The sequence below is a fragment of the Dyella lutea genome (assembly GCF_024158035.1).
Lineage (GTDB): Bacteria > Pseudomonadota > Gammaproteobacteria > Xanthomonadales > Rhodanobacteraceae > Dyella_A > Dyella_A lutea.
The window spans coordinates 731,269-787,963 of sequence record NZ_JAMZEK010000003.1 but is presented as its reverse complement, the minus strand read 5'-3'; the positions used below and the strand labels follow the sequence as shown (position 1 = coordinate 787,963).

Genomic DNA, 56,695 nt, shown 5'->3' with positions numbered 1-56,695 from the left:
AGTCGTCCAGCGCCTTGTCGTTCTCGTAGTCCTCCGCGTCGATGCCGAAGATGCTGGCCTTGATGCGCAGGTTGATGTCCTTGCTGACCAGTACCACCGGGCGGCCGGGCTGCTGGTCGAGCAGTTCCAGCACTGCGGCGAGGATCAGATTGTCCGCCTTGCCGTGGTTGCTGGTGGCGCGCTGCTGGAAGTACAGCCGGCCGGTCTCCGTGCCGCGCTTCAGATTCACGCCGGAGGGATTGTCCAGCGGCAGGCCGTCCTTGATGCCGTGGCCGTTGCCGCGTTCGATCAGCTCGTTCAGGAAGCGGCTGACCTGGCGGCCGTTGCGGGAGACTTCCGACGCGCCCTTCTTCTTTTCGTCCAGTTCCTCCAGCACCGTCATCGGGATGAAGATGTCGTGCTCCTCGAAGCGGAACAGCGACGTCGGATCGTGCAGCAGCACGTTGGTATCGAGCACGTAGATGCGCTTGCTTCCGGTCATGCGGAAGAAACCTCGCTGGGGGTCTTGGAGGGGAGGGTCATGGAATCAGGCCGGTCCGGCCTAGGTGGTCGGGATCGCGTCCAGCACCGCCTGCGCGTGGCCGGCCACCTTCACGCCGCGCCACTCGGCGGCGAGCCGGCCATCGGGATCGACCAGGAAGGTGCTGCGCACGATGCCCCGGTGCTTCTTGCCGTACAGCGTCTTCTCGTGGATCACGTCGAACGCGTGGCACCAGGTTTCATCGATGTCGGCCACCAGCGGAAAAGGCAATTCCTGCTTGGCGGCGAAGTTGGCGTGGGAGCGGACCGAATCGCGTGAGACGCCGATCACCTGTGCGTTGCGCCCGCGGAATTGCGGATACAGGTCGCGGAACTGCTGCGCTTCGGTGGTGCAGCCGGGCGTGTTGTCCTTGGGGTAGAAGTAGATCACCAGCCACTGGCCCTTCAGGCTCGACAGCTTGAGCTCGGTGTCGTCACCCGTGTGTCCTTTCAGGGCGGGGATTTTCTTGCCGACTTCAGGCATGGGGTCTCCGGCGGCAGCGCAAGGCTGTCGCGCATGTGTTGGGAAAGGGGATGGCCGCGGAGCGCGGCGGAAAAGCGGGGCGGCAAAAACAGGCGGCGGTCAGGGCGTCGCCGCTCGTGCGGCGCTGGTTCCTCGAAGGATGCCCTGACTGCATGGCTGGCCTCGCAAACGTCCCGGGCCAGAGACTAGCGCGTCTGGCGGGGAATGAAAGCCCTTGCCAGACACGCGCGGCGGAGCGATCCTCAGAACTTCACCGGATCCATGATGGCGTCCAGGTTCAGGCTGTCGCACAGCTCCAGGAAATCGTCGCGCAAGGTGGCGATGTGCAGGTCCGACGGGATGCCGATGGTGATCTGCGCCTGGAACATTTCCGCGCCCGTCTGCATCGCCTGGTAGCGCATCGAGCTGAGCTGCTCGACGCTGATCCGGTTGCGATGGAAGAACTCCACGATGCGCACCAGGATGCCGGGACGATCGGCGCTGACCACTTCCACCAGGTAGGGCAGCAGTCGGGAGTCCGGCTCGCGCGGCTGCGTGCGGTAATGGACCAGGTGCAGCTCTTCGTCGCGAGCCAGCTTGGCCAGTGCGTTCTCCAGCTTGGCCAGCGCATCCCAGGCACCACTGGCCACCAGCACCAGGGCACTGTCACCGCCGATGGTGGACACCCGTGCGTCGGACAGGTTGCAGCCAGCGTCGGCGATGCGCCGCGCCAGCGTCAGCAGGGGGCTCTTGCCGGTGGAGGAGAGGGTCTGGATCAGCAGCTGATGGTGGTCGCTGCCGGCGCGGGGGGGAGTACGGTTCAAAGGCTTGCCTGCCTGGCGGGGATCGTCCACGGAACGGGGAATCCCGCGCAACGGCCTTCGAGCTTACTTGCCCGTCGCGCGAGCCCGCAAGTAACATGCTGGACTCGATTTTTGCTGGAAACCTTGCCTTGGACATCCGCGGCAGCATCTGCGCTTTGGCGACGCCGTTCACCCCGGACGGGGCGCTCGATTTGGACGCCTTCGGCCGGCTGCTGGATTACCAGGTCGACGGCGGGACGCAGGCGGTGGTCGTGGCCGGATCCACCGGCGAAGCGCACATGCTCGAGCATGACGAGTTCGACACCCTGCTGTCGTTCGCGGTGCGTCACGTCGGCGGCCGCGTACCGGTCATCGCCGGCACCGGCGAGGCCGGTACGGCCAAGACCGTCGCACTGACCCGGCGGGCCGCCTCGCTCGGCGCGGATGCCGCACTGGTAGTGACACCTTACTACGTGCGTCCCACGCAGGAAGGCCTGCACCGCCACTTCGCCGACGTGGCCGATCATGGCGGGCTTCCGGTGATTCTCTACAATGTGCCCGGCCGCACCGGCTGCGACCTGCTGCCGGAGACTACCGCGCTGCTGCGCGATCATCCGGGCATCATCGGCATCAAGGAAGCGCGTGCCGACGCACAGCGCATTGCGGCGACAGCGGAACTTGCGCGTTCGGATTTCGTCTATCTGTCCGGCGACGACGGTACGGCGGCCCAGGCCATGCTCGGCGGTGCCGCGGGAACGATCTCGGTGGTGGCCAACCTGGTGCCGGCGGTGTTCCGCGAGTTGTGCGACGCGGCGACGGCCGGCCGGGCGGACGCGGCGAATGCCGTCGATGCCAGGCTGGCTCCGCTGGTGGACGCGCTGAACGGCGCGCCCAACCCGATCGCGGTGAAGTCGGCGCTACCCTGGCTCGGCCTCGGCAGTGCGACGCCCCGGCTTCCCCTGGTCGAACTGGCCGAGGGCGCGGTACGCGATCAAATTCGCCAGGCGTTGATCCGCCTGGCTCCCTTGGCCGTCGCCGCCTGACCCAGGCGACACGAACCTCCCACGGAAAACCATTACATGAAGAAAACCTCGCTTGCTGTGGCCTTGCCGGCCTTGCTTCTTTCCGGGCTCATGCTCTCGGGCTGCGGCATGTTCCGCTCGCACAAGGCCTGGGATACCGCCAAGCAGGAGTCTCCGCTGGAGATCCCGCCGGGGATGGATACGCCCTCGGCCAGCGAGGCGTTGGTGATCCCGCCTCCGGGTGCCAACCAGCCGACTGCCAACGGTGCGACCGCGGCTACCCAGAGTGGTGCTGCGACCATCACCGATGGCTTCGTAGTGAGCGGCGATGTCGAGACCGCCTACCAGCGTGTCGGGCAGGTGCTCGATGCGGGGGACATTGGCCAGGTGACCGCGCGTGACCCTTCGAGCCACAGCTTCACCGTGACGGTGATGGCCGGCGCCAAGGTGGCGAAAAAGCGCGGCTTCTTCGGCCGCATGTTCCATGGCAACGACGAGGGCGAGAGCTCGCGCGCGACGGCACAGCAGGTGCTGGTGACGGTGAGCGCGAGCGGCCAGAAAGGCAGCGAGGTGCGCGCGCAGGGTTCGGCTCCGGCCGTGGCGAAAGTGGTCGATGGCCTGAGGGCCAAGCTCGGCGGTTGATTCGCCGAGGAGCCGTAACGAAAAAGCCGCCCTGCGGGGCGGCTTTTTTGATGGGCGGGATGACCGACTTTCGTCCCTGGAGTGGTCAGCGCTCAAGCAGGTCGATCTTGTTCGGCTTGCCTTCCCAGGCCTTGGCGTCGGCCAGGGCGTCCTTGCGCTCGGTGATGACCGGCCAGCTCTTGGCCAGGTCGGCATTGAGCTGCACGAAGCCCTCCTGTCCGGCCGGAACATCGTCTTCCGGATAGATGGCGTTGATCGGGCACTCCGGCTCGCAGAGGGTGCAGTCGATGCACTCGTCCGGGTCGATCACCAGGAAATTCGGGCCTTCGTGGAAGGCGTCGACGGGGCAGACCTCAACGCAATCGGTGTACTTGCACTTGATGCAGTTGTCGGTGACGACAAAGGTCATGCGGGGAAGAATTCCGTCGAGGAGACAGGCAAGACGGCCTGACTGAAGTGGCGCTCCCTACGAGGTTCGAACTCGTGTTCCCGCCTTGAGAGGGCGGTGTCCTAGGCCACTAGACGAAGGGAGCGTTCTGACTCAGAGCGCGCTAGTATAGCGAAATTGTTGCAGCCGGCAATGCCTTTTTACGGCATTCGCCGGCTATATCTCCCGCGCCTCAGCCCGGGGCGGTTCGGGTACCGTGCGCCGCCGCGCGCGGTATGCCTCGCGTGCGGCGTGGGTTAGGCTTCCGGGCTTCACGATCGGCAGGGACTGTGACCGCTTGAACCACGAAACAGGGACCGACGGCATGCCTGCGCTGCGGATCATTCCGCGCGACCAGCATGTGATTTCCCGCAAGAACATCAGCAAGGCCGCGCTGCGGGTGCTTTATCGCCTCAACGAAGCTGGCTACGACGCATACCTCGTTGGCGGCGCCGTCCGCGATCTTCTGCTCGGCGGCCATCCCAAGGACTTCGACGTGGCGACCAGTGCCACGCCCGACGAGGTCAAGAAGCTCTTCCGCAACTGCCGGCTGATCGGTCGGCGTTTCCGCCTGGCACACGTCGTGTTCGGCCCGGAGATCATCGAGGTCGCCACGTTCCGCGGCACCGGCGAGGAAGACGGTGAAGGCGATCGCCACATCGTCGACGGCCGCATCGTGCGGGACAACGTCTGGGGAACGATCGAGGAGGACGCGGTGCGCCGCGACTTCCGTGTCAACGCGATGTACTACGACATCAGCGATTTCTCCGTGCGCGATTACGTCGGCGGCATGCAGGACGTGCAGGACAAGGTGCTTCGGTTGATCGGCGATCCGGTCACGCGCTACCGCGAGGACCCCGTACGCATGCTGCGCGCCGCCCGCCTGGCGGCCAAGCTGGGCTTCCGCATCGACGAGGCCGCCGCGGCGCCGTTCGAGAGCCTGGGGCCGCTGCTGACCGAGGCCGCGCCGGCCCGGCTGTTCGACGAGTCGCTCAAATTGTTCCTGGCCGGGCACGGGCTCAAGAGTTTCCGCATGCTCGAACAGTGCGGGCTGCTCCGGTTCCTGTTCCCGTCGACTGCACGGGCATTGAAGGGCGGAGACCGGGCGCTGCGCGCCCTGGTCGAGCGTGGCCTGGCGAACACCGACGCACGCGTGGCCGAGGGCAAGTCGGTGACGCCAGCCTTTCTGTTTGCCGTGCTGCTGTGGGGCGAAGTGCGCGATCGTGCACAGGAACTGGTTGCTGGCGGCATGGACCTCTCCGAGGCTTGGGCGCGGGCAGCGGCCCACGTGGTCGGCGAGCAGTGCCAGCGGGTGGCGATCCCGCGGCGATTCACGCTCACCATGGAGGAGATCTGGGCGCTCCAGCCGCGCTTCGAACAGGTGCAGCGCAAACGGGTGCTCAGGCTTCTCGCGCAGCCACGGTTCCGTGCGGCGTTCGATTTCCTGCTGCTGCGGGCCGAGGAGTCGTCGGCAATGCGCGAGCTCGGCCTGTGGTGGGATCACGCCCAGCAGCTCCCGGTCGACGTGCTCGCTGCCGCGTTGCCCGCCGGTAGCGGGACGCAGGGAGCGGACCTGGTCACAACGACCAGCGCGCGTCCTCCGCGCAAGCGCCGCCGTAGGCGAAAGCCCGGCGGACACTCCGGCTCCGCATGAGCGAGGCCGCCGCCAGGGACGCCTATGTGGCATTGGGCAGCAACCTGGGGGATTCACGCGCCACGCTTGTCGGCGCGGCCGAGGCGTTGGCTGCTTTGCCGGGCAGTCGGCTGGCGGGCATCTCCCGCATCTACCGGACGCCGCCATGGGGGCGGCGCGATCAGCCGGACTTCCTCAATGCCGTCGTGCGCCTGCGCACGACGCTGGAGCCGCATGATCTGCTCGATGCACTGATGGCGATCGAGCGCCGGTTCGGCCGCACGCGCGACGGCGAGCGCTGGGGGCCGCGCACGCTCGATCTCGATCTGCTGCACGTGGACGGCGTGGTGCTGGACGAGCCGCAGCTGACCCTCCCGCATCCGCGGATGGGCGAGCGCGCCTTCGTGTTGCTGCCCCTGGCCGACCTGGCGCCTGAACTGGAGTTGCCGGGGCAGGGGCGGGTGGCCGAACTGCTGCGGCGGGTGGATGCCGGTGGATGCGAGCCGGTCGACTGAAGCGCGTGCTGCACTGCGGCGTCGAGGGTTTATGATGGTCGGCCCGCGGCGGGTTCCGGTATCGATCCGGACGGCCGTTCGAACAGGAAACACTCCGTGTACGTGCAAAACGCCAGTGCCTCGGACCGTAAGCCGGTGACCGTCCCGTCCCTGCGCGCGATGAAGACCGAGGGTCGCCGCATCGTCATGCTCACCGCCTATGACGCCAGCTTCGCGCACCAGCTGGAGATGGCCGGCGTCGACGTCGCCCTGGTCGGAGACTCCCTCGGCATGGTGGTTCAGGGCCATGCCAGCACCCTGCCGGTGACGCTCGACCAGATGGTCTACCACACCGCGGCGGTATCCCGCGGGCTGCGTGCCACGCTGCTGGTGGCCGACCTGCCGTTCATGAGCGACCGCGATACGGCACATGCGCTGGAGGCGGGCGCCCGGCTCGTGGGCGAAGGCAACGCCGCGATGGTGAAGATCGAGGGCGGGGCCCCGCACGTGCTGGAGGCGATCAACGCGCTGTCGGTCCGCGCGATTCCGGTCTGTGCGCACCTGGGCCTTACTCCGCAATCGGTGCATAAGTTCGGCGGCTTCCGTATCCAGGGGCGCGAGGAGGCTGCCGCCGCGCGGGTACTGGATGAGGCGCGCGCGGTCGAGGCTGCCGGTGCCGAACTGCTGGTGCTCGAGGGGATGCCGGTGGCGCTCGCCGAACGCATTACCGCTGCGGTGTCGATTCCAACCATCGGTATCGGTGCAGGCCCCCACTGCGATGGCCAGGTACTGGTGCTGCACGATCTGCTGGGCGTCACGCCCGGCAAGCGACCGAAGTTCAGCAAGGACTTCCTGCAGGGACGCGATTCGGTGTCTGCCGCGATCTCGGCGTTCGTCGACGAGGTGCGCAGCGGCGCCTTTCCCGCTCCCGAGCACTGCTTCAACTAAAGGCCACTTCGATGCAAACCGTGCATGATGCCGGCGCGCTGCGTGCTGTCGTACGCGGCTGGCGTGCCGCCGGCCAGACCGTGGGCTTCGTGCCCACCATGGGCAATCTCCACGCCGGGCACTTCTCGCTGGTGCGGCTGGCTCGGGCGCGCGCCGACCGCGTCGTCGCCAGCGTGTTCGTGAACCCCACGCAATTCGGCCCGAGCGAGGATTTCTCCCGCTATCCGCGAACGCTGGTGCAGGACCAGGCCGGACTGGCCGAACATGACTGCGACCTGCTGTTCGCGCCGGACGTGGCGACCATGTATCCCTACGGTGCGGAGCACACGGTGCGGCTCAGCGTGCCGCAGATCACCGAGACGCTGGAAGGCGCGCATCGCCCCGGTCATTTCGATGGCGTGGCCACCATCGTGTGCAAGCTGTTCAACCTGGTGCAGCCGGATCTGGCCGTGTTCGGCCAGAAGGATTTCCAGCAGCTGAAAGTGATCGAGCGCATGGTGCGCGACCTGGCGCTGCCGGTAAAGGTGATCGCCGCACCCACCCAGCGCGCCGCGGACGGCCTGGCGCTGAGTTCGCGCAACCAGTACCTGAGCGAGGCCGAGCGTGCGCTGGCGCCGCGGATCCACCAGGTGCTGGTGCAGATGCGCGACATGCTTGGCAAGGGACATGCGCCGAAGGTGCTGGAGCAGGCAGCGGCCGGGCAGCTCGAGCGTGCCGGTTTCGTTCCCGACTACGTCGCCATCCGCCGCGTGGACGATCTGGCCGAGCCGGAGGCGGGCGAGCGCGCCGGCCTCGTCGGCCTGGTCGCAGCGCGGCTGGGGAGCACCCGCCTGATCGACAACTTGCTGTTCGACGGAACCGCCCCCACGTGAACGATTCCGACTGGTCGTGTTGCAGTGCACGGCCGGCGACTCGATAATTGAGAGCTACGCAGGCCGTACCTGCTGGAAAGTGATGCCATGCAACTGAACATGCTCAAGGCCAAGATCCACCGCGCGACGGTGACCCATGCCGAGCTCCATTACGAAGGTTCGATCGCGATCGACAGCCTGCTGCTCGAAGCGTCGGGCATCCGCGAGTACGAGCAGATCCACGCCTGGAACATCAACAACGGCAAGCGGTTCGTCACCTACGCACTGAAGGCGGAGGCCGGCTCGGGCATCATTTCGGTGAACGGCAGCGCCGCGCATCGCGCGCAGCCGGGCGACCTGATCATCATCGCCGCGTTCAGCCAGTTGTCCGAGGCCGAGGCCGAGGCGCACCAGCCGATGCTGGTCTACGTGGATGCGAAGAACGCGATCTCGCATACCAACCGCTCGATCCCGACCCAGATGGCCGCCGCCTGAGGCGACGACCCGCGGTTCACGCACGCGGCGTCAGCAGCGTGCCCTGATGGAACACCGCCTTCCAGCCATCGACCGTGCGGCGCCATAGCGTCGTGCGACGGCTGCCGCGCTCCTCCTGCCACAGCACATAGGTCAGCAGGTAGAGGCTCGGCGATAGCGGATGGCATTCGAATGCCTCCGTGCGCCAATGCTCCTTCGGCGGATGCGCGACGCGCTGGCTCAGCACGTCCAGCACCTCGGCCCGACTGTAGCGTTGTCCCGATGCGCCGATCTCCCAGAACATCTCCTCGGTGATCTGCTCGCCATCGGCCGGTCCGGCGCCCGACTCGGGCCGATGGAAGATCGGCTCGCGTTCGCGCAGCTCGGCCAGCACGTCTTCCAGCCGCGGCATGGTCTTCATCGTGTCGCTCATCGGTTACCTCGTTTCGTCCTGCCGGACCAGCGCCCAGGCCACGTGTTCGCGCACCAGGTCCGATGGATGGTCTGCGCGCGCCAGCAGTGCGGCCCGCGCCGCGTCGGACCGCGGTGCGTTGCCCAAGGCTACCGCGATATTGCGCAGCCAGCCCTCGTAGCCGGTGCGGCGGATCGCCATACCTTCGGTCCGCTGCAGGAATTCCTCCTCGCTCCAGGCGAACAGTTCGACCAGCTTGCTGCCATCGAGCCGATGCCTTGGCGCGAAATCCGGTTCGGTCGTCGCCTGCGCGAACTTGTTCCAGGGGCATACCAGCTGGCAGTCGTCGCAGCCGAAAATGCGATTGCCGATCGGGGCGCGGAGCTCCTCCGGGATGCTGCCTTTCAGCTCAATGGTCAAGTAGGAGATACAGCGTCGTGCGTCGAGTCGGTAGGGCGCGACGATCGCCTGGGTCGGGCAGATGTCCAGGCAGCGCCGACAGCTGCCGCAGTGCTCGCTGGCCGGCGTGTCGACCGGTAACGGAAGATCGGTGTAGAGCTCGCCGAGAAAGAAATACGAACCGGCACGGCGATGGATCAGCACGGTGTGCTTGCCGATCCAGCCCAGGCCGGCATTGCGTGCCAGTGCCTTTTCCAGCACCGGTGCAGAGTCGACGTAGGCGCGGTAGCCGAAATCGCCGATCTCCGCGCGGATGCGGTCGGCCAGTCGCTGCAGCCGCTGGCGCAGCAGCTTGTGGTAATCGCGTCCGAGCGTGTAGCGCGAGATGTAGCCGAGTTCGCCGTCCTCGATCACCGACCAGGCGCGGTCAATGTCCGGAGGTGCGTAGTCCATGCGCACCGAGATCACCCGCTGCGTTCCCGGCTCCAACTCGTCCGGTCGACTCCGCTTGGCGCCGTGGCGGGCCATGTAGTCCATCTCTCCGTGGTGGCCGTCGGCCAGCCAGCGCTGCAGATGGGTCTCGTCCTTGGCCAGGTCCACGCCGCTGATGCCAGCGTCGGCAAAGCCGAGGTCGCGCGCCCATCGTTTGATCGAGTGGGCCAGCAGGGCGTAGTCGATGGCGGGAGCCGGGCTTTGCATGTGGCTAGTCTAAATCGCCGCGGTCCCGCGGCCTGCCTATAATCCGCCGATGAATGCACCGGACCCCCGTCACGCGCTCTACACCGTCGACCAGGTGCGCGCCCTCGATCGGCATGCGATCGAGGTGCTCGGCATCCCCGGCTTCGAACTGATGCGCCGGGCCGCAGCCGCGGCGCTGGCCTGCCTTCGTCGGCGCTGGCCGCAGGCGCGTCGGGTGGCGATCTGGTGTGGGCCGGGCAACAACGGCGGCGATGGCTATCTGCTGGGTGTGCTGGCCCGCGAGGCGGGCATGCTGGTCGAGCTGGTTGCCGCGTCCGGCAAGGCCGCCGGCGATGCGCTTAGGGCCCGCACCGCCTTCGAATTCGCCGGTGGACGCGTACATCTGCTCGAAGACATGGCCGCATGGCCCGAGGTCGACGTCCATGTGGATGCGCTCTATGGCAGTGGGCTGAACCGGGCACCCGACTTGCCGGTGGCCGAGCTTATCGAGCGCATCAACAGCAGCGGTCGGCCGGTGCTGGCGCTGGATGTTCCTTCGGGCCTCGATGCCGATCTCGGCGTCTGCCCCGGCTCGGCGGTCCGGGCGACGACGACGGTCTGCTTCATCGCCGCCAAGCGCGGCCTTTACACCGGCGTCGGTCCTGACGTGGTCGGCAAGCTGGAGCTGGATACGCTGCAACTGCCGGATGCCCTGTGGGAAAGCCAGCCGCCCGCGGCTCTGTTGCTGCGTCCCGATGCGCTGCCGCCGCGTCATCGCAGTGCGCACAAGGGCGATAGCGGCCACCTGCTTGTCGTCGGCGGCGAGCAGGGCATGGCCGGAGCGATCCGGCTGTGCGGTGAGGCTGCCTTGCGCGCCGGCGCAGGGCTGGTCAGCGTGGCCACGCAGATCGGACACGTGCCGGCACTCAACGCCGGACGCCCGGAGCTTATGGCGCACGGAGTGAGCGGACCGCAGGCGCTGGAGCCGCTGCTCGAGCGCGCCGACGTGCTGGCGGTCGGTCCGGGGCTTGGTCAGGCTGCCTGGGGGCATGCGCTGTGGCTCACCTCGCTCGACTCCGGCCGGCCGCTGGTGCTCGACGCCGACGGACTGAACCTGCTCGCCCGCGAACCACGTCGCTTCGACCGTGCAGCCGTGCTGACTCCGCATCCCGGCGAGGCCGCGCGTCTGTTGGGAACGGATGTCGCCACCGTGCAGTCGGATCGTTTCGCCGCGACACGCGAACTGGCCGGTCGTTTCGGTGCGGTGGTGGTCCTCAAGGGGGCCGGCAGTCTCGTCGCGCATCCGGACGGGCGGTTGGCGGTCTGTCCCTGGGGGAACCCGGGGATGGGCGCGGGAGGGATGGGCGACGTGCTGACCGGGGTGATTGGCGCGCTGCTCGCACAGGGTGCGACGGCGTGGGAAGCCGCGTGTCTGGGGGTGGGTCTGCACGCGCGCGCCGGGGATGCTGCCGCGCTGGAGGGCGAACGAGGGATGGTCGCCGGTGACCTGATGGCGCCCCTGCGACGGCTCTCCAACGGACTGGCTGCTCATGCTTGAGCGCACCTTCGTGCTGCCCGACGAGGCGGCCACGCAACGGCTGGCTGCGCGCGTAGGGGCGGCTATGGAGCGTGGAGCGGTGTTTCATCTCAGCGGTGAACTGGGCGCTGGCAAGAGCAGTTTTGCGCGCGCATTGCTGCAGGCGCTGGGGGTGACCGGGCGGATCAAGAGCCCGACCTACAGCCTGGTCGAAAATTATCCGCTCGAACGCGGCCAGGCCTGGCACCTGGATCTCTATCGCATTGCCGACCCGGACGAATTGCAGTGGCTCGGGGTGGACGCGCTGGGTGAGCCGGATGCGGTGGTGCTGATCGAGTGGCCACAGCATGGGCGGGGCGCGATTCCGTCTCCCGATGTCGAGCTTGCGCTGGCCTATGCCGGAACCGGGCGCCACGCCCGGTTGAGCGCACATACTGCCCGCGGCGAGCGACTGCTGGAACGCCTGGATCCCGGCGTCGAGGCGCCGGCGCAGACGCACGGCTGACGCTAAGCTTGTGTTTTTCCAAGGGATTCGCCTGTTCCTCTGGTTTCGGATATCCGCCAGAAAAAGCGTGGGTTGCCGCGGTATTCTGGACACATCCTGACAAATGCGGTGCAGGTTGCGGATATCCAAAGGAAAAGTGCTTGCAATCGCACGTAGGCTGCGATTGAATCCAAGCCCATGAGGGCATCCTTGTTCAGGTTCGGCTTGTGCGCGCTGGTGGCTGCGGCTGCCGGTCTGTCATCGCCCGTCCGCGCAGCGGAAATCCGCGGTGCACGGGTCTGGGCCGGACCCGAGTACACCCGGGTGGTGTTCGATCTCAGCGGCCCGGTCCGTTACGGCATCACGCCCCGCGGCGATCAGGTCCGGGTCGATCTCGGCAATGACCGCCTCGCGTCGGCCTTCGAAAAGCCCGCGGCCCAGGGGCTGTTCAAGGGCGTCACGGCGCATCGTCGTGGCGGCAAGCTGGAGCTTTTGGCGGATGTCTCGGCCGGCACCACGCCCAAGAGTTTCATGCTGAAGCCGGGTGGCGGTTACGGCTATCGCCTGGTTCTGGACCTTTATCCGAAGAGCGTTGCCAAGGCCCCCGATGCAAAGGCTTCCGCACCCGCGACGCGGGTAGCTGTGGCCACGGTCACCAAGGCGGACAAACGCGAAGTGCTGACGCTGCGCCAGGTGGCCGAGCAGATGGGCGGCGAACGCAAGGTCGTCGTGGCGGTGGACGCCGGCCATGGCGGCGTCGATCCTGGCGCGCACGGTCCGCATGGCACCCTGGAAAAAAACGTGACGCTCGCGGTGGCGCGCAAGCTGGCGGCGCTGATCGACAAGCAGCCCGGCATGCAGGCGGTGCTGACGAGGGACGGCGACTACTTCATCCCGCTCAAGCGCCGTTACGAGATCGCGCGCGAGAAGAACGCCGACCTGTTCGTCTCGATCCACGCCGACGCCTTCAGGAACGGCGACGCCAAGGGCTCTTCCGTGTGGGTGCTGTCCTCCCGCGGCAAGAGCACCGTGGCGGCGCGCTGGCTGGCCGATCGCGAGAACAGCTCCGACCTGATCGGTGGCGTGTCGCTGGCCTCCGAGGACGACAGCCTCGCCTCGGTGCTGCTGGACATGCAGCAGGGCTGGGCGGTGCAGGCCAGCGAGTCCATCGCCGGCAACGTGCTCAAGGCGCTGGGCAAGCTCGGGCCTACCCACCGCGGCTACGTGGAGCGCGCCAACTTCGTGGTGCTCCGCTCGCCGGACGTACCCTCGATCCTGGTCGAGACGGCGTTCATCAGCAATCCGTCCGAGGAGCGCAAGTTGCGCGATCCCGAGCACCAGACCGAATTGGCCGAAGCGGTGATGGGTGGCGTGCGCAACTATTTCGAGACCACGCCGCCACCCGGCACCTGGTTCGCTGCGCAGGCGGCACGCCGCAATGGCACCCTGCTGGCTTCGGCGCAAGCAACCGATGCGCCGGTGGGCAAGCGCGCGGACGACTCGGTACAGGACATGCACAAGGTCGCCCGCGGCGAGAGCCTGGGAAGCATCGCCAGGCAGTACGGCGTCAGCGTCGGCGCGTTGAAGAGCGCCAACCGCATCAGCGGCAGTGGCGACACGCTGCGTGCCGGCTCGGTGCTGACGATTCCGGCGAGCTGAGCTTCCGGCGCCTTCTCGCTTCCGGACCCCTCGCGTAAGCTACGCGGATGCCTGTGATCCGCGTACTTCCCCCCGAACTGATCAACCAGATCGCCGCCGGCGAGGTGATCGAGCGTCCGTCATCGGTCGTCAAGGAGCTGGTCGAGAACAGCCTCGATGCGGGCGCGTCACGCGTCGAGGTGGACATCGAGCAGGGCGGGGCGCGGCTGATCCGCGTGCGCGACGATGGCGTGGGCATCGCGCCGGACGAGTTGCCGCTCGCGGTCGCCTCGCACGCTACCAGCAAGATCGGCAGCTTCGACGATCTCGAACATGTCGCCAGCATGGGGTTCCGTGGCGAGGCGCTGGCCTCGGTGTCTTCGGTGGCGCGCTTTGCGCTGACCTCGCGCCAGCGTGACGCCGATGCCGCGTTCCGCGTCGAGGTCGATGGCGGCCGGCTGCAGGCGGCGCGTCCCGCGCAGCATCCGCCCGGCACCAGCGTCGAGGTGCGCGACCTGTTCTACAACGTGCCGGCGCGCCGGAAATTCATGCGCGCCGAACGCACCGAGTTCGCGCACATCGACGATCTGATGAAGTCGCTGGCGCTGGCCCGCAGCGGTGTGGAGTTCCGCCTCAGCCACAACGGCAAGCCGGTCCGCGTTTGGAAGGCCGCGCGCGACGAGCAGGCGATGCTGGTGCGGGTCGCCGACGTGCTGGGCGAGAACTTTCCCGCGCAGAGTCTGCATCTGGATCATGCGGCTGCCGGCATGCGACTGTCGGGCTGGGTCGGTCTTCCCACCGCGTCGCGCGGGCAGGCCGATTCGCAGTTCTTCTACGTCAACGGTCGGCTGGTACGCGATCGCGTTGTGGCCCACGCGGTGCGGCAGGCGTATGCGGACGTGCTGTTCCATGGTCGCCATCCGGCTTTCGTGCTGTACCTGGAGCTGGATCCCGCCGGTGTCGACGTGAACGTGCATCCAGCCAAGCACGAGGTGCGCTTCCGCGAGCAGCGGCTGGTCCATGATTTCCTGTTCCGCAGCCTGCATGAGGCGCTGGCGCAGACGCGGGCGGGGCAGGCGGCCGAGGCGGCGGACCAGCCCGCGGCTGCGCCGATGCCATTCCGCGCGCCGGCTTCGTCCGGCTTGGGCAGCTGGCCGAGCCAGGCCAGCCAGAGCCGGTTGAGCCTCGGCGTGCGCGACGAGCCCCTGGCCGGTTACGCCGCCCTGCTGGGCGAGGGGAGCCCGATGCCGCTGGATCGACCGGTGCCCATGCCGTTGCCGGCGATGGCCGACTCTGATCCGGAGCGTGCGCCGCCCCTGGGTTACGCGCTGGCGCAGCTGAAAGGGAGCTACGTGCTGGCCGAGAACGAGCACGGCCTGGTGCTGGTGGACATGCACGCCGCGCACGAGCGGATCACCTACGAGAAGCTCAAGGCGGCCCGGGAAGGCAATCACCTGCGCTCGCAGGTCATGCTGGTGCCGCTCAATCTCGCGATCAGCGCGAAGGAGGCCGCCGCCGCCGAAGAGCACGGAGAGGCCTTGGCGGCCTGGGGGCTGGAGCTTTCGCGCAGCGGTCCGTCCTCGGTCGTGGTGCGCCGGATCCCGGCGCTGCTCGAAGGCGCCGACGTGGAACAGCTGACCCGCGACGTGCTCGCCGAACTGGCCCTGCATGGCAGTTCGCGGCGTCTGCAGGAGCTGGAAAACGAGCTGCTCTCCACCATGGCCTGCCACGGCTCGGTTCGCGCGGGCCGTCGGCTGACGATTCCCGAGATGAACGCCTTGCTGCGCGAGATGGAAGCGACCGAGCGCTCCGGCCAGTGCAACCATGGGCGTCCCACCTGGACCCAGCTCGGACTAGGCGAGCTGGACAAGCTGTTCCTGCGGGGACGCTGACGCCGGATTGCCCCCATCCGTGCGGGCTAGCCATACTCGTGGCTTCCCCACCCAGGTCGACCGCCCGATGATGCGACGTCTTCCGCTTGCCCTCGCCCTCGCCCTTGTCCTCGGAGTTTCCGCCGTGCACGCCACCGAACCTTCCGCCTCCCACCAGCCCTCTGCCACGCAGGTGGTGATGCAGGTCGAGCAGTGGCGCGCCGATCGCATCAAGCGACTCACCGCGCCGGACGGCTGGCTCAGCCTGATCGGGCTAGAATGGCTGCACGAGGGCGCCAATCGGGTCGGCGCGGCTGCCGATAACGACATCGTGCTGAAGGCAGGGCCGGATCATCTTGGCGTGGCGACCCTCACGGCGGATGGCACGGTGCGCTTCACCGCGACACCCGGCAGCGGAGCCGTCATCGACGGCAAGCCGGCGTCCGGTGCGGTGCTGGTCGACGACGTGCATGCGGGCGAGGCCGGCCCCACCACGGTGCACTTCGGCAGCGCCAGCTTCTACGTGATCGACCGCGAAGGGCGCAAGGGCCTGCGCGTGAAGGACCCGCAGGCTGAAACCCGCACGCATTTCCTCGGGATCGACTATTTCCCGATCAACCCGTCATGGCGGATCGTGGCCGACTGGGTGCCGTTCCATCCCGTGCACACGCTGGAGATCGGCACCGCGATCGGCACCATCGACAAGGTCGAGGTGCCGGGCAAGGCAGTGTTCCATCGTGAGGGCAGGACCTTCGAGCTGCTTCCCTACCAGGAAGAACCCGGCGGCGAGCTGTTCTTCGTGATGGCCGATCGCACCTCGGGCAAGGAGACCTACGGCGCGGCACGCTTCCTCTATGCCGCGCTGCCGGCGGGCGGCCTGGACAAGCCGGGCGCGGTGGTGCTGGATTTCAACCGCGCCTACAACCCGCCGTGCGCGTTCACGCCGTTCGCAACCTGCCCGCTGGCACCGCCGGAAAACCGGCTGGACATCGCAGTGACCGCCGGCGAGAAGAAATACGCCGGCGGTCACCACTGAGGCCTGCGTCCCCGTGAGGAGCCCGCTTGCGGGCGATGCTCCTGGCTCTGATGCCGCAGCAATGCGAAAAGCATCGCCCGCGAGCGGTATCTACAGGGGAGCGCGAGGCACTCAGCGGCCCTTGAACTCAGGCCTGCGCTTGTCGAGGAACGCTCCGGTGCCCTCGCGCATGTCCTCGGTGGAGAACACCAGGGCAAAGCCCTGGGTCTCGAATTCAAGGCCCTGGTCCAGCCCTGCCTCGCCGCCCTGCAGTACCGCATCGAGAATGCCGGCCGCCGCCAGCGGTGCGGCCGCGGCGAGCTGGTCGGCCAGCGCGGTGACCGCCTCGTCCAGCGCTTCCGGTGCGACCACCCGGTTCACCACCCCCAGTTCGTAGGCGCGCTGCGCGGAAATCGGCGCGCCGGTCAGGCACAGTTCCAGAGTCGCGCTGCGGCCGGCCAGGCGCAACAGGCGCTGGGTGCCGCCGAAGCCAGGGATCAGGCCGAGGTTGATCTCCGGCTGGCCGAACTTCGCCTTCTCGCTGGCGATCCGCAGGTGGCAGGCCATCGCCAGTTCCATGCCGCCGCCGAGCGCGAAACCCTGGATGCGTGCGATCACCGGCTTGCCGAGGCGTTCGATCAGGCTCATCAGTCGCTGGCCGGTGCGCGAGAAGCCCTGCGCCTGCACCGGCGTGTAGCCGTTCATTTCGGCGATGTCGGCACCCGCCACGAAGGCCTTCTCCCCGCTGCCCGCCAGTACCACCACGCGCACGGAATCCTCCTGCGCGGACTGGGTGAAGGCCAGGGTGAGCTCGTTGAGGGTCTCACGGTTCAATGCGTTGAGCTTGTCCGGACGAGCCACGGTGATGGTGCGGACGGCGCCGCGATCGGCGACTTCGATGTTGCGGTAGGCCATGGCTTGAACCTGCTTGAAGGAAAAGCGCCGATGGTAGCAGCGGGAACCTTTGACGCCCCCCGGAATCTCATGCGGGGCCAGTCAATCGCCGAGGCCCTGCACGGGGCCGACGTCGGGCAGTAGCATGCGGGACTGGCGTCACGATCCGGAGGATGGCATGGGCAAGTGGGCAGGACTGTTGGCAGGATTCGGGCTGATTGGTGCGGTGCATGCGCAGCAGGCTCCCAAGTCCCCCGCGCCCGTGCCCGCGATCGACAAGTCCAAGCTGTCCTATGCGATCGGTTACCAGATCGGCAGCCAGTTCGCCGATGGCCAGCCGGCAGTCGACCTGCCGACGTTGCAGCGTGCTATTGCCGACGCCTACGCCAAGCGCCAGCCGTCCGTCCCGACGGCGGAGATGCGTTCCCAGCTGCGGGCGCTCGATGAGCAGATGCACGCCAACGCCGTGGCCGAGTTCAAACGCATCGCCGAAGCCAACGAACGCAAGAGCGAGCAGTTCATGGCGCACAACCGGGCCCAGCCAGGGGTGGTGCAGTTGCCCTCGGGCGTGCAGTACGCGGTGATCTCCAAGGGCGACGGCGGCGCCAGTCCCACGGTGGACAGCAAGGTCACGGTCAACTATCGCGGCATGCTGATCGACGGCACCGAGTTCGACAGCACCTGGGCCCACGGCCAGCCGGCCTCGTTCACGGTCAAGAGCGTGATCCCTGGTTGGCGTGACGTGATACCGCGCATGCACGTTGGTGATCGCTGGAAAGTGGTGATTCCGCCACGCCTGGCCTACGGCGAACGTGGCGCATTGCCCAGGATCGGCCCGAACGAGGCGCTGGTTTTCGACATCCAGTTGCTGAGCGTCGATTCTCCCTGATCTGCGGGGCGTCGCAGGCGCTATCATTGGCGGCCATGCCGAACGATCCCCGCGCTTCATTTTCCAACACCCCGCTGACCCCTTGTACCGGTGTATGCCGGCTGGATGGACGCGGTTACTGTCTGGGATGTCAGCGCTCGATGGGGGAGATTGCCCGCTGGGGCAGCATGCCCGATACGGAGCGGCTCTACCTGATGCGTGTGGTGCTGCCCACCCGCAAGGCGTCGTGATGGAAGGGATCTGGCACGAGCTGGCACCCGCGCTCGTGCCGCTGGCCGAGCCGCCGCAGCCGCCGGGATGGAACCACGTGCAGATGAGCGAGCTGCTCGGCTCGGTCGAGCGCCGGCCGGCCGCCGTGCTGGTCGGGGTGCGCGAAGGCGTGGATCCCCGGGTGGTGCTGACCGTGCGTACGGCGCACCTCGCCTCGCACGCCGGGCAGGTGGCGTTTCCGGGCGGCGGCAGCGATCCGGTAGATCGCGACGTGATTGCCACCGCGCTGCGCGAGAGCCGGGAGGAGATCGGACTGGATCCCGGCCATGTCTCGCCACTCGGTTTTCTCGACATGTTCGAGACGATCAGCGGCTACTGCGTGACCCCGGTGGTGGCCCGGATCGCCGAGCAGGCGGTGCTGGCACCGGCGCCGGACGAAGTGGCCGAAGTGTTCGAGGTGCCACTGTCATTCTTCCTGGAACCGGCCAACCTGCGTCGCTACACGATGGAATACCGCGGTCATCGCCGGCCGATGGTGGAATTTGTCCACGGGGGACACCGCATCTGGGGTGCCACCGCGGCGATGCTTCTGAATCTCCTGCAGAGGATGGGTCGGGCATGAGCTTTTCCACACCGCTGATCGACGTCGCCGGGTTGGCCGGCATCCCGGCCGGCGAGGTCATGATCTTCGACTGCCGCGTCGACCTGGCCGATCCGACCAAGGGGCGGCGCGACTTTCTTGCTGGCCATATTCCCGGTGCGGTCTATGCCGATCTCGACCACGACCTGTCCGACCTATCGCGGCAGTCCGGAGGGCTGGGCCGGCACCCTCTGCCCAGTGCGGCGGCGTTTTCCGCCGCGCTGGGGCGCTGGGGCTGGCGACCGGATCTCCCGGTGGTCTGCTACGACGCAGGCAACGGTGCGCTGGCTGCGGCCCGCCTCTGGTGGATGTTGCGCGCAGTCGGTGCGCAGGCCGTAGCCGTGCTCGATGGCGGCTTGGCCGCCTGGCTGACGGCGGGACAGCCACTGGAGGCCGGCGAGCCGGCAGCGCGCGCGCCGACCCACGTGGAGATCACCTTCGAACCGTCAATGATCGTCGACCACGCCGGTGCGGCGGATGCCGCATCGACGGGGAACCTGGTCGACGCCCGGGCCGAGCCGCGTTATCGCGGCGAGGTAGAGCCACTCGACCGCGTAGCCGGCCACGTGCCGGGCGCCCTGAACCGTCCGTTTGCCAGCAACCTCGAGCCGGACGGCCGATTCAAGCCGGTCGCGGTGCTGCGGGAGGAATGGCTGGCGCTGCTTGGGGGGCGCGATCCCGCCGCGGTCGTCCACATGTGCGGCTCAGGCGTCACGGCGATCCACAACATGCTCGCGATGGAGCGGGCAGGGCTCGGTGGCTCGCGGCTCTATCCGCCCTCGTGGAGCGGCTGGATCAGCGATCCTTCGCGGCCGGTCGCGATCGGGTAGCCGGTCACTTCTTGCCCAGGCGCGCGACCAGAGCCTGCAGCACCGCCTGGGTCTCCGGCCGGAAGAAACCGTCGACGAATGCATCCAGCGGCAGCGCGTCGATGTCGGCATAGGCTTCGGCCATGTCGGCCCGCGCCAGCGCGCGGGTGGCCAGCATCGCGTGGGCCGGCAGGGCGGTAAGCTCGCGCAGCCAGAACAGCGCCCGCGTCGTCACCTGGTCGATGGCGGTGGTTTCGTCGACGAAGCCGCAGGCCAGCGCATCCTTCGATTCGATCATCGCTCCGGCCACCAGCAACCGCTCGGCGCGGTAGGCGCCGACCACCCGGCGCAGGGCAAACTGGATGCAGTCCGGTACCACCAGGCCGACCTGGACCTCGTTGAGGCCGATCTTGAACGGACCCTCCGCCATCACCCGGTAGTCGCAGAACAGCGAGAGTACCGCGCCTCCGGCCGGGCTGTGGCCGGTGATCGCGGCGACGACCGGGATCGGCGAGCGTGCGAGCACGCCGCAGGTGGCGAAGAACTCGCGCCAGAATGCGCGCACCTCGGCGCGCTCGCGCCCCATCAGGGCCGGCACGTCGACGCCGGCGGAAAACATGCCCGGGTTTCCGGACAGCACGATGCCACGGGCACCACTCCCGGTCGCTTCGGTGATGGCCTGCTGAAGTGCGACCAGCAAATCGCGGTTCAGCGCGTTGACCGGCGGTCGCGCCAGCTGGATCTCGACGAGATGGTCGTGGGAAATGCGGTTGAGCATGACGGCTCCGGTGGTTCGGTTATTGCGGCTGGACGTCGGAGGTCCACGTGTATCGCACGGCATAGTCGAGCGTCGCCCTGCCGTTGGCCGGGACCTTGACGGCGAAGCTCAGCGTGTCTGGAGTGATGTCCTCGGGTTTCTGGCTGGACGAGACCAGAGCCCAGGTGCGCCACCGCGATGGATGCTCGCGCACGGTGACGATGCGGGCTTCGTCGCCTGCATTGGTGAGGGTGAGCCGGAACGCCTCGTCCATGGTGCGGCCATGGCGATCCACGTGGAAGGCGGTGCGCTCGCGCTTCACCCGCAGGTCGAATGCGTTGCCCAGGGTGAGCGTGACCTTGCCGCCCCTGGGGGTGTCTTCCACCCGGCCCTCGCCGATCACCTGCGCTGTGCCGTGGGCGTCGTCGGCGAGCACCCGCAGGTAACCGGCCGGCAGGCTGTCGAAGGCGTCGAAGGTCAGGGTGCTGGTGACCTGCTCCTGGCCACCGGGGTTGAAGTCCGGCTGGATCATCGGCATCGGTGGCTGGTAGGCGTTGCCGGTTTCGTACAGCGCAGTCCGCTCGCACGACACCGTGCGCGTCGCATACAGCGGCAGCAGGCTCACTGTGCCGTCGGGAAGATCGACCGAAGCAGGCAGGTGGAAGCTGCGATAGTCCGCAAGGGTGGACTGCTCCGGCATGTCGCGTGCCGCCTTGGCGCTGAAGGCCATCACTCGCGGTCCCGAGGCGTTCGGCTTGGCCAGGCTCGGTTCGCCGGCGATGAGGGTGAGGTCGGCGTCGTGCCAGTCGCTGCCGCTGCGGTTGGCCACGCTGGCGCGCGACTCCAGCGTCATGCGGCAAGCACCCCCCGGCGCCAGCGTGCCGATGTAGGAAGCACGCCAGCCCAGGCCGGCGGTGACGAAACCGAGCTGCGCCTGCGTTGGGCCACCATGCCGGGCGTCGACGCGCAGATCCAGTCGTGCACCGCGCTGGATCGGTCCGGTGGCGCGAACGGCAGCGTAGTCGTGCACCAGCACCGTTGCATCGCCCTGACGCAGCTCGAGGCCGCCACGGGCGGAGAGCAGCTTGCCGCTGGCCAGCACATTGCCGTTGGCGCCGAGCACGTCGATGTCGCGACCGACCAGGTCCGACAGGCCGGACGACTCGCCCTGCACCAGGCGCAGCCGCTGCGATACCACACGGGCTGCGGCGTCCCTGAAGTGGAGCGACAGGGCTTCCAGGTCGAGAAACTGCGGCAGGCCGCCGAGACTGACGTCCTGCTTGCCGGACGTCAGATCGAGCCGCCGTGGCTCGCGCACCATGGCGTAGCCGCTATTCACCGGTGCGCCATCGTTGTTGAACAGCGAGGCGTCGTCGCTGCGGTAGACGGTGATCGAGGTCGCATCCGTCGCGGTGGCCTGAGCGCAGGCGCAGGCAAGGATGCCGAGGGCTATCAGGGAGAGGCGGAATGGGCGCACCGTTCGAGCTCCTTTCGTGGAAACGCCCGCCATCTTAGCCATCGCACGTGAAGCGCAGGCAAGCCGGGCGTCATGATGGGCAACCCCTTTTTCCCACCTGCCGCGTTCAGGCGGCCGGCGAGACCGTGTGCGCCGAATCCCGGATCGCTCGAGGCAGCGGCACCGGCTTGCCGCTGTGCGGGTCCATCCAGACCAGCACCACGTGGCCATCGCAGTAGAGTCGCACCGGCTCGTCCGCATCGACGATGCGGTGGGCGAGGGTGATCGAACTGTTGCCGAGGCGCTCGCACGACAACATCACCGACAGACGTGCCGGCCAGGTGATCGGCAGACGGTAGTTGAGATGGCTGGCGGCGAGTACCGGCATGGCGTGCTCGTCGAACCACGGGCCAGGCACGTGGCTCAGCCACTGCAACCGGGCTTCTTCGAGGTAGGTCAGGTAGGTCGCATTGTTGACGTGGTTGAACGCATCCAGGTCGCGCCAGCGGGCGTCCAGTTCGGCAACAAACAGCGGGGCCGCACCTTCCTGAGACTGCGGTACAACCGCAGCAGGGGCGGCGATCGCCTCATTTTCGAGGGTCTTGCGGGGGCGCTTGGCGGCACCTTCTTCGGTGGTCACGAACGTTTCTTCCTGGGCATGGGCCGATGCTTGTCGGCCGAGGCGATGTGTTTGGTGGCGGCCTTGGTGCGCATCGGTGCATCGGCGCGCTTGGCCTTGGTGGCCTTGGTCGAACGCAGGTGCGGCGCGAGGAAGTGGCCGGTGTGCGAGCCGGCCGTGGCAGCTACCGTTTCCGGCGTGCCGGACACCAGGATGCGCCCGCCACCCGAGCCACCCTCGGGGCCGAGGTCGACGATCCAGTCGGCGGTCTTGATCACGTCGAGGTTGTGCTCGATCACCACCACAGTGTTGCCCTGGTCGACCAGCTGGTGGAGCACGTCGAGCAGCTGCTCGATGTCGTGGAAGTGCAGGCCGGTGGTGGGCTCGTCGAGGATGTACAGGGTGCGGCCGGTATCGCGCTTGGACAGTTCCTTGGACAGCTTCACGCGCTGTGCCTCGCCGCCGGACAGCGTGGTCGCGCTCTGCCCGAGCTTGATGTAGTCCAGACCGACCGCGCGCAGGGTGTCGAGCTTGCGCGCGATGGTCGGCACGTTCTCGAACAGCTTCAGCGCGTCCTCCACCGTCATGTCGAGTACGTCGGCGATGGTGTGGCCCTTGTAGAGGATGTCCAGCGTCTCGCGGTTGTAGCGCTTGCCGTGGCAGACGTCGCAGGGCACGTAGACGTCGGGCAGGAAGTGCATCTCCACCTTGATCATGCCGTCGCCTTCGCAGGCCTCGCAGCGGCCGCCGCGTACGTTGAAGCTGAAGCGGCCCGGCGTGTAGCCGCGCGAGCGCGCTTCCGGCACCTGCGCGAACATCTCGCGCAGCGGCGTGAACAGGCCGGTGTAGGTGGCCGGGTTGGAGCGCGGCGTGCGGCCGATCGGCGACTGGTCGATGTCGACCACCTTGTCGAACAGGTCCATGCCGGTGACCGACTGGTACGGCGCCGGCTGCGTCGAGGCGCCGTTGAGCTCCATCGCGGCGAGCCGGAACAGGGTGTCGTTGACCAGGGTCGACTTGCCCGAGCCGGACACGCCGGTGATGCAGGTGAACAGCCCGGCCGGCACCGACAGGTCGACGTTCTTCAGGTTGTTGCCGCTGGCGCCCTTCAGGTGCAGCCAGGCGTTCTTGTCTACCGGTTGGCGACGCTTCTCCGGCACCTCGATCGCGCGCTTGCCGGAGAGAAACTGGCCGGTCACCGAGCGCGGCGAGGCCAGCACGTCGTCCACCGAACCCTGCGCCACGATCTCGCCGCCGTGCACGCCGGCGCCGGGGCCGATGTCGAGTACGTGGTCGGCCATGCGGATGGCGTCCTCGTCGTGTTCGACAACGATCACCGTGTTGCCGAGGTCGCGCAGTCGGGTCAGCGTGCCGAGCAGGCGTTCGTTGTCGCGCTGGTGCAGGCCGATCGAGGGTTCGTCCAGCACGTACATCACGCCGACCAGGCCGGCGCCGATCTGGCTGGCCAGGCGGATGCGCTGGGCCTCGCCGCCGGACAGCGTGTCGGCGGTACGGTCCAGGGTCAGGTAGTTCAGTCCGACGTCGCTGAGGAAGCTCAGCCGTTCGCGGATCTCCTTGACGATCTTCACCGCGATCTCGCCGCGCCAGCCGGTCAGCGTCAGCGTCTCGAAGAACGCCAGGGAGTCGTCGATCGAGCGGTGGGTCAGCGCGGGCAGGGCATGGTCGGCGACGAACACGTTGCGTGCCGAACGGTTCAGCCGCTGGCCTTCGCAGGCCGGGCAAGGCTGGTCGCTGATGTACTTGGACAGCTCCTCGCGGACCGCCATCGACTCGGTTTCTTTGTAGCGGCGCTCCAGGTTCGGCAGGATGCCCTCGAACGGATGCTCGCGGGTCACCCGGCCACCGCGTTCGGTGATGTAGCGAAACGCGATCGGCTCGCGTCCGCTGCCGTGCAGGACTGCCTTCTGCGTGGCGGCAGGCAGTTTCTGCCACGGCGTGTCGACGTCGAAGCCGTAGTGCGAGGCCAGCGACTGCAGCATCTGGAAGTAGTGTGGGTTGCGACGGTCCCAGCCGCGGATCGCGCCGCCGGCCAGCGACAGCTCCGGATGGCCGACCACGCGCGCCGGGTCGAACACCTGGGTCACGCCCAGGCCGTCGCAGGCCGGGCAGGCGCCGATCGGCGAATTGAACGAGAACAGCCGTGGCTCCAGCTCGGGCAGCGAGTAATCGCAGACCGGGCAGGAGTAGCGCGAGGACAGCATCTGGTCGGGCTGGTCGGTGTGATCCATGTCGGCCAGCAGGACCAGCCCGTCGCCCAGCCGCAGTGCGGTCTCGAACGATTCGGCCAGGCGCTGCTTGATGTCCTCGCGCGGGCGGAAGCGATCGATCACCACCTCGATGGTGTGCTTCTGGCGCAGGGTGAGCGGCGGCACGGCGTCGAGGTCGTACACCGCGCCGTCGACGCGGGCGCGCACGAAACCCTGCGCGCGCAGTTGCTCGAACACCTGCACGTGCTCGCCCTTGCGGTCGCGGATCACCGGCGCCAGCAGCATCAGACGCTTTTCCGGATCCATTGCCAGCGTGGCGTCGACCATCTGGCTGACCGTCTGCGCCTCCAGCGGGATGCCGTGGTCCGGGCAGCGTGGCGTGCCGACGCGGGCGTACAGCAGGCGCAGGTAGTCGTAGACCTCGGTGATCGTACCCACGGTGGAGCGCGGGTTGTGCGAGGTCGACTTCTGCTCGATCGAAATCGCCGGTGAGAGGCCTTCGATGTGGTCGACGTCGGGCTTCTCCATCATCGACAGGAACTGCCGCGCGTACGCCGAGAGCGACTCGACGTAGCGCCGCTGACCCTCGGCGTAGATGGTGTCGAAAGCGAGCGAGGATTTGCCCGAGCCGGACAGGCCGGTGATCACGATCAGCCGATCGCGGGGCAGGTCCAGGTCGATGTTCTTGAGATTGTGCGTGCGTGCGCCGCGAATGCGAATGGTGTCCATCGCGTGGTCAGATGGGGGGAAGCGACCAATATAGCAATGCCCGGTGGCTGGCTGGGTGCTGCCTGACCAGATGCATCTCGGTCGTCGCGCGAAAGGCATTCCGCTGTGGCTAAATGGGCGATTCCTGATGAATCCGGAGCACAGTTCATGACGTACGATCGTGTTGGCCCCCGTCTGGTGAGTGTGCTTGCCGGTCTGGTGCTGATGCTGGGGACGTCTCCGCTCATGGCCACCCAGGCCAGCGCCAAGCAGGTTAAGGAGCTGATGGGCTTGTTCGGTACCGAGCGGATGTTCCAGCAGATGAATGCCCAGATGGCGGCGATGATGGGCAGACAGCTCCCCTGCGTGCCGGCGAGCTACTGGAACGGGTTCCTCGACGGGCAGGCCACCCGGGAGCTCGGCGCGAAGCTGGTACCCATCTACCAGCGGCACTTCACCGAGCAGGATGTCCGGGGGCTGCTGAAGTTCTACCGCTCGCCGCTTGGGAAGAAGCTGCTGCTGGAGCAGCCCTCGATCATGGCCGAGGTCATGCAGATGGGGCGGCAATGGGGCGAGCAGCGGGCCCAGGCGATGATCACCGGGTTGCAGCAGAACGGCACCCTGACCGCGGAAAGGCGCTGCCCGCCGGCATCCGGACCCCAGCCCGCTTTGGCGGCGCCGGCAGCGGCGGCCAGCAGCCCCTGACCGGACGGGGCGGCGCCGGGTGGTCAAGGATTGACCAATGGTTCTTGCCCTCGTTATACTCGGCAGTCCAATGCGCTCGGTTAGGCGTGTCGGAACCCAAGAGAATAACGACAGAAGGGACATTCCCATGAGTTACGCAGTCATCAAGACCGGTGGCAAGCAGTACCGGGTGCAGCAGGGCGACGTCCTGCGCGTCGAGCTGCTGAACGCCGAAGAAGGCGCCACCGTGAATTTCGACCAAGTCCTGCTGGTCGGTGCAGGCGAGTCGATCACCGTCGGCGCGCCGACCGTGACCGGCGCCACCGTCTCGGCCACCGTGCGCAAGCATGGTCGCGCGGACAAGGTGCGGATCATCAAGTTCCGCCGCCGCAAGCACCACAAGAAGCAGCAGGGTCATCGTCAGCACTTCACCGAAGTGGAAATCACGGGCATCAACGCCTGAGCAACTGGAGCATTGAGTCATGGCACATAAAAAAGGCGTAGGTTCCAGCCGCAACGGTCGCGATTCGAACCCGAAGTACCTGGGCGTGAAGATCTACGGCGGCCAGGCCATCGAGGCCGGCAACATCATCGTGCGTCAGCGCGGCACCCAGTTCCATGCCGGTACCGGCGTGGGTCTCGGTCGCGACCACACCCTGTACGCGCTGGTCGATGGCACCGTGCAGTTCAAGGTCCGCGGCGCCAAGAACCGCCGCTTCGTCGACGTGATCCCGGCCTAAGCCGCTCGCGTCACGATGCGCGAAGGCCCCGCTCCGGCGGGGCCTTTGTTTTTCCGGGGCAGCGAACCGGGTGGGCGACGCGCCCACCGGATTCCCGGTTACCCTTCCGATCCATGCTACGCGTTCCGGGCAGATCCCATGAAATTCGTCGATGAAGCAGTCATCAAGGTCCAGGCCGGCAACGGCGGCAATGGCTGCGTCAGTTTCCGCCGCGAGAAGTTCATTCCCTTCGGCGGCCCCAACGGCGGCGACGGTGGCCACGGCGGCTCGGTATGGCTGGTCGCCGACGAGGGCCTCAACACGCTGGTCGATTTCCGCCACCAGCGCGTGTTCAAGGCCCAGCGCGGCGAGAACGGCATGGGCTCGGACATGTACGGCAAGGGTGGCGAGGACACCATCGTCCGCGTGCCGGTCGGCACCGTGGTCACCAATGTCGATACCGACGAGGTCATCGGCGACCTCACCCAGCACGGCCAGCGCTTGCTGGTGGCGCAGGGCGGCAAGGGCGGCCTCGGCAACATCCATTTCAAGAGCTCGGTGAACCGGGCGCCGCGCAAGGCGACTGACGGTACGCCGGGTGAGGTGCGCGAGCTCAAGCTCGAGCTCAAGCTGCTCGCCGACGTCGGGTTGCTGGGTTTTCCCAATGCGGGCAAGTCGACCTTCATCCGCGCCGTTTCGGCCGCGACCCCGCGGGTGGCGGACTATCCGTTCACCACGCTGCACCCGAACCTCGGCGTGGTCAGCCTCGGTACCGACCAGAGTTTCGTGATCGCCGACATTCCCGGCCTGATCGAGGGTGCGGCGGACGGTGCCGGCTTGGGCATCCAGTTCCTGCGCCACGTATCGCGCACGCGCCTGCTGCTGCACCTGGTGGACATCGCGCCGATCGATGGCACCGATCCGGTCGAGCAGGTGCGTGCGATCGAGCAGGAGCTGACCAAGTTCGATCCTGAGCTGCTGGATCGTCCCCGCTGGCTGGTCCTGAACAAGGCCGATGTGCTGCCGGAAGACGAGCGTCAGGCGGTGGCGGAAGACATCGTCCGGCGCCTGGGCTGGACCCAGCCGTGGTTCCTCGTCTCGGCGATCGCCCGCGACAACACGTTGGCGGTCTGCCAGCAGGTGCAGCGCTTCTTCGAGTCGCAGCGACGCGCGGCCGAGGAGGAAGTCCAGACCGACTTCGCGCCCGACGACGTGCGCAGCCGGGGCGCGGCCTCGCAGCCGGAGTAAGGCTTCGCCCGGGCCGTTGCGCTCTCGCGCGCGGCCCGAGTCAGGGCATCATGGGCGCTTCCGGCCGCGAGGCTGCTTGAAGGAGTGCTACCCGATGCCCACCCGCCGCGACTTCCTCAAGGGCACGCTGATGACCGCCGGTGCGCTGGCGGTGCCGTCCATCAAGGCAACTGCTGCGGCCGAGCCGGTGCAACGCGCCGCGGTGCCGGCGCATGCCGGGGCACGCGTCGTTTCGACCTGGGACTTCGGGGTTCCCGCCAACCGGGCGGCCTGGGCATTGCTCGGCGATGGCGGCAAGGCGCTGGATGCGGTCGAGGCCGGGGTGCAGATTCCCGAGGCCGATCGCGCCAACCACAGCGTGGGTCTGGGCGGCTATCCCGACCGGGATGGTCACGTCACCCTGGACGCCAGCATCATGGACGGCGACGGCCGCTGCGGCGCAGTGGCGTGTATCGAGCGCATCGTGCACCCGATCCGGGTAGCGCGCCGGGTGATGGAGGTGACACCGCATGTTCTGCTGGTGGGCGAAGGCGCGCTCCAGTTCGCCCGGGAGCAGGGCTTCCATGAGCAGGATCTGCTCACTCCGGAAGCCGAGAAGGCCTGGCACGCGTGGAGGAAGGAAGCGAAGTACCGCCCGGTGCCGAACAGCGAGAACCGCGACTATCACCAGAGCCTCGGGCTGCCCGGCGGCAAGCACAACCACGACACGATCGGCATGCTTGCAGTGGATCGGAATGGCCACCTTGCCGGCGCCTGTACCACCAGCGGCATGGCCTGGAAGCTGCATGGCCGGGTCGGCGACAGCCCGATCATCGGTGCCGGCCTGTATGTCGATGGGGATGTCGGCGGGGCCACCTCCACCGGCGTAGGCGAGGAGGTGATCCGCAACGCCGGCAGCTTCCTGGTGGTCGAGCTGATGCGCCAGGGACGCAGCCCGCAGGAAGCCTGCGAGGAGGCGGTGCGCCGCATCGTCAAGAAGCGACCCGACGGCGCGAAGGAGTTGCAGGTCGGCTTTCTCGCATTGCGTCGTGACGGTGCAGTCGGTGCCTTCGCGATCCAGCACGGCTTCACCTACGCGGTGTGCGATGGCGACTCGCAGGATCGGGTGTTCGGTTCCCCCAGCGTCTACCGCACGAGCTTCAACTGATGCCCCTGCTCGAGATCGCCGCGGGCTCGCTCGAGTCGGCGCTGGCCGCCCAGGCGGGCGGGGCGGGGCGCGTCGAGCTGTGCGGCAACCTCGCCGGTGGCGGGGTCACGCCCTCGTATGGACTGGTGGCGATCGCACGCGACCGGCTTTCGATCCCGCTGCATGTGCTGATCCGGCCGCGGACCGGGGATTTCCTCTACGGCGAAGCCGAGCTGGAAATCATGCTGCGCGACGTGGAAGCCTGCGTCCGGCTCGGCTGCGATGGCGTGGTGATCGGTGCGCTGGATGCCGATGGGCGTGTCGATCGGCCGCTCTGCCGCGCCCTGGTGGAAGCCGCCGGACCGCTGGGCGTGACTTTCCATCGCGCATTCGATGCGGTCTGCAATCCGGTGGAGGCGCTGGAGGATGTCGTCGGGCTGGGCTGCAATCGCGTGCTTACCTCTGGCGGTTGCCCGAACGCGCTGGAGGGGGCCGAAGCCATCGCTGCGCGGGTCCGGCAGTCGGCAGGTCGCATCCGGGTGATGGCCGGGGCCGGCATCCGGCCGGACAACGTTCGCGAGGTGCTGGTGCGCAGCGGCGTCGACGAAGTCCATGCCTCGGCGCGCACGCTGCAACGTTCGGCCATGCGCTGGCGCAACGAGCGACTGCTGGATCTGGGGGTGGATCTTGACGAGACCGCCCGTGCGATCGTGGCCGCTCTGGTCGCCGAGTTGGTGCCCGCTGACGGCGTTGCCGGGTAGGGCGGGCGCCGGGCAAAGAAAAAGCCGGCTTGCGCCGGCTTGTTCACCAACCCGAAGGAGCGTTCTGGCTTCAGGCCAGTTCGCGGATCTTCGCGTTGAGGCGGCTCTTGTGGCGAGCGGCCTTGTTCTTGTGGATCAGGCCACGCGCGGCGTAGCGATCCATGACCGGCTGGGCGGCGGCAAAGGCCTCGACCGCGGCAGCCTTGTCCTTGGCCTCGATGGCCTTGACGACCTTCTTGAGGGCGGTGCGCACCATGGAGCGGGCGCTGACGTTGCGCAGGCGGCGCTGCTCGGACTGGCGCGCACGCTTCTTCGCGGACTTGATGTTGGCCAAGGTAAAACTCCGAAATCGCTTGGGGTTGGAAAAAGACGCGCAATTATGCGTGCATTGCGCTATGGCGTCAAGCACTTGGCGCGACCGATAGGCGCTTGCGGCGCCCGGTGTGACAGGCCGTGGCTGACGGTCGCTGCGTGCCTGGATTGTGCCACACCTGAGCCTGTCATCGCGCCCCCTGCCGCTGTCACACTATGCCCTTTGCGCGCCGTGCCGCGGCTCGCACCGTATCCATCCACAGAGGTGGCGTCACCCGCATGAAGTCTCCCAGCATGCTGCGCGGGCTGCTGTCGTTCAGCAGCATGACCATGGTCTCGCGCGTCCTCGGACTGGTTCGCGATATCTCCATGAGTCACGTGTTCGGTGCCAGCGCGGCGACGGACGCCTTCGTGATCGCCTTCCGCATTCCCAACTTCATGCGGCGCCTGTTCGCCGAGGGCTCGTTCTCCACCGCTTTCGTGCCGGTATTCACCGAGGTGAAGGAAACCGGGACCCGCGAGCAGCTCAAGGAACTGCTGGCCCGGGTCTCGGGCACGCTGGGGGGGGTGTTGCTGGTGGTGACCGGACTGGGCATGGTGTTTGCGCCACAGGTTGCCTCGATGTTCGCTCCGGGCGCGCTGGACAACCCCCATAAGTTCGACCTCACCACCGACCTGGTGAGGTTGACGTTTCCCTTCATCTTCTTCGTCTCGCTCAACGCGCTGGCGGCCGGGGTGCTGAACAGCTTCCACCGCTTCGCGCTGCCGGCGCTGGCACCGGTGATCCTCAACCTGTGCATGATCGCCGGCGCGCTCTGGCTGGCGCCGCGGCTGCAGGTGCCGATCATGGCGATGGGCTGGGCGGTGCTGGTGGCCGGCGTGCTGCAGTGGCTGTTCCTGCTGCCCGCGGTGCGTCAGCTCGGGCTGCTGCAACGGCCGCGCTGGGGCTGGAACCATCCGGTGGTGCGCCGGATCATGCGGCTCATGGTGCCGACCCTGTTCGGCTCCTCGGTGGCGCAGCTCAACCTGCTTCTCGATACCGTGGTGATCTCTTTCCTGGTAACCGGCTCACAGACCTGGCTGTGGCAGGCCACGCGCTTCCTCGAATTGCCGCTGGGCGTGTTCGGAGTGGCGCTGGGTACGGTAATCCTGCCCTCGCTGTCGCGCCATCATGTCGGGACCGATCGCGAGGGCTTCTCGCGAGCGCTCGACTGGGGGCTGCGGATCACCCTGCTGATCGCCCTGCCGGCGATGCTGGCCCTGCTGTTGCTGGCCGAGCCGCTGGTGGCCACGTTCTTCCAGAACGGCCGATTTACCGTGACCGATGCACGGATGGCGGCGATGTCGGTGTTCGCGCTGAGCGTTGGCCTGCCGGCATACGCCCTGGTGAAGGTGCTGCTGCCGGCGTTCTATTCGCGTCAGGACACGCGGACCCCGGTCCGCGCCGGCGTGGTGGCGCTGGTCGCCAACATGGCCTTCAACGGTCTGTTCATCGCACTGCTGTACCAGCTGTGGGCGACCCCGGTACAACGGGCGGGAGGCTGGATCGACGGCATCGCCCAGGTGCCCGGGCTGCACGTGGGGCTGGCCATCGCCAGCTCGCTGTCGAGCTACGTGAATTTCGCGCTGCTTTGGCACTGGCTCAAGCGCGCCGGCGTGTACCGGCGCGCGCCGGGCTGGTCGCGCCACTGGCTGCGGCTGGGGGTGGCCTGCGCGGCCATGGTGGCGGTCTTGCTCGCCGGGCGCTGGCTGTGGCCGGACTGGAGCCATGTGAAGGTGTTCGATCGTGCGTGGCACCTCGCGGTGCTGGTGGTGACTGGTGGCGTCACCTATGTCGCAGCGCTCTTCGCGCTGGGCTTCCGGGTGCGCGACCTGCGTGCCCACTGAGGCGCTGGCAGCGCGGTCGGCCGGTATACTGGCCCGATGATCAAGCTTTCACGGGACGTTGCGGGACCCTGCTTGGCGCCACGTGGAAGTGTCGTGGCCATCGGCGCATTCGACGGCCTGCACCGCGGCCACCAGGCCTTGCTCGCCGAGGTGAGGGAACGCGCTGCTGCGCTCGACTGCGAGCCGGCGGTGATCAGCTTCGAGCCATTGCCCCGGGCCTATTTCTCGCCGCAGCCTGTTCCTCGGCTTTCCAGTGTTCGCGAGAAGCTGGTCGGCTTCGACGCGGCTGGGATCTCGCAGGCGCTGCTGCTGCGCTTCAATGCGGAACTGGCGGCCATGACGCCCGAGGCTTTCGTGCGGCAGGTACTGGTCGAACGCCTCGCCGCTCGCGAAGTGTGGGTAGGCGGCGACTTCCGCTTCGGGCATAAGCGCGCGGGCGACGTGGCGCTGCTGGAGCGGATGGGCGGCGAGCTGGGTTTTGTCGCCCGCACCATGCCGCCGGTGTTGCTGCACGACGAGCGCGTCTCGGCGACCCGGGTACGCGAGCTGCTGGCCGCGGGCGATTTTGCCGCCGCCGCACCGTTGCTTGGGCGGCCGTTCGTCATCGAGGGCAAGGTCGAATACGGCAATCAACTGGGCCGGACCCTGGGCTATCCCACCGCCAACATCCACCTGCACAGCCGGGTCAGCCCGGTGCAGGGCATCTTCGCGGTCCGGGTCGGCCTGGGCGATAGCGAGTGCGCCTGGCCCGGCGTGGCCAGCCTGGGCGTACGGCCGACCGTGAACCAGGTGACCCAGCCGCTGCTGGAAGTGCACCTGTTCGATTTCGAGGGCGATCTCTACGGCCGGCGCATGGCGGTGGAGTTCGTCGCCAAGCTGCGCGACGAGCAGAAATTCGACGGACTGGATGCACTGAAGGCGCAGATGGATCATGATGCGCGCTCGGCCCGGAGCGTCCTGGGCATGAACCCGGTACTGGCTCGCGCATGATGCTCAGCGGAACGATCAATTCGCCGTACCCCGGCCGCGACCGCACCAGCGGCGTCGTGGCGATCATTATTATTTGAAGGTCCCGCCCGCAGCGCGAGCGCCTGTCGCCGCGCGCGACGGGCGGTAAAACAGCGCCCGTGACCCTCCGGCCCCGGGACGAGACAGCTAAGAAGGCATTCGAAGCGATGAGCACCGACTACAAGAGCACCATCAACCTGCCGCAGACGGAATTTCCGATGCGCGGCGACCTGCCCAAGCGCGAGCCGGGCTGGCTGGCCGAGTGGGAACAGGTGGACCGCTACGCGCAGATCCAGGCCAGGGCGGCCGGCCGCGACAAGGTGTTCGTGTTGCATGACGGCCCGCCGTACGCCAACGGCGCGATCCACATCGGCCATGCGGTGAACAAGATCCTCAAGGACATGACGGTCAAGTCCAAGCTTCTGGCCGGCTACCGCGCGCCCTACGTGCCGGGCTGGGACTGCCACGGCCTGCCGATCGAGATCGCGGTGGAAAAACAGTACGGCAAGCCGGGCGACAAGCTCGACGCCGCCGCGTTCCGCCAGAAGTGCCGCGAGTACGCGGCCAGCCAGGTCGACACCCAGCGCACTGACTTCAAGCGCCTGGGCGTGCTCGGCGACTGGCAGCAGCCTTACCGCACGATGGACTTCAAGTACGAGGCGGACATGGTGCGCGCGCTGTCGCGCATCGTCGCCAACGGCCATGTGGTGCGCGGCGCCAAGCCGGTCTACTGGTGCTTCGATTGCGGCTCGGCGCTGGCCGAGGCGGAGATCGAGTACGCCGACAAGCAGTCGCCGGCGGTGGACGTGGCCTACGACGCGGTCGATCCGCAGGCGCTAGCGAAGGCGTTCGGCGTGGATGCCGGCGACGCCATCGTCGCCGTGCCGATCTGGACCACCACGCCGTGGACGCTGCCATCCAGCCTCGCCGTGTCGCTGGGCGCCGAACTGGAATACGCCCTGGTCGAGGGGCCTGCGCGCAACGGTCGCCGGGTGCTGCTGGTGATCGCCAGCGCGCTGGTGGACCGCGCGCTGCCGCGCTACGGCGTGGCGCAGCCGGTGGTGCTCGGCCACGCGCCGGGCCGGGCGCTGGAAAACATGCAGCTGCAGCATCCGTTCTACGCCCGGCAGGTGCCGGTGATCCTCGGCGACCACGTGTCGGCCGAGGACGGTACCGGTGCCGTGCACACGGCGCCCGACCACGGCGTGGAGGACTTCACCGTGTCGCGCCAGTACGGCATCGGCACGATCAACCTGGTCGACGGTCGCGGCGTCTATCGCGAGAACACGCCGGCGCTGGACGGTACCGTGCTGGCCGGGGTGCACCTGTGGAAGGCCAACCCGATGATCGTCGAGGGCCTGCGCGCCCGCGGCGTGCTGCTGGCCCATGCCACCATCGAACATGCCTACCCGCACTGCTGGCGCCACAAGACGCCGGTGATCTACCGCGCCACGCCGCAGTGGTTCATCGGCATGGAGCAGGCCGGTCTGCGCGAGGCGGCGCTCAAGTCGATCAAGCAGGTGCGCTGGGTGCCCTCGTGGGGCGAAGAGCGCATCGCCGGCATGGTCGCCGGGCGTCCGGACTGGTGCATCAGTCGCCAGCGCACCTGGGGCGTGCCGATCGCGCTGTTCGTGCACAAGGCCACGCAGGAGCCGCATCCGGACTCGGTCGCGCTGATGGAACAGGTGGCCAAACGGATGGGAGAGGGCGGCATCGACGCCTGGTACGCGCTCGATCCGGCCGAACTGCTGGGCGACCAGGCCAAGGATTACGAGAAGGTCACCGACGTGCTGGACGTGTGGTTCGACTCCGGCGTGACCCATTTCGGCGTGATCGGCCAGCGGCCCGAGCTGCAGGCCGGCGAGGCCAGCGACTACACCGTGATGTACCTGGAAGGCTCGGACCAGCACCGCGGCTGGTTCCAGTCTTCGCTGCTGACTTCGGCGGCGATCCACGGCCGCGCGCCGTACCACCACGTGCTCACCCACGGTTTCACGGTGGATGCGTCCGGCCGCAAGATGTCCAAGTCGCTGGGCAACGTGGTGGCGCCGCAGAAGGTGATGGATACCCTGGGCGCCGACGTGCTGCGCCTGTGGGTGGCCTCGGCCGACTACCGCAACGAGATGACCGTCTCCGACGAGATCTTGAAGCGCGTCTCGGACAGCTACCGCCGCATCCGCAATACCGCGCGCTTCCTGCTCGGCAACCTCGACGGTTTCCACCCGGCGACGCATCTGGTCGCGGTCCAGGACAGCCTGCTGCTCGACCAGTGGGCCGTGCAGCAGGCGTACGACGTGCAGCAGGCGGTGCTGGCCGCCTACGAGCGCTACGACTTCCCCGAGGTGATCGCCCGCGTGCAGAACTTCTGCACCAACGAACTGGGCGCGCTGTACCTGGACATCACCAAGGACCGCCTCTACACCATGCCGACCGGGAGCCTGGGCCGGCGCAGCGCGCAGAGTGCGATGTTCCGCATCGCCGAGGCGATGGTGCGCTGGCTGGCGCCGGTGCTGAGCTTCACCGCCGAGGAGATCTGGAAGCATCTGCCGGGCGAGCGCGGCGAGAGCGTGCTGTTCGAGACCTGGTACGACGGTCTGGCGGCGACCCAGGGCTCACCGGAGCAGCGGCGCTGGTGGGCCGACCTGCTGGCGATCCGCGAAACCGCCTCGCGCGTGCTCGAGGGCATGCGCAAGGCCGAGCAGATCGGCGCGGCGCTGGAAGCGAGGCTCACGGTGCACGCCGACGAAGCGCTGCGCGCGCGCTATGCCGATGCGGCGGGCGAGCTGCGGTTCTTCTTCATCACCTCCGAGCTGTCGCTGGCCCCGCTGGCCCCGCGTCCCGGGGCGGCGGATCAGGTGGATCTCGACGGCGCCGAAGCCTGGGTCTCGGCCGAGGTCAGCGGTGCCACCAAGTGCATCCGCTGCTGGCACCGCCGCGACGATGTCGGCAGCCATGCCGACCACCCGGAGTTGTGCGGCCGCTGTGTGGAAAACGTGGCCGGTGCCGGTGAGGTTCGCCGCAGCTTCTGACACCGGCATCCCGCGCCCGCCTTGGCGCGGGATGTCGCCTTGCGACGCCGGCGTGGCCGGCTCCACCTGCGAGTCAATAGATGTCTTCGAAACCCCGTGCGCTTTCCTGGCTGCTGCTGTCGGCGGTCGTGGTGTTGATCGACCAGCTGACCAAGGTGTGGGCGCAGCATGCGCTGGCACCGGCCGGCACGCCGCACCCGGTGATCCCGGGGCTGCTCAACTGGACGCTGGCCTTCAATCCCGGTGCAGCGTTCAGTTTCCTCGCCAGCAGCGCCGGCTGGCAGCGGTGGTTCTTCGTCGCCCTGGCGGTGGCGATCAGCGGCGTGCTGGTGGTGTGGTTGGCGCGTACGCCGCGGCGCGACTGGCGTACCGCGCTGCCGCTGGCGCTGGTGATCGGTGGCGCGGTCGGCAACATGATCGATCGCCTGCACGCGGCGGTGGTGACCGACTTCATCCAGGTCTACTGGCACCAGTGGAGCTATCCGGTGTTCAACGTGGCCGACTGCGGCATCACCGTGGGGGCGGTATTGCTGGTCGTGTTCGGACTGTTCGCGGATGGGCGCAAGGCCGGGTGATCCGGCCATGGGTCAGGGCATGCGATAATTGCGGCCTCCCCTGATCTGCCGGGTCGTCTGTGGACATTCTTCTCGCCAACCCCCGCGGCTTCTGCGCTGGCGTCGACCGCGCCATCGCCATCGTCGAGCGCGCGCTGGAGTCCTATGGTGCGCCGATCTACGTACGGCATGAGGTGGTGCACAACCGCTACGTGGTGGACAAGCTGCGCGCCGACGGTGCGGTGTTCGTCGAGGAGCTGGCTGAGGTGCCGGACGGCGCCACGGTGATCTTCAGCGCCCATGGCGTATCGCAGGCCGTGCGCGGCGAAGCGGAGCAGCGCGGGCTGAAGGTGTTCGACGCCACCTGCCCGCTGGTCACCAAAGTCCACATGGAGGTCGCCCGGCTCGGTCGCATAGGCCGCAGCGTGATCCTGATCGGCCATGCCGGCCATCCGGAAGTCGAGGGCACGATGGGACAGTGGAATCCAGCCAACACCGGCGAGATCCTGCTGGTCGAATCGGTGGAGCAGGTGGCCGAACTGGCGCCGAAGTTCCCCCACGAGCTGTCCTACGTCACCCAGACCACGCTGTCGGTGGACGACACCAAGGCGATCATCGAGGCCCTGCGCGCCGCCTTCCCTGACATCGAGGGGCCGCGCAAGGACGACATCTGCTACGCCACCCAGAATCGCCAGGACGCCGTGCGCCGGCTGGCCGAGTCGGTCGACCTGGTGCTGGTGGTCGGCTCCGTCAACAGCTCAAACTCGAACCGCCTGCGCGAACTGGCCGAGAAGCAGGGCGTGCCGGCCCATCTGATCGACGGTGCCGAGCACATTGCCCGCGAGTGGCTTGATGGCGTGACTAGCATCGGCGTGACTGCAGGCGCCTCGGCCCCGGACAAGCTGGTGAAGGAGGTCATCGCCCGGCTGCAGTCATGGGGTGCCGGCAGCGTGCGCGAGCTGGATGGCGAGCCGGAAAACATCACCTTCGCCCTGCCCAAGGAACTGCGGCTGGCCGACGGGTCGGCCGCGGCCTGACCCGCCGCTGCCCATCCGGAAAACGAAAAGGCCCGCATTGCTGCGGGCCTTTTCGCTGTATATGGTGCCGGAAATAGGAATCGAACCTACGACCTACGCATTACGAATGCGCCGCTCTACCAACTGAGCTATTCCGGCGGTGAGCCGCGAAGTTTACGGGGAGGGCGGAGGGGGCGCAAGCGGCCCGCCGTCTGGGGCAAACGTGTTCAAGTTGTCCGGTCCGGGGCCGTTATGGTGCACACGAACATCGCTTTCCAATGCCAACGGAGTGGCCGCAGCCGAGCATCCGTCTTGCTTTCAGCCTCCTCCATCCGGCAAAGGTTCAGGGGCATCCTCGTGATGTCGCTGTTGGTCTGTGCCGCCGCGACGGCGCAGGACATCGATCCGGGCGGGAAAGCAAGGGTCTTCGACCGCTACGCCGACCAGCTCGAGCGCGGCGAAGTAGTGATCACCACGCATGCCGACGCCCTGCGTGACCTGGAAAAGCTCAAGAGCGAGGTCCCACCCGGTGACGTACGGCGCGAGCTGCGCTATCGCTACATGTACTGCATCATGGGTATCGCCGACGACCCTTCGGGCGGCAAGGCCTACGCCGAGCAGGGCCTGGAGGATGCCCGCCGTGTCGGATACGCGGACGCCGAGGTCAATTTTCATTTTTGCCGCGGGGCCAATCAGGAGTCACTGACCACGCCGCGGGATGCGCTGTCGGACTACAACGCCGGCATCGAGATTGCCCGCGCCGAGGAAAACAATCGACTGGTCGCCGATGGCTTGACCTGGCGCGGCTCGGTACAGTCCCTGCTCGGTGAGCATGCACTGGCGCTGGTGGATTTCCTCGATGCGCAGAAGTTCTATGACAGTGCCGGCGAGCCGCTGGAGAGCGAGCAGAACCTGTTCAATATCGCGGTCGCCTACCGGCGGCTGGGTGAACGCAAGGAGGCAAGGGACTACCTGGAGCGCCTGATGAAGTTCGGCGTCCAGCGCAAGGACCTTCTCCAGCAGATGGCTGCCCACATGGAACTGGGCTTTCTCGGCGTGGAGTCCGGCCCTGGGGCACTGCCTGCCGCGCGCGGGCATTTCGACCAAGCCCTGCAGATCGGGGTATTGGTGGGCAACACCGCGGCGCAGGCGTCGGCGCATCTCGGACTGGCCCAGGTCGACAACCTGGCCGGAAACCATGCCGAGGCGCTGGTCGAGTTGAGCAAGGCGGAGGCCGGCCTGAAGGTTACCGGCGATCGCTCCAATGGCGACATGATCGCGCTGCAGGAGGGCGAGGCGCATGCCGGCCTGGGTCAGCACGTGCAGGCCATCGCCGATTTCGACCGGTCGGAGGCGTTCCTGCGCAAGAGCGGGAACCTTCGCTACTACGCCGACCTTCTGCAGCAGCGCTCGCGCAGCTACGAGGCCCTGGGGAAAACCGCCCAGGCGCTCGCCGATCTCAAGCAAATGATCAAGGTCCACCAGGCGCTCGATCGCAAGGCGAGGTCCTACACGACGACGCTGATGAGCTACCAGTTCGATACGGCGCGACGCGAGCAGGAAAACCGGAGGCTGGCAGCCGACCGCCAGCTCAAGGAGGCGCAACTGGCTTCGCTCGAGAAGGTCCGGCGCTGGCAGTGGGCGGCGCTCGTCCTGGGCGGTCTGCTGATCGCGCTGCTGCTCTGGCAGGGGCGGCGGCAGGTTCGCGCCGCGCGCAGCCTGCACCGGATGGCGATGACCGACCCGCTGACCGGAATCGCCAATCGCCGCCGCATCGAGGATCTGGGGCAGCCGATGCTCGACGAGGCGATCAGGCGCGACGAGCCGATGGCTGTAGTGGTGCTGGACGTGGACCACTTCAAGCAGGTCAACGATGCCTGCGGCCACCAGGCGGGGGATGTCGTGCTTCAGCGGATCGTCGATTCCTGCAGGAGCATGCTGCGCCATGGTGACCAGATCGGTCGCGTGGGAGGGGAGGAGTTCGTGGTGTTGTTGCCGAATACCGATGCCCATGCGGCAAGGGAGGTGGCCGAGCGCTTGCGCGAATGCGTCCGCATGCTCGATCTCGGCGACGTCGTGCCGGCAGCCTCGGGTACATCGATCAGCCTGGGGGTGACCACCCGACGGGAAGGCGATCGGGAGCTTGCGGAACTGATCGTGCGAGCGGACGAGGCTCTCTACCGGGCGAAATCATCCGGGCGGAACCGGGTCGAGGTCACCGGGCCGGGGGAGGTCCCGATGACCATCGTCGGGGGCGATGCAGTTCACATTTCGACCAGGATGCAGCCCGCTCGTCGGTAATTTGCTGCCGTTTGTCGGGCAGTTGGCGGCAGGGGCCACCCCGCACACGATATCTTCGCCCCACGCATCAGGGTGGGGGATATATGCGTTTTTCTTCTGGTTCGGTCCGGCAGCCTGCCGGCCTGGGTTCCCGTGGCGGGAGAGGGCGGCGGGAGTCGCCATGCATGATGCATGGCTTCACGATGGTCGAGCTCATGATCACCGTGGCCGTGGCGGCGATTCTGCTCGCGATCGCCGTACCCAGCTTCCACACCATCACGCTTTCGTCCCGTCTCAGCACGGCTTCCAATGATGTGATCGCGGCGTTCAATACCGCGCGGCTGGAGGCGATCAAGCTGAATGCGCGTACCCAGTTGTGCAGCGACTCCGCCTCGTCCAACTCGTCCAGCACTCTCGGGTCGGCGTGCGGCACGCAGGCGGGTGCCGTCTATGCGCTGAACGGCAGCAGTGCAGTGCTGGTCCGTGCGGCATCGCTCAATGTGACCTCGCCGCTGAAGCTCAACGGCGGCATGGCCGCACTGCAATTCAACGGGGAGGGGCTCGCGACCGTGGTGGGCTCCACCACGCCGGCGCAGGTCACGATCGCGGATATCTGCACCAGCGACCTGAGCAGCGACAACCATCGCGTGGTGACCATCACCGCCGGGTATTCCATCCAGACCCAGAAGCAAACGGGAGACTGTCCGTGAGCCGCCACGAAAGCCCCAAGCTGGCCGCCGCCACAGGCCGCCGTCACCGTGCGCGCGCGGGTCGGCGCGGCCAGGCCGGCGTCGGTCTGATCGAGGTGCTGATCGCGGTGCTCATCCTGTCGATCGGGTTTCTCGGTATCGCAGCACTGCAGGCGATGTCGTTGTCGACCAACAACAGCGCCCTGGCCCGCAGCATGGCGACCATTTCGAGTTATTCGATCCTCGATGCGATGCGCGCGGACTCCGCCAACGTCATGTCTTACAACAACACTGTTGTCAAAGCCGACAACTGCCCGACAACCACCGGCACGTTCGCCCAGACCCAGATCGGCCTGTGGTGCAAGCAGCTGGGCCAGGACCTGGGCGCCTCCGGGTCGACCAGCGGCACGATCACGTGCACCACGGCGGGCGACTGCACGGTAGCTATCACGTTCGACGACAGTCGCTCCGGCAAAGGCGGCGACAAGCTGCAGACCGTGTCCACCAAGGCCCTGCTATGAACAAGTTTTCAACGATGCGCCGGCAGCGGGGCCTGCAGCACGGTTTCACGCTGGTGGAGCTGATGATCGCCATGCTGCTCGGTCTGATCGTCATCGGTGGCGTGGTCAGCGTGTTTCTCGCCAACCAGCAGACCTACCGGACCAACGCGGCACTGGGCGACGTGCAGGACAGTGCCCGCGTCGCGTTCGAGCTGATGGCAAGGGATATCCGCGACGCAGGGCTCACCGGCTGCAACAGCACCCCGGACACCGCCCGCATCGCAAACGTGCTCACGAGTGCCCCGGGTGGTGGTGGCACGGCCGTGTGGTGGGCCGACTGGAACAACTCGGTGCATGGCTATGAAGGTGCCGTGACAACGGGGGACCCGGCGCTCACGGGTCTCCCATCGGGGGTGAAATATGCGGCCAACACCGATTCGATCCAGCTGATCGGTGTCGAACACTCCGGGGTGACCATGAACGTGGACACCGAGACCGCCGGTAGCTTCACCATCAACGAAACCAGCACCAATCTGGCCAAAGGCGACGTGGTCGTTGTCTGCGACCCGGACCACTCCACGGTCGTGCAGCTCACAGGCGTGTCCGGTACCACGCTGACCCATGGCCTGGCGGGCAACCCGGGGAACTGCTCGCAGGGACTCGGCTTCCCGACCGTGTGCTCGTCCTCCGGCAATGCGTACACCTTCAAGCGCAACGCGCTGATCGCCCGGATCACTCCCGCGGACTGGTTCGTGGGTACCGGAGCCGACAACGTCAGTTCGCTCTATCGCGTGTCCCTGGAAAACAAGGCGGGGGTTCCGACGCCGACGGCCTACGAAATGGTCCGCAACGTCAGCAACCTGCAGATCCAGTACCACCAGGGCGGCTCGACCTTCGTCGATGCAAGTGGCGTGACCAACTGGCCGGGCGTCGATGCGGTGCGCGTCACCCTGACGCTGCTGAGCTCCGACCAGCGCGCGGGCACGAACACCAAGCCTCTGCAGCGGACGCTCACATCCACCACCAATCTGCGCAACCGGGTGCACTGACATGATGCATGCTCGACTGATGTCCCGTCCCAAGGCCGTTCTGCGCCGGCAGCGGCCAGCGCGCCGCCATGAACGCGGCGTGGCGCTCGTGGTGGCCCTGCTGCTGCTCGTGGTGATCGCGCTGGTGGGCCTGGCCGCGATGCGCGGAACCATCATGCAGCAGAAGATGGCGGCCAATCAGTACGACCGCCAGGTGGCCTTCCAGAGCGCCGAAGCCGCGCTTCGTGCCGCCCAGCAACGGATACAGAACAATCCCGGTGACGTGGCGCGTGACTGCCGCGCCGGTGGCGTCGCGTGCACGGCGAATCCGTTCGACGACAGCGGAGTGAAGATCATCACCGTCGAAGCGGGCACCGGCGCCGGACAGTTCACGAAAAGCGGACAGTCCCTGGCGCAGCCGCAATACATCATCGAGGACATGGGCAGCTGGTACGACCCGAGTTCCGATACCGGCTTCAACCAGACCGCCAACGCGGCCCAGTTCGGCGTCCAGGGCCTGTCCAGCACCGCCGAGTACTACCGCATTACCGCGCGCAGCGGCGACCCCAGCCAGACGGGATCCCGCGCTGTCGTGACGCTGCAGGCGATCGTCAAGCAGGATTGATCCTTCCACCGAATGTCCGCCCGGTCAGCGGTGCGGCGCCGATAGAGTGAATTGCCATGAATATTTTCCGCCCAAAGAGCAGGCTGCACAGCTTCTTCAGCCGGGTGATGGTCACCAGCGCGCTGGTATGGCTCGTCGGCGCGGTGCACTCTCCGGAAGCCGCTGCCGCCACGGTGCTGGTCGATCAGGCACCCCTGATCGTGCAGGCGGCCCTGCCTCCGAACATCGTGCTGATGCTGGACGACTCCGGATCGATGGATTCGGACTACATGCCGGACTGGGGCTATATCGACCATTCCAGCAACATGGTGCTGCGCTATCCCGGGAATAACGGCACCTACTACAACCCCGGCGTGACCTATTCGCCGCCGCCGACCGCGGATGGCGGGAGCTACCCCAATTCCCCGGGCATCGGCAATGCGTTCGCCGACGGCTTCAAGGACCAGTCCACCAATCACGAGGTGGATGTCACGCAGTACAGCGGGAGCTACGACTACTACGAGCAGTTCACCGCCACCGTGCCGAGCTACTACGACGCGACCCTGGGTTGTCACTCCGGCGACACCCTGGTGACCAGCGGCACGAATGCTGGAAAGTGCGCGACGGCTGGCGGTACGACGTACACGTATTACGACGCCACGTGGAAGAAATACGGCCGGAACTGGTATCCGATCTGCAACAGCGGCGACAGCTACAACACGGGCCGGGGGCAATGCGAGCACGCCGTGACCGCTTACACGTACTACACCCCGGACACGCCCACGTGTCCGCAAGGCGGCACTTACGACAGCACCACGCAGCAGTGCAAGACCACCGGCACGAAAACCGCCTATCTGTTCGCCTACACCACCAACGACGGTAGCGGTTACGTCCAGCACTACGTGGGCAAGTCGCAGGACGACTGTTCGGTGGCTCCCTCGGGCTCGGATTGCGACTACAGCGCGGCAACGCAGCAGAACGTCGCCAACTGGTTCTCGTACTACCGCACCCGCATGCTGATGGCCAAGAGTGGCCTGATGACCGCGTTCTCCGGCCTGAATACCGATTTCCGGGTGGGCTACGGCGACATCGACGGCAGCGCGAGGAGCTTGCTGGGCAGCGATTACTACGCGTTCACCACACAGGCCGGCTACAGCACCTACAGCACCGGTATCGCCCAGGTGAAGCCGTTCTGCGTCGGTACCGACTGCACGGCCAAGGAAAACTTCTGGACCTGGATCGCCTCCACCAATCCCACCGGCAGCACGCCCCTGCGCGCCGCGCTGGAAAACGTAGGGAAATATTACAAGACCGACACGCCGTGGAAGACCATGGCGACCGATCCGGACTATGGCGACAACACCAACACCATGCTCGCCTGCCGCCAGTCCTACACCATTCTGACCACCGACGGCTTCTGGAACGGTACGGCCCCCGGCAACGGCAACATCGACAACACCGACGGCACCGTCTACACCGACCCCCATGGGACCAAGTACGGATACAAGGCGGCCGCGCCCTTCAGCGACTCGTACTCCGACACGCTGGCCGACGTGGCGATGAAGTACTGGAAAACCGACCTGCGTACGGACATCAGCAACGAGGTTCCCACCAACGACGAAGACAAGGCGTTCTGGCAGCACATGGTGTCCTTCACCATCGGCCTTGGCTTCACGCCCGTGAACGACCAAGGCACGACCCGGACCAGCGACGACGTCGCACTGGACATCGACCAGATCACGGCCTGGGCGAATGGGGACTCCACCCAGGCGATCAGCAACTTCGCCTGGCCGAAACCGGCCTCGAATGACCTGAACAACATCGCCGACCTGGCGCATGCGGCGATCAACGGACACGGTGGCTTCTACTCGGCGACCTCGCCGGAAGCCTTTGCCGAAGGCCTGCGCAGTGCCCTCAACCGCGCCTCGCAGCGCGTGGGCACCGGCGCCAGCCTGGCCGCCAACTCCACGGAGTTGAACACCGGCACGTTCGCCTACCAGGCCAACTACTACACCGCCACGTGGAAGGGTGACCTGAAGGCGCTGGAGATCTACACGGCGGACAATCCGAGCCTGGGCCAGGTGAAGGGCCAGATTTCCTCGAACGCAAAATGGAACGCGGCGACGATGATGCCGGCCGCAGCGGACCGGACGATCTACACCTACAACCCCGACGCCGCGACCTACGTGAAGTTCAGCGACCCCAGTGTGTTGTCCACCACCGAGCAGAACGCCTTGGGCAGTTCGGCGACCGAGCAGCAGAACATCATCAACTACCTGCGTGGCGACGCGTCCCTGGAGAAGACGACCACCGGAGGGAAGTACCGCAGCCGTATCGCCGACTCCAAGCACTTCGTGCTCGGCGACATCGTGGATTCGCAGCCGGTGTACGTGGGAGCCTCCAACCCCAACCAGTTCCAGAACACGAACTTCACCGGTTCGAGCACCTACGCCAAATTCGCCTCGGATAAGGCCAGCCGGACCGCCTTGATCTACGTGGCTTCCAACGACGGCATGCTGCACGGCTTCGACGCAACCACGGGCGCCGAGGACTATGCCTACCTGCCTGCCGGCGTGATCACCGACAGCACCGGTACGACCGGAACCACGAGCACGTCCTCGGGCAAGTTCTACGGCATCAGTGACCTGGCGAACCCCGACTACGGCACCGACAGCGCCCCGCATCAGTACTTCAACGATGGCGAGCTGACCGTCGCGGATGCGTACTTCAAGACCGACTCGGCCTGGCACACCGTGCTGGTGGGCACCACCGGGCGTGGTCTTGCGCGGACGATCTACGCGCTGGATGTCACCGATCCCACGGACGTCAAGTTCCTGTGGGAGCGCTCGGCAAACGATGGCAACGCCGACGGCAACAGCAAATACATCGGTCAGATGATCGGCAAGCCGGTGGTGGCCCAGGTGGCCGATGGTCAGTGGGCGGTGCTGATGGGCAACGGCATGAACAGCGCGAGCGGCACCGCGGCGCTGCTGCAGTTCGATCTCGGCACCGGCGCGCTCAACGTCCACGCCACCGATGCGACCGGCCAGAATGGCCTGGCTGCGCCTGCGGTCTGGATCAACGACGCGACCAATGCGGTGAGCTCGGTCGCCTATGCCGGCGATCTGCAGGGCAGGGTATGGTCGTTCCAGATCAGCAAGACCGTGACCGATCCCGTCAGCGGAACCACGAGCATCGCCGCGACCCCGGATTCCACTGGTACCAAGCTGTTCACCACCAGCGATGGCAGCAATGCCCAGCCGATCACCGCGGGTATGCTCGTTGGCCGCGATCCGCTTACCGGCAACCGGTGGCTGTTCTTCGGTACGGGCCGTTATCTGGCCTCGTCGGATCTTGCCGACAAGCAGGTGCAGACCTGGTACGCGCTGATCGTGGATTCGCCGAAGTACCCCGATCTGGTGACGAACCTGTCGAAAGGCCTGTCGTCGCTCAAGCAGCGGAGCATCATTCTGGAGACGTCTGCTTCCGCCGGCGATGCGACGGCCACGCCGCCGGTGCCTCCCACCCTGGCTGCCCGCGTGGTGACCCAGGCCACCACCAACGAGGCGAACATCGGCGCCACCGATGCGACTTCCGCCGACCCGGCGCAGTCCGGCTGGTACCTCAACCTGGAGCAGCCCTACACCAACACCAACGGGGCGATTGCGGGCTACAACGCACAGGGCGAGCGGATGGTCACGCCGAACCAGTTCCAGGGCAGCCTGCTGGTGGGAACCACGCGGATTCCCACGGCCACGGATCCGTGCAACCCGTCGGGTAGCGGCTGGATCATGGCGATCGAGCCTTTCACCGGCACCAACCCGGATCCTGCCTTCTTCGATCTCAATGGCGACGGCGCGATCAATGGCAGCGACAAGGTCACGCTACCCGATGGCACCACCGCGAACGCCGCGGGCGTGGGCTTTGTGTCGATCCCCAACAACCCGATCTTCGTGGGTAACAACATGCTCAACAGCTACGACAACGGTGACGTCGGAAGCATCTACACCTCCGGTGCAGGCGGCAACCTGCAGCGCGTGTCCTGGCGGGAGCTGATCAATGAATAGGGAGATCCAGATGACGCGTGCGGATCGGCCGGAGTTCCCCGTCGGCGAGCCGGTAGTACAGGGCGATGGAAGCGCGTGTCCCCGGCGCAGGGCGGGGGGGCGGGGTGACACCGGCTTCTCGCTGATCGAGTTGATGAGTGTCATCGTCATCATCGCGATCCTTGCCGCCATCGCGATTCCGTCCTACATCAAGCACGTCACCAAGACCAACCGGGTGGCGGCCGAGGCCTGTCTGTCGCAGTACTCCAATTTCATGGAGCGCTACTACACGACCTACCTGCGCTACGACGAAGATCCATCTAACAGCACGGCCATCGTGTTCCCCAAGCTCGACTGCGCGACCACGGCGCAGACGGGGAACAACTATGACTACAGCCTGCCCGCGGTATCGGCGACGGCCTATACCGTGCAGGCGAAGCCGAAAACGCCGCAGGACACCCGGGATGCCGCCTGTGGCACGTTGACGCTGGACCAGACCGGTACGCGCGGCCGCTCCGGGACGGCCGCGCTGGATTCCTGCTGGTAGCGCAGCTCCACGGCGAGCCAGAAAGCGCAGGACGGGGCGTTCGGAGCGCGCCCCAGACTGGCGAGCCGCAACCATGCCATGGTATTTGTTTGATCCAGGGGTGATCTGGGGCAGGTGTCGGGCCGTGGGGAGGGGACATGGCGCGCAGTCGGACGGGCGCTCGCATCGCCTCGTCGATGCGGCAATCAGGACGCTGTCGGTCGGCTGATGCGCGAGCGTCGGGGCCGACGAGTGCGCCGCTGCACGGTCGCGGCGAGCCTTCTGTTTCCGTTCTCCGGGGATCCTGCGCCAGGTCGCGACGATCGTTCCCGCTGCGGTTTACGGCCTGCGCCGCCCCGTGGACGAGCGCGAGCGCGACGGCTTTCGCCGGAATCCAGCCACATGGCCGTCAAACTTGAACGACGAGTCCGCCCCGTCGGCTGACGAAGTCCGTCGCAACTGGTTCGCGCCGGTGGCAACGGGGATGCTCGTGGTGCTGCTCACCACCATCCTCTGGAGCGTGCTCGACCGCAGACAGGCATCCCTCGAGGCGGCGCTCGCCCGCAGCCGCCAGCAGGGGCTGACGACTGCGCTGCGGGCCGGCATGGACGTCCAGGCAACCGCCGTACAACGTCTGGCGAAGCGTCTTGGCACGGTCGACGAGCCGCTGAGGGGCGAATTGTTCAACCTCGATGCGGCTGCGTTTCTCGCCGACATGCCCGGCCTGCGCGCGCTGGCATATGCCGATAAAGACCGGGTGCTTCGCCTCAATCTGGCACGCTCCGCACCCGGCGTGGGCCTGGGCGCGAAACTCGACGAGGCACCCGATCGTCGCGCGGTCTTCGATGCAGTCGACGCCGATGGCGTGGTCCACCTCAGCGCGCCCGTTCAACTGTTGTCTGGCCAGCCGGGCGAGTTGCTGGTCGCCCCGGTGGTGTCGTCCGGCAGCCGCGTTGGCTATGTGGTGGCCGTCGTCGCGTTCGATCGGTTCTTTCCCAGTCTGCTGGCCGCGCAGGAAGGTGCCGATTCGCTGCTGATCAAGCAGGGCCGGCAGACCATTTTTGCCCGTGGCGCCGTGCGGGTGCCCGGCAGCGCGCCAGCGGTCACGATGTCGCTCTACGGCCAGCAGTGGAGCGTGACGTCCGGCGCCTCCGGGCGGATCGCAGACCAGCGGCCGACGTGGATGGTGCTGCTGCTGGGCATTGCGCTGGCGGCGCTGCTGACCTGGGCATTGAGTCTGTCCGGCCTGGCCAGGGCCCGCGAACGCCAGGCGATGCTGATGAGTGGCAGGTTGCGCGACCAGGTGCACGCGCGCGAAGCGATGCAGGCCGCGCTCGCGGATGCCGAAAAGGACATGATCGCCGTGCTCGAGAGCATCAGCGATGGCGTCTTCATGGTCGACCCGACGTGGCGCTTCACCTATGTCAACCCCCAGGCGGCGCGCATGCTCCAGGCGGATGCCGGCGCGCTGCAGGACGTGTCGTGCTGGTCGGTGCTGGGCGGCCTGCTCGATGATGCAGGCGCGGGCGGAGCCATGCACCGCCGGTGGCAGGACGCCATGCGCGACGGGCGGCCGGTCACGCTGGAGGCGACGAACGAGGCCGAGGGCTGCTGGTACGAGATGCGTGCCTATCCCCATGCGCGCGGCCTGACCGTCTACATGCACGATATTTCCGAGCGCAAGCGTCGGGAGCGCGAGTTGCTGAAACGCGATGCCGATTCACGCCACGCGCTGCAACTGGGGCGCATGGGCAGTTGGGAACTGTACCTGCGCAGCGGCTACCTGCACTGGTCGCCGGAGACCTGCGCCATCTTCGGCGTCGAGGAAAGCCCGGGGGAGAAGGGCATCGAGGCATTGCGGCGGCGGGTGCATCCGGAGGACTGGGAGGCCCTGCTGGACGATCAGCGGCGCCTCGAGCGCGGCGACGAGCGCGTCGACCGGCGCTACCGGATGATCCGGCCGGACGGCGAAGTGCGGGTGATCCGGGCGCTGGCCGAGCTGGTGGTCAAGGAGGGCGATCCGATCGTCGCCGGTGCCGTGCAGGACATCACCGAGCAGGAGCGCGTGCGCGAGGCGCTGTCGCAGGCGATGGAAGCGACCCAGCTGGTGATGGACAGCGCTCCCGACGTGATCATCGTCCTCGACCGTGAGGGACGCCTGTTGCGGGTGAGCGCGGCGGCCGAGCGGTTGTGGGGCTATCCGGTGGAGAGCCTGGTCGGCGAATCGATCGCCCGGCTGGTCCATCCCGATGATGTCGCGGCCACGTTCGGGGCGGCCGCGGATATCGCCGCGGGGCACCCGAACCCGAACTTCCGCAACCGCAACCTCACGCGCGACGGCCGCGTGTTGCACATGCAGTGGTCGGGTATCTGGTCGGAGCGTGCGCAGTGCATCTACGCGATCGGGCGCGACCACTCCGAGCTGCACCGGGTCGAGCAACTGGAGGCGGCACAGCGGCAGGTGCTGACGGCGATCGCGAGCGGCCGGTCGCTACCCGATGTGCTGGAAGCCATCGTTCGGGCCTGCGAGGCGCAGCAGCCGGAATCGCTTTGCTCGGTTCTGCTGCTCGAAGACGGGCGGCTGCGCCATGGCGCGGCCCCGCACCTCCCGCGGCAGTACATGAAGGCCATCGACGGTGCGGCGATCGGGCCGGAGGCGGGATCCTGCGGCACCGCCGCGTGGCGGCGCGAGCGGGTCGTGGTCAGTGATATCGCTACTGACCCGCTATGGGCGAACTACGCGGCGCTTGCACTGCCGCACGGCCTGCAGGCCTGCTGGTCGACTCCGATCCTGGCCCGCAACGGCAGCGTGCTGGGCACCTTCGCGGTGTACTACGGCGAGATCCGCGAACCCGGCACGGAGGAGTTGGCCGCCATCGACGGTCTGGCGGCGCTGGCCTCGATCGCGATCGAGCACGAGCAGGCCTTCCGGCAGCTCAGCGAGAGCGAGCAGCGCTTCCGTTCCCTGTTCGATCACCATCCGGACGCGGTGTTTGCGCTCGATGCGGAAGGGCGCATCGCCCAGGCGAATGCCGCCGCATCGGCGCTGCTGGGCGCGACGCCCGCCGAACTCCGGCAGCGCCTGTTCGCGCGCTTCTTCATCGAGGACGAGCATTCCCGCATTGAGGCGGCGCTCGCCAGTGCCGCAGGTGGCGAGGCGGGTCGCCTGCAGGTGGAAGTGCAGGGAGCCCAGGACCGCTTTCCCGGCTATCTCGTGACCCTGCCGATCATGGTCGAGCAGCGGGCCCATGGCCTGTTTGCCGTGCTTCAGGACCATCGCGAGCTGCGCAGTGCCCAGCAGGCCACGATGAACCAGCTGGCCCTGCTCTCGGCGGTGGCCGAAAGCGTCGGCGAGGGCTTGCTGGCGGTCGACGCCAGCGGCGTCCCGACCTTCCTCAATCGCACGGCCGCCCGCCTGCTGGATCTGCCCTCCTACGGATTGCCGCATCCCGAGGCCTTGCCGCCGGAGGCCCGGAGCGCAGTGGCAGGGATCCTGGACGGTCGCGACCTGGCCGGCAGCGACGACGCTTCGTTCTCGCTGGGGGACGGGCGCGTGCTCGACGTGGCCTACGTCGCCACGCCCCTGCGCATCGGCGGCCGGCTGGCGGGCGCGGTGCTGGCTTTCCGCGACATCGGCGACATCAAGGAGGCGCGCCGCTCGCTGCTCGACCGCCAGCGCTTCTTCGAGCTTTCGTTGGAGGTGTTCTGCATTTTCGACGGCGGCAGCGGGTACTTCGTGCAGGTCAATCCTGCCTTTTGCCGGCTGCTCGGCCACGACGAGGCCACGTTGCTGGCCATGCCGCTGGTCGAGCTGGTCCATCCCCAGGACCGCATGGCCACCGAAGATGCGGTCACCTGGCAGTACGAGAGTGGCGAGCCGCTGTCGCATTTCGTCAACCGCCTGCGCCGCGCCGACGGCAGCGACGTATGGCTGGAGTGGACGTCGCGTCGTTCTCCCGAGGGGCAGATCTTTGCCGTCGCTCGCGATGTCACTGCCAAGCGCCAGGCCGACCAGGCGCTGGAAAAGGCAATGGATGACCTGCGCATCCGCAATCGCGAACTGCAGGATTTCGCCTATGTCGCTTCCCACGATCTGCAGGAGCCGCTGCGCAAGATCCAGGCGTTTTCCGATCGCCTGCAGTCCCGCCTCGCCGGTCAACTGGACGAGTCGTCCAGCGACTATCTGCAGCGCATGGGCGACGCGGCGTCGCGCATGCAGACGCTGATCGACGACCTGCTCGCCTACTCGCGCGTGGGAACGCGTCCGGCAGCGCTGGTGCCGGTGGACCTTTCCGCCGAGCTGGCCACGGTGCTGGACGACCTCGATGCACGCGTGCAGGAGGCCGGGGCGCGGATCGATACCGGACCCCTGCCGAAGCTGCAGGCCGATCCCTCCCAGATGCGCCAGCTGTTGCAGAATCTGCTGGCGAACGCACTGAAGTTCCGTGCACCGGACCGTCCATGCCTGGTCAGGATATCGGCCCGGCCGCTGGGGGAGGCGGGAATCACCACCGAACGCTGGGAGATCTCGGTGCAGGACAACGGAATCGGCTTCGATCCGTCTTACGTAGAGCGTATTTTTGCCCCATTCCAGCGACTGCATCCGCGCAATGTCTATCCCGGTACCGGTATCGGGCTGGCCATCGTCCGGCGTATCGTGGAGCGCCATGGCGGGACGGTATGGGCGGAAGGAGCGAGCGGACAGGGGGCGCGCTTCGTCGTCGTGATGCCGGCCCACGCGGCTGGACCGGCACGGGAGCTGCCGGATGCGCCACTGTCGAACAGGGATCTGCCAGGAGCGAGTTCATGACGCAGTTGCAGGGGACGTTGTCGATACTGGTGGCCGAGGACGACGCTGACGATCGGGTACTGTTGTCCGATGCATTCGGCGAGAGCGGGGTGGAGGTGGCGATCGAATTCGTCGCCGACGGCGTCGAACTGATGTCGCGCCTGGCCGAGCGCGACGCCTCGGCGAGCGGGGTATTGCCGGATCTGGTGCTGCTGGATCTCAACATGCCGCGGATGGACGGGCGCGAAGCGCTGCGGGCGATCCGCGAGAGCGAGCGACTGCGGCATCTGCCGGTGATCATCCTGACCACCTCGAACGCGGAGCTGGACATCCGGCTCAGCTATCAGCTGGGCGCAAATTCCTACGTCACCAAGCCGCGCCGTTTCGACGAACTGATCATGGTGCTGCGTTCGCTGGAGCGGTACTGGATGGATATCGTGCAGCTGCCTTCCAGCGCGCGACGGGAGGATGCATGAGCCATTCGCCGCTCCGCGTGCTGGTGGTGGATGACGACGAGGATGATTTCATCCTCATCCGCGACATGCTCCGCGACGCCAGTGCGGGCGGCTACCAGTTCGACTGGTGTGCCACGCCGGAAGAGGGGTTGAGCGCGCTGCGGCAGGGCGACCACGACGTCTACCTGGTCGATTACCTGCTCGGCCCGACCAGCGGGCTGGACCTGATCGAGACGGTCAACCGCGAAGGGCTGACGCGGGCCTTCATCGTGCTCACCGGGCGCGGCAATCCCGCGGTCGACATGGCCGCGATGGAAGCCGGTGCCAGCGATTACCTGGTGAAGGGGCTGATCGACGCCGAGCGCCTGGCGCGCAGCATCCGCTACGCGGTCGATCACACCCGGTTCGTCGAGGTCCTGCGCGAGAGCGAGGCCAGTCATCGGCTGCTGTTCGACGAGGGGCCGGTGCCGCTGGTGCTGTTCGACCCGGGTCGGGGACGCATCCTCGCTGCCAATGCGGCGGCCCAGAAGCAGTACGGCGGTGCGCAAGGCTCGCTCGAAGGGCGGGCCTTCGAGACCCTGCTCGCGCCCGGCGAGCGCGAGCGTTTCGCCAGCCAGTTGTCCGCGGGCGAACTGCTCGATGGGCAGCCGACGATGTGGGAGCACCGTCACGGCGATGGTTCCTCCCTGCCGGTCGAGGGCATCTACCGCGAGATGGACTACCGCGGACGTCGCGCCGTACTTGCGCACCTGCAGGACGTCAGCGCGCGGGTCCATGCCGACGCGCGCCGCCATCTGCTGGAGCGCGCCATCCAGTCCACCGGCAACGGTGTCGTGATCGCCGATGCCCGGCAGCCCGACATGCCGGTGATCTTCATCAACCGGGCATTCGAGAGGATCACCGGCTACTCCGGGCAGGAAGTGCTGGGGCGCAATTGCCGCTTTCTCCACGGCAACGAGGACAACGAAGCCGAGCGTGCGGGCATCCGCCACGCGTTGGCCAACCACCAGGAATTCAGCACGCTGCTGCGCAACGTCCGCAAGGACGGCACGCTGTTCTGGAACCAGCTCTATATCGCGCCGGTGCGCGATGCCCGGGGCGAGGTCACGCACTACATCGGGATCCAGAGCGACGTCACCGAGCAGCGCGACACCGAAGCCCGTCTGGCTTATGCCGCCACCCACGACGCGGCGACCGGGCTGGCGCGCTACCCGGTGATCGAGGCGATGCTGGAGGCACACGCGCGGCTGCACGCGCAGCGGCCGATGACGCTCGTCTATGCCGACGTAGACCATTTCCATGCCATCAACGAGGCCATGGGGCACGAGGTCGGCGACCGCATCGTGGCGGAGATCGCCGGGCGCCTGCGTGCGCTGGTTGGCGATCGGGGCCGGGTGGCCCGTTTTACCGGCGACGAGTTCGTGATCGCGTTGCCCGGCATGGGGCTCGGCGACTCGATGGAACTGGCCGGGGCACTGAGCCAGGAAGCCGCGCAGCCGATCGCCATCGCCACCGGCGAGGTGCTGGTCACCATGAGCATCGGCGTGGCCAGCTATCCGGAGCGGGTCGAGGATCTCTCCGAGCTGCTGCTGCGGGCCGAGGCATCGATGACCCGCGCCAAGCATCTGGGGCGCGACATGGTCTGCGCCTACGCGCAGGAGGACATGCTGCGGGTGGAAGATCGCCGCATGCTTGGTGCGCGGCTGCGCTCGGCGATGCAGGCCGACGAGCTCTATCTGGACTACCAGCCGCAGGTCTGTGCGCAGGACGGCCGCCTGCTCGGCTTCGAGGCATTGTTGCGCTGGAACAGCCCGGAACTCGGCCTGGTCATGCCCGACCGCTTCATTCCCGTGGCCGAGGGCATGGGGTTGATGCCGGAGCTGGGGCAGTGGGTGCTCGACCGCGCCTGCATGCAGTTGCGCCACTGGATCGATCAGGGCATTGGCCGTGGGCTGGTGCTGGCGGTCAACGTGGCAGCGCAGCAGGTGCAGCGCCCCAATTTTGCCGAGCTGGTGGCCGAGACCCTTCAGCGTCACGGGCTACAGCCCGAACAGCTCGAGCTGGAGGTGACCGAGTCCTCGCTGATGGAAAACATCGACCGTGCGCTGCAGGCCATCCGCAAGCTCGAGGCATTGGGCGTGCGGCTGGCGTTCGACGATTTCGGCACCGGCTACTCCAGCCTTTCCTACCTGCGGCAGTTCAAGGTCGATCGGCTGAAGATCGACAAGTCCTTCATCCGCGATCTCCCCGACGACGACGACAGCGTCGCGATCACCCGTACGGTCATCGCGGTGGGGCACCAGCTGCAGATGGGCGTGGTCGCCGAGGGCGTGGAGACAGCCGAACAGGCGCGATTGCTGAAGATCCTGGGCTGCGACGCGCTGCAGGGGTACCTGATCAGCCGCCCGATGCATGCCGACGCAGCCGGGGAGTGGCTACAACGTCAGCCGGCCGTTGCCACCGCGTCACATGAGGCCTGAGCGCGGCGGGGCGAACGGATGCATGATGCGCGGCAGACCCGCATCGCGCGCTCTGCCGGGGGCAGGCGGCGGGAGGGCGACGATGCGGGCCCGCCGGCACGGGGTGGTTACAGCGCCAGGGTATGGATCACCTGGGCGGCGTCGTCCGGATCGAGGTGGCGCTGGAACCCCAGATGGTGGGCCAACTCCCGCATGGCCTCGTTCTCGGCCGAGTCGATCGAGAACATCTGCTTGAATCCGTTGCGGCGTGCCAGGTGGATCAGGTGCTGCATCAGCACCACGCCGAGACCGCGATGCCGCCAGTCCTCGGCCACCGTCACCGCACACTCGCAGCGGCTGCCATCGCCGGTGGCGCTGTAGCGGCTGACCCCGACCTCACGCAGTTCGCCGTTGTCGTGCGCCAGCGCGACAAAGGCCATCTGCTCGGGATAGTGCACCTCCATCAGTTGCTGCAGCAGCGACGGACTGACTTCCTTGAAGTCGCAGAGAAACCGGTAGCGCCGGGATTCTCCGGACAGGCGTTCGATGAAGGCTTCCTCGCGCTCGCGGTCTTCTGCCCGGAGCGGGCGGATCAGCACGCGGGTGCCATCGCGCAGGGTGTCGATCCAGTGCGTGCCTTCGAGCGCTTCGGGCGGCAGTTGCGGATCAAGCGGAGCAGGGGGTTGGGCGTTCATGGCGGACTTCCGGCAGGAGTGCCCGTGCATCCTAGGCGGCCGCCCGTCGAACCGGATTGACCTCGGTCAAGGCCGGGGGCGACGCCTCAGAGGGCATCGCCTTTCTTGCTGCCGGTGCGCGGGCTGCTGCACATGGCTTCGAGCAGGTCCGGGCGCAGGATGGTGACCGCCTTGCGGCTCACCTCGAGGATGCCGGCTTCCTCCATCCGGGTGAACAGCCGGCTGACCGTCTCCACCGCGAGCCCGAGGTAGCTGGCGATGTCGTAGCGCGACATCGACAGATTCAGGGTGCTGCCGTCGCGGTGCAGCCGTGCGAAGCGATCGGACAGGCTGCGCAGGAAGATCGCCATGCGCTCCTGCGCCGGCTGGCGGCCCATCACCACCATGTGCTGGTGTTCCGCGGCGACCTCGCGGCTGACCACGCGCATCAGCTGCCGCTGCAGCGACGGCATCTGGGCCAGCAGATGGTTGAGGTGCTCGTAGGGCAGTTCGCAGATGCTCGAACGTTCCAGTGCCTCGGCCTGGCTGGCGTGGTGGTCGTTGGCCAGGGCGTCCACGCCGACCAGTTCCCCGGGTAGATGGAAGCCCAGCACCTGGGCGTTGCCCGAGGCATCCTCGACGAAGGTGCGCAGCGAGCCGGAGCGGACCACGTACAGCGCATGGAACTGGCCGCCCTGGCGGAACAGCGCTTCGCCACGATCCAGGGTGCGCTTGTCGCGGATGGTGGCGTCGAGCCGCTTGAGGTCTTCGCCGTCGATGC

At 67.3% G+C, this 56,695-nt stretch carries 51 protein-coding genes and 2 tRNA genes (2 of these 53 running past the window's edge); 37 read left to right on the top strand and 16 right to left on the bottom strand.

The genetic code is table 11. From position 1 onward, the window contains the following. From NC595_RS15940 to NC595_RS15930, 3 genes are all read right to left on the bottom strand, one after another. Window positions 1–481, bottom strand: partial view of a PhoH family protein gene (locus NC595_RS15940; RefSeq protein WP_253568086.1) — the 5' end (the start) only. 899 nt of this gene lie to the left of the window's left edge; only the first 481 of its 1,380 coding nucleotides appear in the window; it begins with the start codon at window positions 479–481; the stop codon falls past the left edge of the window. 60 nt (window positions 482–541) lie between these two features. After that, window positions 542–1,003 carry a peroxiredoxin gene (locus NC595_RS15935; RefSeq protein WP_253568084.1) on the bottom strand — a complete coding sequence of 154 codons (462 nt, stop codon included), beginning with the start codon at window positions 1,001–1,003 and terminating at the stop codon, window positions 542–544. Between the two features lie 242 nt (window positions 1,004–1,245). Further along, window positions 1,246–1,836, bottom strand: a complete 591-nt coding sequence (locus NC595_RS15930; RefSeq protein ID WP_017460910.1) for a glycine cleavage system transcriptional repressor — start codon at window positions 1,834–1,836, stop codon at window positions 1,246–1,248. A gap of 65 nt (window positions 1,837–1,901) precedes the next feature. Between NC595_RS15930 and dapA the strand changes: the two genes are divergently transcribed. Together dapA and NC595_RS15920 are read left to right on the top strand one after the other, a co-directional pair. Continuing rightward, complete coding sequence (gene dapA, locus NC595_RS15925) at window positions 1,902–2,828, top strand: 4-hydroxy-tetrahydrodipicolinate synthase (RefSeq protein ID WP_253568082.1); 927 nt, start codon at window positions 1,902–1,904, stop codon at window positions 2,826–2,828. A 36-nt stretch (window positions 2,829–2,864) separates the two neighbouring features. Then, window positions 2,865–3,449 (top strand): hypothetical protein, encoded by a 585-nt coding sequence (locus NC595_RS15920; RefSeq protein ID WP_253568080.1) that lies wholly within the window; start codon window positions 2,865–2,867, stop codon window positions 3,447–3,449. 85 nt (window positions 3,450–3,534) lie between these two features. On the opposite strand, the gene fdxA is transcribed toward NC595_RS15920, so the two are convergent. Then, window positions 3,535–3,858 (bottom strand): ferredoxin FdxA, encoded by a 324-nt coding sequence (fdxA, locus tag NC595_RS15915; RefSeq protein WP_017460907.1) that lies wholly within the window; start codon window positions 3,856–3,858, stop codon window positions 3,535–3,537. 48 nt (window positions 3,859–3,906) lie between these two features. Then, window positions 3,907–3,982, bottom strand: a tRNA-Glu gene (locus NC595_RS15910). 219 nt (window positions 3,983–4,201) lie between these two features. Here NC595_RS15910 and pcnB point away from each other — a divergent pair. The 5 genes from pcnB (at window position 4,202) to panD (ending at window position 8,297) form a co-directional block, all read left to right on the top strand. Continuing rightward, on the top strand, window positions 4,202–5,530 hold the full coding sequence (gene pcnB / locus NC595_RS15905) for a polynucleotide adenylyltransferase PcnB (RefSeq protein ID WP_253568078.1): 1,329 nt from the start codon (window positions 4,202–4,204) through the stop codon (window positions 5,528–5,530). Further along, complete coding sequence (gene folK, locus NC595_RS15900) at window positions 5,527–6,024, top strand: 2-amino-4-hydroxy-6-hydroxymethyldihydropteridine diphosphokinase (RefSeq protein ID WP_253568076.1); 498 nt, start codon at window positions 5,527–5,529, stop codon at window positions 6,022–6,024. Before pcnB ends, folK begins: the two co-directional genes overlap by 4 nt. A 96-nt stretch (window positions 6,025–6,120) precedes the next feature. Beyond that, entirely contained in the window at window positions 6,121–6,951 is an 831-nt protein-coding gene (gene panB, locus NC595_RS15895) for a 3-methyl-2-oxobutanoate hydroxymethyltransferase (protein ID WP_253568074.1), read from the top strand. 11 nt (window positions 6,952–6,962) lie between these two features. Beyond that, window positions 6,963–7,823, top strand: a complete 861-nt coding sequence (gene panC / locus NC595_RS15890) for a pantoate--beta-alanine ligase (protein WP_253568072.1) — start codon at window positions 6,963–6,965, stop codon at window positions 7,821–7,823. Window positions 7,824–7,910: 87 nt separating this feature from the next. After that, the gene (gene panD / locus NC595_RS15885; protein WP_253568070.1) at window positions 7,911–8,297 is read left to right on the top strand and encodes an aspartate 1-decarboxylase; all 387 of its coding nucleotides are present in this window, start codon (window positions 7,911–7,913) and stop codon (window positions 8,295–8,297) included. A 16-nt stretch (window positions 8,298–8,313) separates the two neighbouring features. On the opposite strand, the gene NC595_RS15880 is transcribed toward panD, so the two are convergent. Then, window positions 8,314–8,709, bottom strand: a complete 396-nt coding sequence (locus tag NC595_RS15880) for a nuclear transport factor 2 family protein (protein ID WP_253568068.1) — start codon at window positions 8,707–8,709, stop codon at window positions 8,314–8,316. A 3-nt stretch (window positions 8,710–8,712) separates the two neighbouring features. Beyond that, a complete protein-coding gene (gene queG / locus NC595_RS15875; RefSeq protein WP_253568066.1) occupies window positions 8,713–9,786 on the bottom strand; it encodes a tRNA epoxyqueuosine(34) reductase QueG in 1,074 nt (357 codons plus the stop codon). A gap of 49 nt (window positions 9,787–9,835) precedes the next feature. Between queG and NC595_RS15870 the strand changes: the two genes are divergently transcribed. The 5 genes from NC595_RS15870 to NC595_RS15850 all read left to right on the top strand — a co-directional run bounded on the left by NC595_RS15870 (window position 9,836) and on the right by NC595_RS15850 (window position 16,331). Beyond that, window positions 9,836–11,323 carry an NAD(P)H-hydrate dehydratase gene (locus tag NC595_RS15870; protein ID WP_253568064.1) on the top strand — a complete coding sequence of 496 codons (1,488 nt, stop codon included), beginning with the start codon at window positions 9,836–9,838 and terminating at the stop codon, window positions 11,321–11,323. Then, window positions 11,316–11,807, top strand: a complete 492-nt coding sequence (gene tsaE / locus NC595_RS15865) for a tRNA (adenosine(37)-N6)-threonylcarbamoyltransferase complex ATPase subunit type 1 TsaE (RefSeq protein ID WP_253568062.1) — start codon at window positions 11,316–11,318, stop codon at window positions 11,805–11,807. Before NC595_RS15870 ends, tsaE begins: the two co-directional genes overlap by 8 nt. A gap of 177 nt (window positions 11,808–11,984) precedes the next feature. Beyond that, complete coding sequence (locus NC595_RS15860) at window positions 11,985–13,445, top strand: N-acetylmuramoyl-L-alanine amidase (protein ID WP_253568060.1); 1,461 nt, start codon at window positions 11,985–11,987, stop codon at window positions 13,443–13,445. 47 nt (window positions 13,446–13,492) lie between these two features. Continuing rightward, a complete protein-coding gene (mutL, locus tag NC595_RS15855) occupies window positions 13,493–15,316 on the top strand; it encodes a DNA mismatch repair endonuclease MutL (RefSeq protein WP_253568058.1) in 1,824 nt (607 codons plus the stop codon). A gap of 70 nt (window positions 15,317–15,386) precedes the next feature. Beyond that, on the top strand, window positions 15,387–16,331 hold the full coding sequence (locus NC595_RS15850; RefSeq protein WP_253568353.1) for a DUF1684 domain-containing protein: 945 nt from the start codon (window positions 15,387–15,389) through the stop codon (window positions 16,329–16,331). A 111-nt stretch (window positions 16,332–16,442) separates the two neighbouring features. On the opposite strand, the gene NC595_RS15845 is transcribed toward NC595_RS15850, so the two are convergent. Beyond that, window positions 16,443–17,225 (bottom strand): enoyl-CoA hydratase/isomerase family protein, encoded by a 783-nt coding sequence (locus tag NC595_RS15845; RefSeq protein WP_253568056.1) that lies wholly within the window; start codon window positions 17,223–17,225, stop codon window positions 16,443–16,445. Between the two features lie 157 nt (window positions 17,226–17,382). Between NC595_RS15845 and bamJ the strand changes: the two genes are divergently transcribed. From bamJ to NC595_RS15825, 4 genes are read left to right on the top strand one after another with little or no spacing between them, the layout of a single operon-like run. Continuing rightward, window positions 17,383–18,093 carry a BamJ family beta-barrel-assembly machinery protein gene (gene bamJ / locus NC595_RS15840; protein ID WP_253568054.1) on the top strand — a complete coding sequence of 237 codons (711 nt, stop codon included), beginning with the start codon at window positions 17,383–17,385 and terminating at the stop codon, window positions 18,091–18,093. A gap of 35 nt (window positions 18,094–18,128) precedes the next feature. Next, entirely contained in the window at window positions 18,129–18,323 is a 195-nt protein-coding gene (locus NC595_RS20400) for a DUF1289 domain-containing protein (RefSeq protein WP_256489274.1), read from the top strand. Then, a complete protein-coding gene (locus NC595_RS15830; protein WP_253568052.1) occupies window positions 18,323–18,925 on the top strand; it encodes a CoA pyrophosphatase in 603 nt (200 codons plus the stop codon). Before NC595_RS20400 ends, NC595_RS15830 begins: the two co-directional genes overlap by 1 nt. Beyond that, window positions 18,922–19,773, top strand: a complete 852-nt coding sequence (locus NC595_RS15825; protein WP_253568050.1) for a sulfurtransferase — start codon at window positions 18,922–18,924, stop codon at window positions 19,771–19,773. Before NC595_RS15830 ends, NC595_RS15825 begins: the two co-directional genes overlap by 4 nt. A gap of 4 nt (window positions 19,774–19,777) precedes the next feature. On the opposite strand, the gene NC595_RS15820 is transcribed toward NC595_RS15825, so the two are convergent. The 4 genes from NC595_RS15820 to uvrA form a co-directional block, all read right to left on the bottom strand. After that, complete coding sequence (locus NC595_RS15820) at window positions 19,778–20,530, bottom strand: enoyl-CoA hydratase/isomerase family protein (protein WP_253568048.1); 753 nt, start codon at window positions 20,528–20,530, stop codon at window positions 19,778–19,780. A 19-nt stretch (window positions 20,531–20,549) separates the two neighbouring features. Then, complete coding sequence (locus NC595_RS15815) at window positions 20,550–21,986, bottom strand: DUF4139 domain-containing protein (protein WP_253568046.1); 1,437 nt, start codon at window positions 21,984–21,986, stop codon at window positions 20,550–20,552. Between the two features lie 106 nt (window positions 21,987–22,092). Then, window positions 22,093–22,605, bottom strand: a complete 513-nt coding sequence (locus tag NC595_RS15810; RefSeq protein WP_425493156.1) for an acyl-CoA thioesterase — start codon at window positions 22,603–22,605, stop codon at window positions 22,093–22,095. Then, window positions 22,602–25,541, bottom strand: coding sequence for an excinuclease ABC subunit UvrA (gene uvrA, locus NC595_RS15805; protein ID WP_253568044.1), 2,940 nt, complete (start codon window positions 25,539–25,541; stop codon window positions 22,602–22,604). The genes NC595_RS15810 and uvrA overlap by 4 nt, the downstream gene beginning before the upstream one ends. 147 nt (window positions 25,542–25,688) lie before the next feature. Here uvrA and NC595_RS15800 point away from each other — a divergent pair, with 147 nt between their 5' ends. The 6 genes from NC595_RS15800 to NC595_RS15775 all read left to right on the top strand — a co-directional run bounded on the left by NC595_RS15800 (window position 25,689) and on the right by NC595_RS15775 (window position 30,058). After that, window positions 25,689–26,225, top strand: a complete 537-nt coding sequence (locus NC595_RS15800; protein WP_253568042.1) for a DUF2059 domain-containing protein — start codon at window positions 25,689–25,691, stop codon at window positions 26,223–26,225. A 127-nt stretch (window positions 26,226–26,352) separates the two neighbouring features. Then, window positions 26,353–26,667, top strand: coding sequence for a 50S ribosomal protein L21 (rplU, locus tag NC595_RS15795; RefSeq protein ID WP_253568040.1), 315 nt, complete (start codon window positions 26,353–26,355; stop codon window positions 26,665–26,667). Window positions 26,668–26,686: 19 nt separating this feature from the next. Next, window positions 26,687–26,944 (top strand): 50S ribosomal protein L27, encoded by a 258-nt coding sequence (gene rpmA / locus NC595_RS15790; RefSeq protein WP_017460882.1) that lies wholly within the window; start codon window positions 26,687–26,689, stop codon window positions 26,942–26,944. Window positions 26,945–27,082: 138 nt separating this feature from the next. After that, complete coding sequence (cgtA, locus tag NC595_RS15785) at window positions 27,083–28,171, top strand: Obg family GTPase CgtA (RefSeq protein WP_253568038.1); 1,089 nt, start codon at window positions 27,083–27,085, stop codon at window positions 28,169–28,171. Between the two features lie 94 nt (window positions 28,172–28,265). Beyond that, window positions 28,266–29,318, top strand: coding sequence for a glycosylasparaginase (locus NC595_RS15780; RefSeq protein WP_253568036.1), 1,053 nt, complete (start codon window positions 28,266–28,268; stop codon window positions 29,316–29,318). Continuing rightward, the gene (locus tag NC595_RS15775) at window positions 29,318–30,058 is read left to right on the top strand and encodes a copper homeostasis protein CutC (RefSeq protein ID WP_253568034.1); all 741 of its coding nucleotides are present in this window, start codon (window positions 29,318–29,320) and stop codon (window positions 30,056–30,058) included. Before NC595_RS15780 ends, NC595_RS15775 begins: the two co-directional genes overlap by 1 nt. Window positions 30,059–30,128: 70 nt before the next feature. Here NC595_RS15775 and rpsT read toward each other — a convergent pair whose 3' ends face one another. Beyond that, window positions 30,129–30,392, bottom strand: a complete 264-nt coding sequence (gene rpsT / locus NC595_RS15770) for a 30S ribosomal protein S20 (RefSeq protein ID WP_017460878.1) — start codon at window positions 30,390–30,392, stop codon at window positions 30,129–30,131. A 257-nt stretch (window positions 30,393–30,649) separates the two neighbouring features. Here rpsT and murJ point away from each other — a divergent pair, with 257 nt between their 5' ends. The 5 genes from murJ (at window position 30,650) to ispH (ending at window position 37,885) form a co-directional block, all read left to right on the top strand. Then, complete coding sequence (murJ, locus tag NC595_RS15765; protein ID WP_253568032.1) at window positions 30,650–32,257, top strand: murein biosynthesis integral membrane protein MurJ; 1,608 nt, start codon at window positions 30,650–30,652, stop codon at window positions 32,255–32,257. A 36-nt stretch (window positions 32,258–32,293) separates the two neighbouring features. Beyond that, window positions 32,294–33,247: a bifunctional riboflavin kinase/FAD synthetase gene (locus tag NC595_RS15760; protein ID WP_253568031.1), complete on the top strand. Its 954-nt coding sequence runs from the start codon at window positions 32,294–32,296 to the stop codon at window positions 33,245–33,247. A 185-nt stretch (window positions 33,248–33,432) separates the two neighbouring features. Then, a complete protein-coding gene (ileS, locus tag NC595_RS15755) occupies window positions 33,433–36,294 on the top strand; it encodes an isoleucine--tRNA ligase (protein WP_253568028.1) in 2,862 nt (953 codons plus the stop codon). A gap of 80 nt (window positions 36,295–36,374) precedes the next feature. Then, window positions 36,375–36,869, top strand: a complete 495-nt coding sequence (gene lspA / locus NC595_RS15750) for a signal peptidase II (RefSeq protein ID WP_253568026.1) — start codon at window positions 36,375–36,377, stop codon at window positions 36,867–36,869. A 59-nt stretch (window positions 36,870–36,928) separates the two neighbouring features. After that, a complete protein-coding gene (gene ispH, locus NC595_RS15745) occupies window positions 36,929–37,885 on the top strand; it encodes a 4-hydroxy-3-methylbut-2-enyl diphosphate reductase (protein ID WP_253568024.1) in 957 nt (318 codons plus the stop codon). A gap of 62 nt (window positions 37,886–37,947) precedes the next feature. Here the strand turns inward: ispH and NC595_RS15740 are convergent. Continuing rightward, window positions 37,948–38,023 (bottom strand) — tRNA-Thr (locus NC595_RS15740). Between the two features lie 201 nt (window positions 38,024–38,224). Here NC595_RS15740 and NC595_RS15735 point away from each other — a divergent pair. The 10 genes from NC595_RS15735 to NC595_RS15690 all read left to right on the top strand — a co-directional run bounded on the left by NC595_RS15735 (window position 38,225) and on the right by NC595_RS15690 (window position 55,261). Further along, window positions 38,225–40,165 carry a GGDEF domain-containing protein gene (locus NC595_RS15735; RefSeq protein WP_253568022.1) on the top strand — a complete coding sequence of 647 codons (1,941 nt, stop codon included), beginning with the start codon at window positions 38,225–38,227 and terminating at the stop codon, window positions 40,163–40,165. A gap of 164 nt (window positions 40,166–40,329) precedes the next feature. Next, entirely contained in the window at window positions 40,330–40,854 is a 525-nt protein-coding gene (locus NC595_RS15730; RefSeq protein ID WP_253568020.1) for a pilus assembly FimT family protein, read from the top strand. After that, window positions 40,851–41,354, top strand: coding sequence for a type IV pilus modification protein PilV (gene pilV / locus NC595_RS15725; RefSeq protein WP_253568018.1), 504 nt, complete (start codon window positions 40,851–40,853; stop codon window positions 41,352–41,354). The genes NC595_RS15730 and pilV overlap by 4 nt, the downstream gene beginning before the upstream one ends. Beyond that, entirely contained in the window at window positions 41,351–42,382 is a 1,032-nt protein-coding gene (locus NC595_RS15720; RefSeq protein WP_253568016.1) for a PilW family protein, read from the top strand. The genes pilV and NC595_RS15720 overlap by 4 nt, the downstream gene beginning before the upstream one ends. Before the next feature lie 79 nt (window positions 42,383–42,461). Continuing rightward, window positions 42,462–42,986, top strand: coding sequence for a pilus assembly PilX family protein (locus NC595_RS15715; RefSeq protein ID WP_253568014.1), 525 nt, complete (start codon window positions 42,462–42,464; stop codon window positions 42,984–42,986). A 56-nt stretch (window positions 42,987–43,042) separates the two neighbouring features. Beyond that, the gene (locus NC595_RS15710; RefSeq protein WP_253568012.1) at window positions 43,043–47,032 is read left to right on the top strand and encodes a pilus assembly protein; all 3,990 of its coding nucleotides are present in this window, start codon (window positions 43,043–43,045) and stop codon (window positions 47,030–47,032) included. Between the two features lie 10 nt (window positions 47,033–47,042). Next, on the top strand, window positions 47,043–47,558 hold the full coding sequence (locus NC595_RS15705; protein WP_289623695.1) for a type IV pilin protein: 516 nt from the start codon (window positions 47,043–47,045) through the stop codon (window positions 47,556–47,558). 394 nt (window positions 47,559–47,952) lie between these two features. Beyond that, window positions 47,953–52,347 (top strand): PAS domain S-box protein, encoded by a 4,395-nt coding sequence (locus NC595_RS15700; RefSeq protein ID WP_253568010.1) that lies wholly within the window; start codon window positions 47,953–47,955, stop codon window positions 52,345–52,347. Then, window positions 52,344–52,802, top strand: a complete 459-nt coding sequence (locus NC595_RS15695; RefSeq protein ID WP_253568008.1) for a response regulator — start codon at window positions 52,344–52,346, stop codon at window positions 52,800–52,802. The genes NC595_RS15700 and NC595_RS15695 overlap by 4 nt, the downstream gene beginning before the upstream one ends. Then, the gene (locus NC595_RS15690; RefSeq protein ID WP_253568006.1) at window positions 52,799–55,261 is read left to right on the top strand and encodes an EAL domain-containing protein; all 2,463 of its coding nucleotides are present in this window, start codon (window positions 52,799–52,801) and stop codon (window positions 55,259–55,261) included. Before NC595_RS15695 ends, NC595_RS15690 begins: the two co-directional genes overlap by 4 nt. 107 nt (window positions 55,262–55,368) lie before the next feature. Here NC595_RS15690 and NC595_RS15685 read toward each other — a convergent pair whose 3' ends face one another. Both NC595_RS15685 and NC595_RS15680 read right to left on the bottom strand, forming a co-directional pair. Next, window positions 55,369–55,935, bottom strand: a complete 567-nt coding sequence (locus NC595_RS15685) for a GNAT family N-acetyltransferase (RefSeq protein ID WP_253568004.1) — start codon at window positions 55,933–55,935, stop codon at window positions 55,369–55,371. 86 nt (window positions 55,936–56,021) lie between these two features. Beyond that, window positions 56,022–56,695: the 3' portion of a cyclic nucleotide-binding domain-containing protein gene (locus NC595_RS15680; protein ID WP_253568002.1), read on the bottom strand. 85 nt of this gene lie beyond the right edge of the window; the window shows 674 of its 759 coding nt (coding positions 86–759); the start codon falls outside the window, past its right edge; it ends in the stop codon at window positions 56,022–56,024.

What these genes read in the sequence shown, in the direction of transcription:
- NC595_RS15935 (WP_253568084.1), bottom strand. Translation starts at nt 1,003, where the DNA reads ATGCCTGAAGTCGGCAAGAAAATCCCCGCCCTGAAAGGACACACGGGT.
- dapA (WP_253568082.1), top strand. Translation starts at nt 1,902, where the DNA reads ATGCTGGACTCGATTTTTGCTGGAAACCTTGCCTTGGACATCCGCGGC.
- NC595_RS15920 (WP_253568080.1), top strand. Translation starts at nt 2,865, where the DNA reads ATGAAGAAAACCTCGCTTGCTGTGGCCTTGCCGGCCTTGCTTCTTTCC.
- fdxA (WP_017460907.1), bottom strand. Translation starts at nt 3,858, where the DNA reads ATGACCTTTGTCGTCACCGACAACTGCATCAAGTGCAAGTACACCGAT.
- pcnB (WP_253568078.1), top strand. Translation starts at nt 4,202, where the DNA reads ATGCCTGCGCTGCGGATCATTCCGCGCGACCAGCATGTGATTTCCCGC.
- folK (WP_253568076.1), top strand. Translation starts at nt 5,527, where the DNA reads ATGAGCGAGGCCGCCGCCAGGGACGCCTATGTGGCATTGGGCAGCAAC.
- panC (WP_253568072.1), top strand. Translation starts at nt 6,963, where the DNA reads ATGCAAACCGTGCATGATGCCGGCGCGCTGCGTGCTGTCGTACGCGGC.
- panD (WP_253568070.1), top strand. Translation starts at nt 7,911, where the DNA reads ATGCAACTGAACATGCTCAAGGCCAAGATCCACCGCGCGACGGTGACC.
- NC595_RS15880 (WP_253568068.1), bottom strand. Translation starts at nt 8,709, where the DNA reads ATGAGCGACACGATGAAGACCATGCCGCGGCTGGAAGACGTGCTGGCC.
- queG (WP_253568066.1), bottom strand. Translation starts at nt 9,786, where the DNA reads ATGCAAAGCCCGGCTCCCGCCATCGACTACGCCCTGCTGGCCCACTCG.
- NC595_RS15870 (WP_253568064.1), top strand. Translation starts at nt 9,836, where the DNA reads ATGAATGCACCGGACCCCCGTCACGCGCTCTACACCGTCGACCAGGTG.
- tsaE (WP_253568062.1), top strand. Translation starts at nt 11,316, where the DNA reads ATGCTTGAGCGCACCTTCGTGCTGCCCGACGAGGCGGCCACGCAACGG.
- NC595_RS15860 (WP_253568060.1), top strand. Translation starts at nt 11,985, where the DNA reads ATGAGGGCATCCTTGTTCAGGTTCGGCTTGTGCGCGCTGGTGGCTGCG.
- mutL (WP_253568058.1), top strand. Translation starts at nt 13,493, where the DNA reads ATGCCTGTGATCCGCGTACTTCCCCCCGAACTGATCAACCAGATCGCC.
- NC595_RS15850 (WP_253568353.1), top strand. Translation starts at nt 15,387, where the DNA reads ATGCGACGTCTTCCGCTTGCCCTCGCCCTCGCCCTTGTCCTCGGAGTT.
- NC595_RS15845 (WP_253568056.1), bottom strand. Translation starts at nt 17,225, where the DNA reads ATGGCCTACCGCAACATCGAAGTCGCCGATCGCGGCGCCGTCCGCACC.
- bamJ (WP_253568054.1), top strand. Translation starts at nt 17,383, where the DNA reads ATGGGCAAGTGGGCAGGACTGTTGGCAGGATTCGGGCTGATTGGTGCG.
- NC595_RS20400 (WP_256489274.1), top strand. Translation starts at nt 18,129, where the DNA reads ATGCCGAACGATCCCCGCGCTTCATTTTCCAACACCCCGCTGACCCCT.
- NC595_RS15830 (WP_253568052.1), top strand. Translation starts at nt 18,323, where the DNA reads ATGGAAGGGATCTGGCACGAGCTGGCACCCGCGCTCGTGCCGCTGGCC.
- NC595_RS15825 (WP_253568050.1), top strand. Translation starts at nt 18,922, where the DNA reads ATGAGCTTTTCCACACCGCTGATCGACGTCGCCGGGTTGGCCGGCATC.
- NC595_RS15820 (WP_253568048.1), bottom strand. Translation starts at nt 20,530, where the DNA reads ATGCTCAACCGCATTTCCCACGACCATCTCGTCGAGATCCAGCTGGCG.
- uvrA (WP_253568044.1), bottom strand. Translation starts at nt 25,541, where the DNA reads ATGGACACCATTCGCATTCGCGGCGCACGCACGCACAATCTCAAGAAC.
- NC595_RS15800 (WP_253568042.1), top strand. Translation starts at nt 25,689, where the DNA reads ATGACGTACGATCGTGTTGGCCCCCGTCTGGTGAGTGTGCTTGCCGGT.
- rplU (WP_253568040.1), top strand. Translation starts at nt 26,353, where the DNA reads ATGAGTTACGCAGTCATCAAGACCGGTGGCAAGCAGTACCGGGTGCAG.
- rpmA (WP_017460882.1), top strand. Translation starts at nt 26,687, where the DNA reads ATGGCACATAAAAAAGGCGTAGGTTCCAGCCGCAACGGTCGCGATTCG.
- cgtA (WP_253568038.1), top strand. Translation starts at nt 27,083, where the DNA reads ATGAAATTCGTCGATGAAGCAGTCATCAAGGTCCAGGCCGGCAACGGC.
- NC595_RS15780 (WP_253568036.1), top strand. Translation starts at nt 28,266, where the DNA reads ATGCCCACCCGCCGCGACTTCCTCAAGGGCACGCTGATGACCGCCGGT.
- NC595_RS15775 (WP_253568034.1), top strand. Translation starts at nt 29,318, where the DNA reads ATGCCCCTGCTCGAGATCGCCGCGGGCTCGCTCGAGTCGGCGCTGGCC.
- murJ (WP_253568032.1), top strand. Translation starts at nt 30,650, where the DNA reads ATGAAGTCTCCCAGCATGCTGCGCGGGCTGCTGTCGTTCAGCAGCATG.
- NC595_RS15760 (WP_253568031.1), top strand. Translation starts at nt 32,294, where the DNA reads ATGATCAAGCTTTCACGGGACGTTGCGGGACCCTGCTTGGCGCCACGT.
- ileS (WP_253568028.1), top strand. Translation starts at nt 33,433, where the DNA reads ATGAGCACCGACTACAAGAGCACCATCAACCTGCCGCAGACGGAATTT.
- lspA (WP_253568026.1), top strand. Translation starts at nt 36,375, where the DNA reads ATGTCTTCGAAACCCCGTGCGCTTTCCTGGCTGCTGCTGTCGGCGGTC.
- NC595_RS15735 (WP_253568022.1), top strand. Translation starts at nt 38,225, where the DNA reads ATGTCGCTGTTGGTCTGTGCCGCCGCGACGGCGCAGGACATCGATCCG.
- NC595_RS15730 (WP_253568020.1), top strand. Translation starts at nt 40,330, where the DNA reads ATGATGCATGGCTTCACGATGGTCGAGCTCATGATCACCGTGGCCGTG.
- NC595_RS15720 (WP_253568016.1), top strand. Translation starts at nt 41,351, where the DNA reads ATGAACAAGTTTTCAACGATGCGCCGGCAGCGGGGCCTGCAGCACGGT.
- NC595_RS15710 (WP_253568012.1), top strand. Translation starts at nt 43,043, where the DNA reads ATGAATATTTTCCGCCCAAAGAGCAGGCTGCACAGCTTCTTCAGCCGG.
- NC595_RS15705 (WP_289623695.1), top strand. Translation starts at nt 47,043, where the DNA reads ATGACGCGTGCGGATCGGCCGGAGTTCCCCGTCGGCGAGCCGGTAGTA.
- NC595_RS15695 (WP_253568008.1), top strand. Translation starts at nt 52,344, where the DNA reads ATGACGCAGTTGCAGGGGACGTTGTCGATACTGGTGGCCGAGGACGAC.
- NC595_RS15690 (WP_253568006.1), top strand. Translation starts at nt 52,799, where the DNA reads ATGAGCCATTCGCCGCTCCGCGTGCTGGTGGTGGATGACGACGAGGAT.
- NC595_RS15685 (WP_253568004.1), bottom strand. Translation starts at nt 55,935, where the DNA reads ATGAACGCCCAACCCCCTGCTCCGCTTGATCCGCAACTGCCGCCCGAA.